We start from the raw sequence: 56,511 nt of genomic DNA on the forward strand, positions 1-56,511 counted from the left end.
TTCACCTGCTGGGCGATGAACTCCGCCACCTCGTCGGGGAGCTGGACGTCCTCGAGCGAGGCCTTGCGCTGCAGGATCGCCACCTTGGTCTCGAGGTCCGGCGGCTGGATGTCGGCGATCAGCCCCCACTCGAAGCGGCTGCGCAGACGCTCCTCGAGCGTCGGGATGTTGCGCGGCGAGGAGTCGGAGGAGAGGATGATCTGCTTCTGGCTGGTGTAGAGCGTGTTGAAGGTGTGGAAGAACTCCTCCTGCGTGCGCTCCTTGCCCGCCAGAAATTGGATGTCGTCGATGAGCAGGACGTCGACGTTTCTGTAGCGGTTGCGGAACTCGACCATCTTGTCGTCGCGAATCGCGTTAATCATCTCGTTCGTGAATCGCTCCGACGAGACGTACATCACGCGTGCCGCCTGTTTGTGGGCGAGGACGTGGTGGCCGATCGCCTGCAGGAGGTGTGTTTTGCCGAGGCCCACCCCGCCGTAGATGAACAAGGGATTGTAGGCCCGCGCGGGCGTTTCGGCGACCGCGAGGGCCGCGGCGTGCGCGAAGCGGTTTCCGCTTCCGACGACGAACGTGTCGAACGTGTATTTGCTGGTGAACGACGGTGCCTCGAGGTACGGTGGCTTCGGCGACTGGACCTGCACCTCCCGCGACACCGGGGTGTCCTGCACCGTCGCCAAGTCGATGTCGGTGTCCGCGACGACGAAGCGGACGTCCACACCGTGGGTGAGCACCTCGCGCAACGTTTCCGCGATCAGGCCACGATACCGGCCCTCCAGCCACTCCTTGGCGAACAGGCTTGGCACCGAGAACACGAAGACGTCCCGCTCCAGCGTTACCGGGCGCATGGCCTTGAGAAACGCTTCGAAGCTCGGCTTGCTGAGTTGGCTCTCGATCCTGGTCAGTGCCTCTTGCCAGACTTGGCCGACGGCGACGCTCTGTGCATCCATGCAGGGTCCTCCTGGCACGCCCACCACTCGGCGGGTCGCGCATCAAGGCTTGAAGACGTTATCCAGGTACGCGATTCCCTCTTCGGTGAGCGTCCGCTTGCCCGTGCCGCGAGACGCCAGCAACTGCAGCCGCTGGAGCGACGCCAGTTCCCTGAACGCCGTGCTCTGGCTCACCCCGAGTTCCTTCGCGATCGTCGACGGCCCGGCCGATCCGAGTTCCGCGATCAGCAGAAGCACCTTTCGCTGGCGGTCGGTCAGACGCGCCGGCGGCGCGGCGGGTTCGACCGGCGCGGGCGCCGGGATCACGGGTTGTGCTGGCGCGGCGGCGCGCGCCGGCCCAACGTGCAGCGTCACGACCGTTCCCCGATCGAGGTTGTCCTCGATGGAGATGGCTCCGCCCAGAAACTCGAGATGCTCTTTCGCAACGGGCAGTCCTGAGCCGACGCCCTTGATGAGCTCGCGCATCTCTCGGGTGGCGGTGGTAAACCCCGGTTTGAACGCGTGTTCTTTGTCCCGAATACCCGGTCCCTGGTCGGAGATCCGGATGGTGTTTCCCTCGTCCATGATTGAGACGACCGCGTTCTGAAAGAACGCGTGGATGAGATTTTCCACGATCTCCTTGATCACCACAAACGGGATGCGGCCACCGCGCTCGCGCGCGTAGTCATAGGTGCGCGCCGCCAACTCGCCGACCAATCGATTGAAGTCCTCCGCAGAGAATGAAACGACCTGGGGCGGCGCCGCCGGAGAATCATAAATCGCCATACGGACTTCCGGCGCATTTGCCGACTCCTCGGGCTCTATTCGCTGGTGGGACACGAGCCGCAGGAAGAAGTCCTGCATCACTCCCCCTCCCCGCGTGCATCGACGCTAATTGGCTGCACCATCATGCTGTCCTTCCGCGATCGCGAAACGGGTGAACGTTTCGGGACATGCCGTTGACGTGCCGTGAAGCGACCAGCATTGTGGAGAGATGATCGTTGAGTTTCTACCGTTTCCGCCGGACGTCAGCGAGCCGAAGCTCGCTCGGATGCCGTTAGAATTGGACTGTTGGGAGGTGCTTCCTAGGTTATCCACAGGTGTGGAAAAGATTGTGGATAGCTTGGCAAGTTCCTCCTCTTGATGACCGGAGGACCCGATGCACAGCGAGATCGAGATCGTATCGCCCTTCTAAGTTGCAGGGGCGGGACGAGGATGTGGATAATTGGCGGAGATATCACGAGGTTATCCACAGAAACCTGTTCGGGCTGAATTCATTCGGCATTTCACTATCCTACCCGTTTCCGTTGTTATTTCGGGTTTCCGCGTCAGAGAGGGCATGACCAAGTCCGTCGCGGTGGACGAGGGCGTCGAAGGGCCCCTCTGGTCGGTCTCGAGTGCGATGTGTTGTTGTGCCCACCCGCCGGGATCTGTGCGGCCATCGCGGCGACGCGTGTACGTCCGGTCGAGGTGGCGGGGGCGAACATCGCGGTCGTTGCGCGGATCATCTCGAGCTGGCGCGCGACGGTCGGGAGAATTCGCGGCCGTCCCAAGCGTTCGGAAGGCTCGAAGGTACCGGGCACACGCCGGGGAGGCACCCCGGCGCGGATGCGAGGTCACGCGTGCGGAGCCTGCGAAGGAACAGAGACTGGGCCGCGCTGCAACGGGCTGATGGTACGACGATCGTCCCCTCCGTAACACTTTGCGTGATTTGATTCGGCGCGTTGAATGGGGCCGCACTCGTATGCTATAGTCTAGCAAGGTGTCGGCGACCTCGCACACGCGGGGCGCCGATCTGAGTCATGGGAGGGGGCGGCTCGGTGAAGCGCACATTTCAACCGAACCGCCGGCATCGGAGCAAGACGCACGGCTTCCGTGTGCGCATGCGCACGCCCGGGGGCCGGAACGTGTTGCGCCGGAGACGGCTTCGCGGCAGGCGCCGTCTCGCGCCGGCGTAAGAGAGGGAGGCGGCGGCCTGGCAGGCGCCGGCTCGTCACGCACGCCGGGTGCGCGTGAGGACGGGCGGCTCTCACGCCGCTCGGACTACGCGAGGGTGTATCGGGAGGGACGGCGGTACTCCGGTGCGGCGTTGGTGTTGTACGTCAGGACGGGCGACACTCCGCTTCGGGTGGGCATCACCGCCGGCAGGAAACTCGGTGGAGCGGTAGAGCGCAACCGCGCGAAGCGGAGACTGCGCGAGGCGTTCAGGCGGCTCAAGGGCCGCCTTTCTGATCGCGGCGACGTGGTGATGGCGGCACGGTCGAAGGCCCTGAACGCTTCGTTCTCGGAGATCGTCGCGGAGATGGAGACACTGTGCGCGGCCGGTCGGCTGATGCGTGAACGTGAGAGATGACGCGGGCGACTCGGATGGTCGGGATCGGGTTCATCCGGTTGTACCAGCGATGGGTCTCGCCGTACACGCCGCCGTCTTGCCGATTCTACCCATCGTGTTCGGAGTATGCAATTGAGGCGATCTCTCGCCACGGCGTGCTGCGGGGCGGATGGCTCGCACTGAGGCGGTTGCTGCGTTGCCACCCCCTGCATCCCGGCGGATATGACCCGGTGCCCTGATCTCGGGATCACCCGCCGGGACGAGGAGGCGCGGTAGGTGCAGTTCCTCAATCCTATCATCGACGCGCTCCACAGCGTCCTTAACGTGTTCTATGGGTTCACCCATGATCTGACGCTGTCGATCGTGCTGATGACGCTGGTGGTCAAGCTGATTCTCCATCCCCTCACCCGCATCCAGTTGAAGTCGATGAAGGCGATGCAGGTGCTGGCGCCGCACATGGAAACCCTCCGGCGGAAGCACAAGGACGATCCCAAGGCGCTCAACCAAGAGATGATGGCCCTGTATCGGGCGCACAACGTTAACCCGATGATGGGGTGTCTTCCGATGGTCGTGCAGATGCCCATTCTGTGGGCGTTGTTCCGGTTACTCTACACGAAGAATCTGTTCGGCAACGCGACGCTGGACGGGCTGTCGTGGCTGCGGCTCGACGAGATCCCGAGCCGGATGTACGGGCAGTTCGCGTCGCACCCGCAGATGCTCTTCGTGCTGATCATCCCGGTGTTGGTGGCGGCGACGACCTGGTATCAACAGCGCATGAGCGTGACGGACCCGCAGCAGGCGAAGATGTTCGTGTTCATGCCGATCATGGTCGGTTACTTCGCGATGCTGTATCCGGTCGGGCTGTCGATTTACTGGATCGTTTCCACGATGGCGTACATCGGAGAGTACTATCTCGTGGTCGGCAAGCCTCACCCAATGGTGAGCGCGCCGCCCAAATCCCAGACGGCTGGTGCGGCCGCGCAGGGTGAGGACGGATCGGCCGCCGGGAAGTCGAAAGCGCCCGGGACCCCCAAGGCATCCGGCGGGGGCGGCCGGCGGCCGGCGGTCGCCCCAGGCAAGAAGGGGGCGAAGCGCGCGTGAAGTCCGCCGAGGGATCGGGCCGCACGGTTGAGGAAGCGATTCGCGACGCGCTGCGTGTGCTCGCCGTGAAACGGGACGAGGTCGACCTCATGGTCCTCGACGAGGGCAGCCGCGGCGTGCTCGGTCTCGGCGCGCGCGAAGCGCGGGTCCGGCTCACGCTGCTGTCCGCGGAGGGCGAGCCCGACGACGTCGTCGAGCCCGAACCCCGGCCCGGCGAGGCCGGCGCCGAGGACGATCCGCTCGCAGCGGCCCGGAGCGTGACATCCTCGATCATCACCGCGATGGGGTTCCGCGGTGTGCTCAAGGCGCGCGAAGAGGAAGGCGCGGTCCTGGTCTCCGTCACCGGGGAGAATCTGGCGCCGTTGATCGGGCGGCACGGGCAAACCCTGGAGGCGCTGGAGATGCTCGTCAACATGATCGCGTCGCGCCGGCTCGGGCGCCGCGTTCCAGTGATCGTGGACGTCGAGCGGTACCGCGAACGGCGCCGGGACGCTCTCATGTCGCTGGCACGCCGGACGGCCGATCGGGTTCGCCGTTCCCACGAGCCGGTGGCGCTCGAGCCGATGTCCGCGGCCGAGCGCCGCGTGATCCACACGGCGCTGGCGGGCGACGCCGGCGTCGCCACGCACAGCGAAGGCGAGGGCGTCGAGCGACACGTGATCATCGATCTGAGGGGCGCGGGCGCGGCGTCTGAGGCGGCCGATTTGCCGCCCGCCGCCGGGGCGCAACCCGACGTCCTCGAAGGCTCGGATCCGTCGGGCGACCCCGAGCCCTAGGAGTACGGCGCGCCGCATCATCGAGGCAGGCGCGGCCGCCGTCGGTCTCGACCTGTCCTCCAACGACCTCGCATCCCTCGAACGGTATCTTGACCTCGTCGTCGCGTGGAGCGGCCGGCTCCGGCTCACCGGCGCCCGGACCCGGGAAGATGCCGCGCGCGTGCTCGTGGCGGACGGCCTCGACGTGCTCCCCGCGCTTCCGGCCGCCGGCGCGATCGCGGATCTCGGAAGCGGTGCCGGGATTCCGGGGATCCTCATTGCGCTGCTGCACCCTAGCGCGCGCGTGGTGCTCGTGGAGGCGTCGCGGAAGAAGGCCGGGTTTCTCGGGATCGCCGTGCGTGAGCTGGGGCTCGCAAACGTTGAAGTTGCCTGCGCCCGCGCCGAGCAGCTCGGACGCGATCCCGCCCACCGCGACCGCTACGACGCGGTGACGGCGCGGGCCGTCGCGGATCTCCGAGTGCTCGCGGAGTACGCGCTCCCGTTGCTTCGCGTCGGGGGTATCGCGGTGTTTCCGAAGGGCGCATCGGCGTCCCGGGAACTCGCCGCCGCGGCCCACGCGCTCGCGGTGCTGGGCGGAGTCGCCGCCGTGCGAGCCACCGAGTTCTCGCGGTCGTCCTCGATCGTTGTCGTGCGCAAGGCATTCGCCACACCCGCCGAGTATCCGCGGCGGCCCGGGCTCGCCGAGCGGCGGCCGATCGGGTGAGCATCTCCCATGGACGCGGCCTCGGCGCGCGGCGCCGGGGGCTGGTGGAAGGTGGATCGGCGTTCACATAGTTATACATGTAGATGTCTAACTTGGATATTCGTATATCCATAGTTTCAAGTGTTCATATGTTCATATGCACCCTCGTTGGTTGCGATACCCTTTGATCACACCGTCCGGGTTGTCCCCAGATCATTCGCGCCGATGCGCTGCCTAAACGCCGGCCGTCGTGAACATGGCAATGTGTGGGAGGTTTTCCTCAAGATTCCTGATCACGTGTCGTGATAGTTGGTTCCCGAATGCCGCCGTGGAAGGAGTTTGTGTGGTCTTGGGGAACTGGTGATCGATACACGGTCGCGCTCGAACCACATCGTCGCAGAATGGAGTCACGACTCACACGGGCCACATCTTCGCGATCGTCAATCAGAAGGGCGGCGTCGGGAAGTCCACCACCGCCATTAACTTGGGTGCGTCCGTCGCCCACCTCGGTAAGGATGTCCTGCTGGTCGATATGGATCCTCAGGGGAACTCCACGAGCGGCGTCGGCGTCGACAAGTCCAGCCTGGAAATCACGACGTACGACGTGATCACGGGATCGGCGACAGCGGACATCGCCATCGTCCATACCAGCATCGCGGGATTGGACATCCTGCCGTCCGACGTTAGGCTCGCGGGTGCCGAGGTGGAGTTGGTCTCCCAAATCGCTCGAGAGACGAAGTTGCGCACCGCCCTCAGGAACATCGAACCGCGATACGATTTCATTTTCATCGATTGTCCCCCGTCGCTTGGGCTGCTGACGGTCAACGGCATGAGCGCGGCCGAGAGTTGCCTGATCCCTCTCCAAAGCGAGTTCTACGCCCTGGAGGGGCTGGCTCAACTGATGGAGACGGTCGCGCTCATCAGACGGCATGTCAATCCCTCTCTCGGTGTGGCGGGGATCGTGCTGACAATGGTCGATCAACGTACGAAGTTGTCGGAACAGGTGGCCGCGGATGTTCGCGCCCACTTTCCCAACCTCGTGCTCCAGACAGAGGTTCCGAGGAGCATACGGCTCGCCGAAGCGCCGAGCTATGGCCAGCCTGTCTCGTCGTACGCTCCTGGATCCAAGGGGGCCAAAGCGTACGCCGCGCTCGCGCGGGAGCTGCTGGCACGGTTGGGGACGCCGATCGAGAACGAGACAGCGAGTGGGGATGGGGCTCAATCAGGGGAGCCGCATGCGGAGCCTCTTGGGCGAGAAGAACCTCAGCCAGAACCCGGACCGCGAGAAGAACCTCAAGCAGACCCGTCCGTAGACGAGACCAGGCCGGAGCAGGATCCCGTCGCACAATTTGTTGACCATCGAGGTGACACGCAATGATGAAACGCGGGCTTGGGCGTGGGCTTGGAGCGTTGATCCCAGGAGTGGCCGATCAGGACCAGCCGTCCGGACCGACAGCGGAGATTGATATCTCCACGCTCTCCCCCAACCCATACCAACCTCGCCGAGAAGTCTCCGGGGAGGCATTTGACGAGCTCGTCGCGTCCGTGAGGCGGCATGGCATACTCCAACCCATCATCGTCAGGCGATCGGGCTCAGGGTACGAGATTGTCGCCGGGGAACGGAGATGGAAGGCCGCTCAGGCGGCCGGGATCACGACGATCCCGGCGGTTGTCCGTGATCTGCCAGATCGCGAGATGCTGGAGCTGGCGCTCATCGAGAACCTCAGAAGGGAAGACCTCGACCCGATCGAGCGGGCTACGGCATATCGCAGACTCGGCGAAGAGTTCGCGATGACCCAGGAGCAAATCGCCGAAGTGGTGGGCGGGAGCCGGCCGGCAGTCACGAACTCACTCAGACTGCTTGAGCTTCCCTCCGAGATCCAATCGGCCATAAGTGCCGACAGAATCTCCGAAGGGCACGGCCGCGCGCTGCTTATGATTCAGTCGACCGGCGCCATGCTCGACACTTGGAGAATCATCGAGGAGAAGGGATTATCGGTCAGGGAGACAGAGGACCTGGCGAAGGCTTGGGTCCGGAATGTTTCACGTGAAACACGGCGGCGAGGCCCAAGGAAGCCGAACCCTCAACTCGTCGATCTCTCCATGCAGCTCGGGGAGCGGTATTCCACAAAAGCATCAATCGTGCCGATCGGGAAGAAAGGCACCATTCAACTTAGCTATTACTCCGACACGGATCTGGAGCGCCTGATCGATATCTTGCTCAGATGAGCATCTAGACAGTCGTTACGAACTCCGACTCCTGAGGTCTGCCGCGTTCTTGGTCTTGCAGCCTTCCGATTGCGGCGGCCAGTCTCTTTACTCCCTCCAAGATCACGTGCTCGGGTTTGTCGGCGAACGACAGGCGCAACCCGTTCGGTGGCGGGACATGTGGGAGAAAGAGATCCCCAGCCCCGCACGCAACCCCCTCCTTCAGGCCCTCCTCGAAGGCCTCTGACGCCGAAACCGGCTTGGGAAGGTTGATCCAGAGATTGAATCCGGCGTCTGGGTGGCTCCAGGTGATATCGGGCGGCATGAACGTCTCAAGCGCCCGAACCATCGCATCTCTGCGTTTCCGGTACACGCTTCTTGCCGTTTCGAGATCGCGCAGATACAGCTTCGACGACAAATACCTCCACAACGTCCGTTGGATCAGCGTTGGTGTGAATCGGTCCGCCACCGACTTGGACTCGGCGAGGCGGCTCATGACGATCCCATGCGCGACGAGGCCGCCGATACGGAGCCCGGGTACCACCGTCTTTGAAAACCCCTTCACGAAGATCACGTGGCCGCCGGTGTCGAACGCCTTCACCGACGGAGGTGCGTCCCCATCGTATGTGAACTCGCTGCAGCTGTCGTCCTCGAGAACAAGGATATTGTGCTGCTTGGCCAGGTCAGCGAGGCGGCGCCGCCGGTCCTCCTTCATCGTCGTCCCAGTGGGGTTCTGGGCGGTCGGGATGGTGTAGATCATCCTCGGCCGGAATCGCTCCACGAGCGTTGCCGCGATGTCAACCCGCATGCCTCGAGCATCGACCGGAACGCCGATCAGCTTCGCTCCTCGCCCGTCGAAGATGTCCAGGGCCGTGAGAAACGTTGGACTCTCGACCAGCACATAGTCGCCAGGACCAAGGAACGTCCTTGCGACGAGATCGATCGCCTGCTGCACCCCGGACGTGATGAGGATATCCTCTGGCCTGGCCGGGATGCCTGCGGAGCTGCAGTGAGCGGCGATCCACGTGCGGAGGTTCGCATCGCCCCCCGGGCTGCCGTACTGCATGTAGCGCGGATCCTCAACGGCCATGGCCCTGTGCCACAGTCTGCCGATTGCGCGGACCGGAAAGAGCGTCGGGTCAGGAGTGCCGCTTGCGAGGGAGATCACCTCTGGTCTTCGAGCCGGCTTCAGGAGGGCCTGCATCGCCGAGATGCGAGGCGCCTTTAGGTACACAGGAAGCGATGTCTGCCACTCACCGTCGCCAGACACCAGCGAATCTGGTTCGACCTGGTCGGTGCTGTGCACCGCGGACGAACTCCCGACGAATGTCCCGCGACCGACTGAGGCATGCACGAGCCCGTCGGCGGTGAGGGCATCGTACGCCTGCACAATCGTGATCAAGCTTACACCCAATTCCTTAGACAGGACACGCACGGATGGCAGTTTGGCGCCTTGCTTGAACTCGCCATTCCGGATGGATCGTGCTATTGCCGCGTGGATCTGGCGGTACAGCGGCTGGTCGGCGTCTCTCTTCAGGTCGATGGTCAACACCCGGCTCCTTTGATATATCTAGTTACACGAATAGTGTACATAGGAATATTGACATACTCCAGGCTCGAGTTATACGAAATATAGCAATGCTCTGGGATCGAGTCAACAGGTGTCACTATAAACATATAGGTGCGCCAAGAGGATGACACGCGACGAGGCATGGCAGTTGTTGACGGAGCACACGAGCTCGCCGAACCTCCTGAAGCACATGCTCGCAGTAGAGACCGTGATGCGGGCGTATGCGCGGAAGTTCGGAGAGGACGAGGAACCCTGGGGTCTCGCCGGGCTGCTTCATGACCTCGACTATGAGCGGCATCCGTCGCAGGATGCGGGCCACCCATTCGCCGGGGTCGAGCTGCTGAAGAGCCATGGGCTTGCGGAACCGATTTGCCGCGCGATCCTCTCGCACGCGGACTACAGCGGCGTGGCGCGCGAGACGCGGATGGAACGGGCGCTCTATGCCGCGGACGAGCTGTCGGGATTCGTGATCGCCGTCGCCCTCGTCCGGCCTTCGCGCGCGGTGACCGACGTGGACGTGACGTCGGTCAAGAAGAAGATGAAGGACAAGGCGTTCGCCCGCGGGGTGCGGCGCGAGGACATCGTGCGGGGCGCCGAGGAGTTGGGTGTTCCGCTCGACGAGCACATCGCGTTCGTGATCGAGGCGCTGCGGGCGATTGCGCCTCAGTTGGGGCTCGACGGACAGGGTTGACGGACACGCGCACGGCCGCGGTCCCCATGAACGAGTTGGGGCGCCGCGGGATCGGTGATGAGCGCGTCGTGAGTCAGACTGAGCGAACGGGAGGTAGCGGCATGGCGGATGTCGGCACGGTCAAACTGAAGCGGGGGCTCGCGCAGATGCTCAAGGGCGGCGTCATCATGGACGTGACGACTGCGGAGCAGGCGAAGATTGCGGAAGACGCGGGCGCGTGCGCGGTGATGGCGCTCGAGCGTGTACCGGCGGACATTCGCCGAGAAGGCGGCGTCGCCCGGATGGCGGATCCGCTGAAGATCAAGGAGATCATGGCCGCGGTGACGATCCCGGTCATGGCCAAGGTTCGGATCGGGCACTTCGTCGAGGCGCAGGTGCTCGAGGCGCTCGGCGTCGACTTCATCGACGAGAGCGAGGTTCTAACGCCGGCGGACGAGCGGTACCACATCAACAAGCACGTGTCCAAGGTGCCGTACGTTTGCGGTGCGCGCGATCTCGGTGAGGCGCTCCGGCGGGTCGGCGAGGGCGCCGCGATGATCCGGACGAAGGGCGAGGCCGGCACTGGCAACGTCGTCGAAGCGGTGCGGCACCTGCGCACGGTCCTGGACGGGATCCGCCAGTTGCAGGCCACGCCCGAAGAGGAGCTGATGACCGTCGCGAAAGAGCTCGGCGCACCGTACGAGCTCGTGCTGGAGACGCGGGCGCTCGGGCGCCTGCCGGTGGTAAACTTCTCCGCGGGGGGCATCGCGACGCCGGCGGACGCGGCACTGATGATGCAGCTCGGCTGCGACGGCAACTTCGTAGGGTCGGGAATCTTCAAGTCAGACGACCCGGCGAAGCGCGCGAAGGCGATCGTTCAGGCGACGACCCACTACAACGACCCAGACCTGATCGCGCACGTGTCCGAGGGCATCGGCGAGCCGATGAAGGGGCTCGACATCCGGAAGCTGCCCGAGGGCGAGCTCCTGCAGACCCGCGGCTGGTAACCCTCGGGCCGCGAGCTGCGGAGACACGGACAGTGAACGTCGGCGTGTTGGCGCTTCAGGGAGACGTCATCGAGCACCAGAGAATCCTCCGGGGTCTCGAGGTGGAGGCCCCGGAGGTCCGGACCGTGGCGCAGCTCGAGCGGGTGGACGGGTTGATCATCCCGGGCGGCGAGTCCACGACGATCGGCAAGTTGATGGTGGAATACGGCCTCGATCGGTCGATCCCGGCGCGGGTCCGGCAGGGGATGTCGGTGTACGGGACCTGCGCGGGGATGATCCTGCTCGCGCGCGCCGCGCACGGAGGAGAGCCGCCGCTGCTCCGCCTGATGGACATCACCATCCACCGCAACGCATACGGCCGTCAGGTGGACTCGTTCGAAACCGATCTGGATGTCGCCGCGTTCGGGCCGCCGCCGCTGCATGCGGTCTTCATCCGGGCGCCGGTGATCGAGGAAGCCGGCGCCGGAGTGATCGTGCTCGCGTCGTTCGACGGCAAGCCGGTGCTCGCGCGACAGGGACCGCTCCTGGTGTCGTCGTTTCACCCGGAGCTCGCCGCCGACATCCGGGTGCACCGTTACTTCCTGGGCATGATTCGCGACGCGCGCAGCCCGAACTAGTGTGTACCGCATCGTCACCGGGGTGGGATGCCCTGTAGGGCTCGCAAGTACATGATCTGTCCAGCGTGGTAGATGTCGTGGGTTGTCGTTCGGACGAGACGCATCGCTAGCGGCTGCGTCCACCCGCCTTTGTACCAGGCGATCCGCCTCGCGAGGCCCGCGTCATCGAGCGCCTTCGCCCGGGTCAGGAACTCGGAGGAGATGTGGAGCAGGGTGTCGCGGTCGCGGTCCCAGTCAGCGTCGCTTCCGGAGACCTCTTGCCAATCGCCGGCGGCGAGCTGCGTCCCGTTGGCCGGATTCCCATCCCACGCCTCGAGCACTCCGCGCTTCCAGCGAATCAGATGGCGGACGATCTGCCAGATGGAATGTCGTGCGGGAGCGGGTTTCCACGCCGCCTGTGCGGCGGTCAGACACCTGAGGACCCCGCTGAGCGGTGGCTGCCATTGGACGGTCTCGTCGTACAACGTGGTATGCACGTGATCGACAACGAACTCCTTGAGTGTGGGTGCTCCCTCGGGGTTCATCTCCACCCTCCGTCGTGCGGCGTCTCTCCGCCCGGCTGAACGTTACATGGCGCACCGGTCGCAACGCCCGTGCACGATCAGGGCGGCTCCCCGCACATCGAACCGCCGATCGGCGCGTCGAACCAACGGCATGAGGACGCTGGGGTCAACGGGCAGGTCCACCACGCGCCGGCACACGTCGCAGAAGAGGTGTCCGTGAGGAGCCGTGTTCGGCTCCCATCGCATCGCCCCTACCGGTAGCGGTATCGGCGCGAGCAGCCCGAGTTCGGCGAGTTCGTGGAGGATCGCATACACGGTCTTGAGCGCGAGCCGGGGCACCCGATCCCTGAGGCGGGTGTGGAGCTCTTCGGCCGTGGGATGACCATCAGCGTCCTCGATGGCGTGGAACACGGCCATACGTTGGGCCGTGATACTTCGGCCTTGCGCGCGAAACGCGGCTACCGCCCCGCTGGTTGAGAATCGTGCCACGGAAATTGCCACCGTTTTACCTACACCAGACCTTTACGAACGCGCGCGGGGTCGTGTGCAGCAAGGCCGCTGCGTCGTTGGCTCGAATCAAGGCTTGACAGCCTTTCTTGACCATATCACTCTAGAATCTGTTCGGCAAGCCTAACATAGACGATTCCAACGGCTGTTCGAGCGCAATGCGCGCAAGAGGAGGTCGGTGATGCGAGCTCCTGGTCCAGGAGCCCGGGCGGCGTTGATGACGCTCGCCGCCATTTTCGTGATCGGCGTATTCGTGTGGTTGGCTGTCACGGCGGGCGGGGCTCCGGATCCGACCGCGAAACATCTCACCCCTGCCGCGGCCGCCGTCGACACGGGGGTCCTGGTGTTCCGGGAAGGTTTGGAATCGATCCTGGTGCTGTCGGCGATCACGGCGAGCCTGTCGCGCGCGCGGTCCGGCTGGGGCCGCCCTGTGACCGCAGGGGCGGGGGTGGGGTTTCTGGCGACGATCGCCACGTGGTTCGTCGTGGTCGCCATCCTCTCGGACGTGAACGCACCGGAACTGGACCTGCAGGCGGCGACCGGCCTGCTCGCTGTGGTGATCCTGCTGATCATCATGAACTGGTTCTTTCACCGGGTCTACTGGACGGGGTGGATTACCCACCACACCCGGACCGAGCGGGCGCTCCTCGAGCGTCCGGGGACGCCGCCCGCCGTGGTGTTCCGGGGCCTCGCGTTGCTCGGCTTCGCCTCGGTGTACCGGGAGGGGTTCGAGGTCGTGCTGTTTCTCCAGAGCCTGCGCCTGCAGGTCGGCGGACACATGGTGCTCCTCGGCAGCCTGATCGGCGTGGGTCTGACGTTGCTCGTGGCGTGGCTGAACTTCTCGTCTCACTATCGGCTCCCGTATCGGAAGATGCTGGTGCTCACCGGCATTCTGCTCGGTGGCGTGTTGGTCGTCATGGTGGGCGAGACCGTCCAGGAGATGCAGCAGGCCCATTGGCTCGCGACGACCAAGTGGCCCGCCTTCGATTTGCCGAACTGGATGAACGTCTGGTTCTCGCTGTACAGCAGTCTGGAGAGCCTCACGGCGCAGGCCCTGACCGTGGCGGTCGTCGTCGGCTCCTACTTGGTGGCCGAGTACGCGCGGATCCGGCGCCCCCGCCGGCAGGCCGCGGCCCGAACGCCGGAGCCGGCGAACGTGCCCTGACGGCGCGGTAGAGGGTTCGGCGCCAAGCGGCGCTGTGAACTGCGATCGCGTTGAACGGCTGGTGGGGACATTCGGGGACCCGACGTCTGTGTCCCGGCGGTATCCGATGAGCCACAGGGTGGGCGAGATCCGCAGCGAATGAATGCGCGCACGGGCTGTGGCGCGCGCCGGATGGCGTGCCGCCGGGCGGAGGCACGGATGACCGTACGCGTGGAACCCGTGGAGCTGGTCGGCGAGCATGCGGCGCTGGTGCCGATGGAGGCGTCGCACGTGGACGCACTGTACGAGGCCGGCCGCGCCGCGGAGATTTGGCCCTACATGCCGATCCAGGTGGTCACCGTCGACGACATGGCCCGGCTCGTCAGCGAGGCGCTGCGGGCGCGCGACACGGGCCTCGAGCTCCCGTTCGTGATCGTCACTCCCGGCGACGGCGGCGTGGTCGGGAGCACGCGGTTCCTCGACATCACGCCGGCGCATCGGGCGCTGGAGATCGGGTGGACGTGGCTGAGCCCCGACGTGTGGCGCACGCCGGTCAACACCGAGTGCAAGCTCCTGCTGTTGCGCCACGCCTTTGAGGCCCTCGGCATGATCCGCGTCCAGCTGAAGACCGACGGCCGGAACGAGCGATCCCAGCGGGCGATCGAACGCCTCGGCGCCGTGCGCGAGGGGGTGCTCCGTCACCACCGCATCATGCCGGACGGATACCTGCGCGACTCGGTCTACTACAGTATTCTGGTGGAAGAATGGCCGGTGGTGCGGGCCCGTTTGGAACGGTCGCTCGGTCGCCGGTGAGGCGGGCGCGGCTTGGCCGCGCCCACGCCTCCGACGGTCGAGACCGCGTCGCGGAGGCGCCGGAAGGGTTCCGGCGGCGCTGCGCGCAATGAGCTTCGCCGTACACCCCGGCGCCGTCGTTTTCGGACGGCGCGATAGGGAGATCTCGGCGTGGGCGTCGACACCAGGTCTGGGTGCCGGATCTCGAACGCGCGTGGGCGCCGTATCGCGACGGGGCGAGCCGTCGCGACACGGTGTGCACCGGATGGGAGGCCTGAGATGCTGAAGGGACTGACGCGGCGCGAGTTTCTGAAGACCGTGGGGGTAGGTGCTGCGGCTGTCGGCGCGGGAGGCGGGCTGTCGGTGACCGGCGCCTCGCCGGCGACCGCGCAGGCGGTCCGTGGCGGCGTGATTCACGTCGCCACCGACGCCGAGCCGGGCACGATCGACTGGCAGGCGTCCACCGCGACGGCGACACGGCTCGTCGCCTGGCACTACGCCGAGGGGCTGTTCGCGCTCGATCGGAACTACGAGGTCAAGCCGCTGCTCGCCGAAGGATACTCGGTCAGCCCGGACGGGCTCAAGTACACGATCCGCCTCCGGCAGGGGATCAAGTTCCACAACGGCCAGCCGGTGACGGCGGACGACGCGGTCGCATCGCTCGAGCGGTGGGGCAGGCTCGGAGGCGCGCCCACGTTCAAGGCCATCAAGGCGCTCCGGAAGGTCGACGACCATACGCTCGAGATCGAATTGGCGCGCGTCTTCACCCCGCTGCTCACCAACATCGGCGACCCGAAGCAGTCCGCGGTGATCATGCCGAAGAGCGTCGCCGACGCGGCCGGGGACAAACCCGCGACCGTGTACATCGGGACCGGACCGTACATCGTCAAGGAATGGGTGCCGGGGCAGCGGATCGTTCTCGGTCGCAACCCTGCGTACGTGTCCCGCACCGAGAACTGGGGCGGGATCACCGGGCGCAAGGTCGCCTACGCGGATGAGATCCAGTTCTCGTTTGTGGCGGATCCTCAAGTGCGCCTGGACGGCGTCTCCACCGGGCAGTACGATTTCGCCGTCGAGCTCGAGCAGGACATGTACGCTAAGATCAAGAGCACGCCGCAGCTGACCGCGGACGTGGTGAAGGTGTTCAGTTGGACCGGCGCCGTGTTCAACAAGGCGCACGGCGTCTTCCAGGACGTGCGGGCGCGCCAGGCGGCGCTCTACGCGATCAAGCCGGCGGATGCGATGGCCGCGGCGATCGGGCCGAAGACCTTCTGGCAGCTCGACCCGGGGCTGTTCTTCCCGGAGCAGAAGGGCGTGTACAGCACCGCGGGTGCAGACATCTACAACCATCAGAATCTCGACAAGGCACGCACGCTGCTCAAAGAGGCCGGGTACAATGGCCAGAAAGTCTTGATGATGTCGACGAAGGACTACACGTGGAACTACAACACCGCGCAGGTGTTGACCCCGCAGCTCCAGGCCGTGGGGTTCAATGTGGACTCTCAGGTGTTCGACTGGCCGACGCTCCTCAGCCGGCGCGCGAAGCAGGACCAGTACGACATCTTCCTCACGGGCTTCTCGCCGTCGATCGACCCGACCGCGATCATCTTCTTCGGCGCCTCGTGGCCGGGCTGGTACAAGAGCCAGACGCTCGACGGCCTGCTCACGAAGTGGAGCGAGACGCCGGTCACCGACGCGGCGGGGCGAAAGAAGTTGATGGACCAGATCCAGACGACGTTTTACGCGGACGTGCCGGTGGCCAAGATCGGCAACTACTTCGGGCTCGAGGCGTACAACAACCAACACCTTCACGGCTACACGTCGTACTTCGACGTGCGCTTCTGGAACGTGTGGGTGACCCGGTGAGGCGGACCACCGCGGAGCGCTAGCGACGTGTCGCCGCGATCCGGCGACGGCGAGGGCGGGGGCGGACCGCGGTTCCCGCGTGCGGACGCACGCCGCCCGGGAGCCGTAGCAGCGCGCGTTGCCCGCGCACGCGATCGCGCGTCTCGGGCCCGGCGGGTTCGCGGGGCGGGGTAGCGTGGCAGGGTATGTCGCCGGGCGCCTCGCCGCGTTGATCCCGGTCCTCCTGGTTGTCGGGACGACGCTCTTCGTGCTGCTCCACCTGATCCCCGGCGACCCCGCCGCGATCATCCTGGGCCCGGACGCCAGCGCGGCCCAGGTCGAACAGCTCCGGCACGCGATGGGCCTCGACCGCCCGCTCCCGGTGCAGTTCGCGCTGTGGTTCGAGCGCCTGCTCCACGGCGATCTCGGCCGCTCGATCTTCCTGCGGGAGCCCGTGCTCAATGCGATCTGGCAGCATCTGGGGCCGACGGCCGGCCTCACCGCCCTTGCCGAGGGGCTCGCGCTCGCGGTCGCGATTCCGTCCGGCGCCATCGCCGCCTGGAAACAGGATAGTCCGTACGACCAGGTGTTCATGCTGCTCGTTCTCGTCGGCGTGTCGGTGCCGTCGTTCTGGACGGGGTTGAACCTGATCGCCGTGTTCGCCGTCGCGCTGCGGCTGCTGCCGGTGGCGGGTTACGTCTCGCCGTCGCAGGGCGTGGGACCGTGGTTGGCGAGCCTGATCCTGCCGGCGACCGCGCTCGCCTTCACGCAGGCGGGGTTGATCGCCCGCATCGCGCGCGACGCCACGATCGACGTGCTGCACGAGGACTACATCCGCACGGCGCGCAGCAAGGGCCTCTCCGACGTGCTGATCCTCGCCCACCACGCGTTTCGCAACGCGCTGATTCCGACGCTGACCGTCATCGGCACGAGCCTGGCGGCGCTCCTCGGCGGCGCCGTCGTGACGGAGACCGTGTTCGTTCTGCCGGGGATCGGGAACCTCATCGTGCAGTCGATCAGCCGGCGGGACTATCCGGTGATCGAGGGCGTGGTGCTGTTTGTCGCGCTCGTCTACGTGCTGCTCAACTTGGTCGTCGACCTGCTCTACGCGGCAATCGACCCGCGGATTCGCTACTAGCGCGATGCGGCTGTTCCTGCGCGCGCTCCTGAGACGCCGGCCGCTCGCTGCGGCGTCGCTCGCGATCCTCGCGGCGATCGCGCTGGCCGCATCGGTGTCGCCCTGGCTGCCGCTGCCGTCCGCCACCCAGCTCGACGTGGAGCACCGCCTGCTCGCGCCCGCCGCGGCCCACCCGTTCGGCACGGACAACTTTGGGCGGGACGTGCTGTCCCGCGTGATCGCGAGCGGCCGGGTGTCGCTCCTCATCGGCCTCGCGGTCATGGCGCTCAGCACGATCGCGGGCACCGCCGCGGGCCTGGCGGCCGGGTACTACCGTCGGGTGGACGCGGTGCTGATGCGCCTGCTCGACGGGCTGCTTGCGTTTCCGGCGCTGCTGCTCGCGATCGCGCTGGTCGCAGCGCTCGGCGCGAACGCGCGCGACGAGGTGATCGCGATCGCGCTCGTGTTCTTCCCCCGGACGGCCAGGATCGTCCGCGCCTCGACGCTGCAGCTCAAGGAGCGCACGTTCGTGGAGGCGGCCGTGGCGCTCGGCGAGCACGACGGCCGGATCCTCGTCGTGCACATTCTCCGCAACTGCGTTGCGCCGCTGATCGTCCAATCCACGTTCGTGTTCGCGGAGGCGATCCTCGCAGACGCCGCGCTGTCGTTCCTCGGGCTGGGCGTCCGCCCGCCGACGCCGACCTGGGGCAACATGCTCGACGACGCCCACGTGTACGTCGCCACCGCGCCGTGGTTTGTGTTCTTCCCCGGGGGGGCGATCGTGCTGACGGTCTTGTGTCTCAATTTGGTCGGCGACGCAGTGCGCGACCTTGCCGACCCGCACGCGATCGCGCGCCGGCGCGGCCGGGCGCGCGCCCGGCAAGGAGTTCCCGAGCCGGCGCAAGAATAAGTGGCCATCGGGCTGTGCCGCGCGCGGCACGGCACTTTGTTTCCGGAAGGGCCGATCTCGTGTCTCACCCGCTGCTCCTCGCCGCCACCGGCGACGCGCTCATCACGAAGCACATCGGCGAGTCCCGCGATCCCGCGTTTCACGCGCTCGTGGCGCTGCTGCGCTCCGCGGACGTCCGCTTCACCAACCTCGAGGGCACCTTGCACGACTATCTCGGGAGCCCGCAGGCCGCAAGCGGCGGGACGTACGTCGTGGGCTCGCCGCGGATCATCGACGATCTGAACGCCATGGGGTTCAATCTCTATGCCGCCGCCAACAACCACATGGCGGACTGGGGCGAGGGCGGCCTGCTCGGCACGATGGACACACTCGACCGCGCGGGGGTCGTCTACGCCGGGATTGGGCGGCACCTCGCGGAGGCGCGGTCTCCAGGATATCTCGATGTCGCGGCGGGCCGCATCGCGCTGATCGCGCTCACCAGTTCGTTCCCCCCGCACGCTCCCGCAGGGGAGCAGCGGCCGGACTGCCAGGGCCGGCCCGGGGTCAACCCGCTGCGGCACGAGACGACGATCACCGCGAGCCGCGAGACGGTGGCGCAGCTCGCCGCGATCCACGAGCGGCTGCATCTCGGCGCCGGGCGAGCCCACTCCGTGCAACTTGGCTTCCAACGTCCCGACCCCGACGGGGTCGCGACCCTGTTCGACCACAAGTTCCGCGTCGGTGCGCCGGAGGGCGTGCGCACCAGCCCGCACGCCGGGGACCTCGCGGCGAATCTCCAGTGGATCCGCGATGCCCGCCGCCAGGCCGATTGGGTGTTCGTGAGCGTGCACGCCCATGAGATGGCCGGGCACGAGGTCGAGGAGCCGGCAGAGTTCGTCACCACCTTCTGCCGGGCGGCGGTGGACGCGGGGGCGGACGCCGTGCTCGGTCACGGGCCGCATCTGCTGCGCGGCATCGAGATCTACAAGGGCAAACCGATCTTCTACAGCCTCGGCAATTTCATCTTCCAGAACGAGGTGCTCCAGCGCCAGCCGGCCGACTTCTACGAGCGGCTCGGGCTCCCTCCGACGGCGACGCCGGCCGACCTGTTCGATGCGCGCGGCGCGAGGGGCGGGTTCGCGGTCGATCCCAGGTACTGGGAAGCGATCGTGCCGGTGTGCCGGTTCGACGGGGGCACGCTCGAGGCGATCACCCTGTACCCGGTCACGCTCGGACACGGGCTGCCGCGGGCGAGGCGGGGATCACCCGTCCTCGCCGGAGGCGAGACGGGGCGCGCGATCGTCGAGCGGCTGGCGCGGATGTCCCCGGAGTGCTCGATCACGTGGCACCCGGACGGTAGCGCTCAGCTTCGGTGGTAGCTCGGGACTTCGTTCCGGCGCTCGACGATCTTGCGGTGCGCTCACCCGCCGCCTCGGCGCGGATCGCGCGCCGCGCCGGCGGGCCGCTGTGCTACGCTCAACTCGCCGGCGCCCGCGCCACCGGCCAACGGCGGGCGTCGCGGTGGCGGCGTGAAGATCCTCGCGGTCAGCGATGAGGTCGACGAGCGCCTGCTGGCGGACCCGCCGTCGCCTGCCGTGGCGGGCGTGCGCCTGATCCTCTCCTGCGGTGATCTTCCCGCGGACTACCTCGAGGAGTTGTCCGATCGGTACCGGGTGCCGTTGCTGTACGTGCGCGGGAACCACGACCGGCGGTACCACGAGAGCCCGCCGCCCGGAGAGAACATCGAAGGACGCCTCGTCAAGATCGCCGGGCTGCGCATCCTCGGCTTCGAAGGCTGCATGTGGTACAACGGCGAGGGCGTGCAGTACACTGAGCGGGAGATGTGGTGGCACGTGCTGCGCGTCCGTCCGGCGGCGTGGTGGGCGGGCGGGGTGGACATCATCGTGACGCACGCCCCGCCGTTCGGGATCCACGACGGACAGGACCGGGCCCACGTCGGGTTCCGCGCGTTTCGCGCCGCGCTGTGGCGGTTTCGGCCGCGCTACTTCGTGCACGGCCACAACCATCTGTCCTACGTCGCAAAGGGGGCGCGCGTGACGGTCTTCGATGACACTCAGGTCGTGAACGCGTTCCGATCGGTCGTGCTTCCGCTCGAGGGGGCCTCCAGGTGATGTCGCCGCGCCGATTCAAGGAGTTCGAGGAAGTCCAGCGGTCGCTGGGCGCCCTCACGGCGCGTCCGCTCGGGGTCATCCAGGTGCCGCTCGACGAGATCGTGGGCAGCGTGGGCCGCGCGCGCTACTTTCCGCAGGGGCTCCGCGCCGGCAGCGGTCTGACGCCGTCCCGGGTCAAACGCCTGGTCGCGGCGCTCGACCACGGTGAGGTGTTGCCCCCGGTGCTGCTCTACCGGATCGGGCACGAGTACTTCGTCGCGGACGGCCACCACCGCGTGGCGGCGGCGAAGCTCGTTGGCGCCCGCGACATCGACGCCGAGGTCGTCGTCTACCTGCCCGAGGCCAAGCGGCCCGAGGATGTCGTGGGGCGGGAGCGATTGTTGTTCGAGCAGCGCACCGGCATCACGACGATCGTCCTCCACGAGGTCGGCCAGTACCCGAAGCTCCAGCGGTGGATCGAGGACGTCGCGAAGCAGCGCGGTCGCGGGTCGCTGCGCAGTGCCGCGCGAGAGTGGTACACGCGCGTGTACCTGCCGGTGATCCAGGACCCCGCGTTCAAGCGCCTCCGCCGGTTCTTTCCAGGGCGCTCGCCGGGGGACGTGTTCGTCTACCTCGGCGACCACAAGTGGATCATGAGCAGGGCCGCGGGAAGGGACGTCGGCGTGCGAGCGGCGATGGAGAGCTTCGAGCGCGGCCTGGACGAGCACCAGGAGCCGCACGGCTTTGCGCGGTGGCTGGAGGGACTGTTCTCCCGAGGGCCGCGCGCGAAGCGGGGCCGCTGACGCGCGAGCGCCCGGCTGCGATGGACGCTAGGTGGCCCGCGCGCCGCGGAGCGCGCGCCACACGGCGTCCAGATCGGCGGGCAGGTCGAGGGCGCCGCCGCCCGCCTGCCGCAGCGCGTCGATGGCCGCGTTCACGAGCGCGGCCGGTGCCGCGATCGTGCCCGACTCGCCGATGCCTTTCGCCCCCAGCGGATTGACCGGCGACGGCGTTGCGAGCGCGTCGCTCTCGAACGCCGGCAGGTCGGCGGAGGTCGGCACGGCGTAGTCGAGCAGCGATCCGGTCAGCACCTGGCCGTCGGGGCTGTAGACGACCTGCTCGAACAGCGCCTGGGCGAAACCCTGCGCGAGGCCGCCGTGGATCTGGCCTTCGACGAGGAGCGGGTTGACGACGCGCCCGCAGTCGTTGACCGCGACGTACTTGAGCACCTGCACCCTGCCGGTGTCCGGGTCGACCTCGACGACCGCGACGTGGGCGCCCGAAGGGGTCGTGGGTCCGGCGGACTCGAACCGGACGTGCTCGACCAGCCCGGGCGCCATGTCGTCCGGGCGTCGTCCCACCGTTTCCGCCGCGTCCGCGATTTCCGCGAAGGTGAGGCCGCGTCCGGGGACGCCGCGAACCGAGACCGCCCCGCGCGCGAGCACGAGATCGGCCGGCGCCGCCTCGAGGAGATGCGCGGCGAGGGCGAGGATTTTGTCGCGCACGGCTTCGGCGGCCCGCATGACCGCCGACCCGCCGATGGACAACGAGCGGCTGCCGAACGTGCCGACGCCGGACGGGATGACGTCGGTGTCGCCGTGCCGGACCGTGACGTCGCCCGGCTCCACCCCCAGGACGTCCGCGGCGATCTGGCCGAACGCGGTCGCAAGGCCCTGGCCGTGGGGCGAGGAGCCGGTCAAGACTGTGATCCGGCCGGAGCGCTCGACTCGCACGGCACCCGTCTCCCACGAATCGCCGCCGCCGGCTACCTCGATCCAGGTGGCCAGACCGATCCCGAGCGGTTTCCCGCCGCCTCGGCGCCGTTGGGCCTGCGCCGCGCGCCATCGACGGTAGTCTGAGCGCGCCAGCGCGCGCTCGAGTAGCGCGGGATAGTTGCCTGAGTCATAAGCGAGCCCCGTGGGTCCCCGGTACGGAAACGTCGTGATGAAGTTCCGCCGGCGGACGTCCGCCGGGTCGAGGCCGAGGCGGTTGGCGACAAGGTCCATCATCCGTTCAATGTAGTACGCGCCCTCCGGCCGCCCCGCGCCGCGATACGGCCCGGTCGGGGCCTTCGTCGTGGCGACGCCGCGGACGCGGAACCGCGCGTGCTCGATGCGGTACGCTCCAAGTCCGACGAGCACGCTGAGACTCGGCACGCCGGCCCCAAAGCCGAGGCAGTAGCCACCGAGGTCGCCCAGGATGTCGGCGTCCACGGCGAGGACGATCCCGTCCCGTGTCGCGGCGACGCGATACCGCGCGCGCTGGCCCCGTCCGTGGACCATCGCGCGGAGGTTCTCCAGGCGGTCTTCCACCCACTTGATCGGCCGTCCGAGGGAGCGTGCGAGGTAGACCGCCAGGATCTCGTCGGGATACAGCGTGCCCTTCGCGCCGAACCCTCCGCCGACGTCCGGGGCGACGACGTGGACGCGCTCCGGCGGGAGCCCGAGCGTCTCGGCGATCCCGTCCCGTGCGCCGTGGGCACTTTGGGTGGACAACCACACGTCGACGCGGTTGCGCAGGCGATCCGGAACGACGACGATCGCCCGGCACTCCATCGGCATCGCGGCGAGGCGGGGCTGTTCCATCCGCGCCTCGACGACGAGGTCGGCGCGCGCGAACGCCGCGTCCGGGTCCCCGGCACGCAGCTCCTCCTCGAACGCGACGTTGGAGCCGAGCCCGGGGTGCAGCACAGCCGCGCCGGGCTTGAGGGCGGCGTCGACGTCGACTAGGGCTGGGAGCGGCGTGTACGAGACGCGCACGAGGTCCGCCGCGTCCTCCGCAGCATAGCGGTCCCGCGCGACCACGGCCGCGACGGGCTGCCCGACGTACCGCACCACGCCCTCGGCGAGCAGCGGGTGCAGCATCTCCGCGACGCCTGGAAACAGCGGCTCGGCGGGCGCGCGCGGGGTGGGGGCGGGGAGGTCCGCGGCCGTTGCGACCGCGACGACGCCGGTCGACGCCATGGCCTCCGCGGTCGTGATGCCGTCGATGCGCGCGTGCGCGTGCGGGGATCGGACGATCGCCACGTGCAGCATCCCAGCAATGTGGATGTCGTCCACGAACCGGCCGGCGCCGATGAGCAGCGGACGGTCTTCGCGCCGGCGGAGCGGCGCACCCACGTACGACATGGTGAGGGGGGTTCGCCCGACGCACCGTCGAAGCCTCCGATGCCCTCGGACGATCACACCTCGCGCCGGGCCTCGGTTCTCGACCGGCGACGTAGCCCCAACAGGAGCGGAGCGCGATGGCCATCGACGTCGAGCGGGTTCGGCGCGACACACCCGGATGCGAGCACGTCCTGCACTTCAACAACGCCGGGGCGGCCCTGATGCCGCGCGCCGTGGTGGACGCCATGCTCGGCCACCTGCGGCGCGAGGCCGAGATTGGAGGGTACGAGGCGGCGGACGAGGCCGACGCGGCGATCGAGCACGCGTACGCGGCCACCGCGTCCCTCCTGGGGTGTGCGCCGGACGAGATCGCGATCGTGGAGAACGCCACCCGGGCGTGGGATATGGCGTTTTACTCGCTGCGCTTCTCGCCGGGCGACCGGATCCTGACGGCGATGGCCGAGTATGCGAGCAACTACATCGCCTACCTGCAGGTGGCGCGGCGCACGGGTGCCGTGGTCGAGGTCGTCCCGAACGACGAACACGGTCAGATCTCGGTGGACGCGCTCCGGCGCGCGCTCGACGAGCGCGTGAAGCTGATCTCGATCACGCACGTGCCGACGAACGGTGGCCTCGTCAACCCCGTGGCCGAGGTCGGCCGGGTCGCCCGCGACGCCGGGGTGCCGTATCTGCTGGATGCGTGCCAGTCCGTCGGGCAGATGCCGTTGCGCGTCGACGAGATCGGGTGTGATCTTCTGTCCGCGACCGGGCGCAAGTACCTGCGGGGCCCCCGCGCCATCGGCTTCCTCTACGTGCGGCGCGCGCTGCTGGAGCGGCTCGAGCCGCCGTTTCTCGATCTCCACGCCGCGGTGTGGGTCGCGCGCGACCGGTACGAGATGCGGCCCGACGCCCGCCGCTTCGAAAGCTGGGAGGCGAACTACGCGGGCAAGATCGGACTCGCCGTCGCGATCGACTACGCGCGCGCGCTCGAGCTCGAGGCGATCCGCGACCGCGTCTACGCCCTCGGGGCGCGCCTGCGGGCGAGACTGTGCGAGTGCGCCGGCGTGGTCGTGCACGATCTCGGCGCGGAACGCTGCGGGATCGTCACGTTCACCGCTGACGGCCTCGCCGCGGCGGACGTCAAGGCCCGGCTGGCCGCGCAGCGCATCAACGTGACGGTGTCCACCGTCAACTCCACCCGCTTCGACATGGAGGCGCGGCGCCTCGAGCCGCTCGTGCGGGCGTCCGTCCACTACTACAATACCGAGGGCGAGATCGAACGGTTCGGCCGCGCGATCGAGACGATGCGCTAGGGCTTCGGCCGGCGCGGTCCGGGCCGCCGGGGCTCGCGTTGGCGTTCGCGACCCGACGCCGCCGAGGTCGCGAGCGCGATGATCTGGGACGCGGCCTCCGCGTTCGCGCGGTCGAGATCCTCTGGGGTATCGCCGCCGATCGTGATCGGCTCGCCGACCCGCACGACGATACGCCGGAGGCGCGGCACCGTTCGGTCGAGCGGAAGCGCGTCGCGCGTGCCGACGATCGCGACCGGGACGAGCGGCGCGCCGGCGCGCGCGGCCAGGAGCGCCGCGCCCCGCTGGAATGGCCGGAGGCGGCCGTCGGGACTGATGCCGCCCTCCGGGAAGATGATCAGGAGGCGGCCGTGCCGGAGCGCGTGGAGCGAGCGCCTGAACGCGCTCGTGTCGACGGTTCCGCGGCGGATCGGGATCGCGAGCGGCCCGTAGGCGCGCATCACCAAGCTCACGCCCGGCATGTGCCACAGCTCCGCCATCGCCAGCACCGCGGGCTTTCGCGGCATCACCAGCGGCAAGATGATGGGATCGAGCCAGCTGACGTGATTGGCGACGACGACTGCCGGACCCCGTGCGGGGATGCGGTCGATGCCGACCGTGGAGACACGAAACAGCGCCCAGGCGAGGGCGCGTACGGCGGCGCGGATGGCACGAAACGCGAGGCTGTCCAGGTGGGTCCCTCCGGCGTCGGGTCGGAGGATACGCGTCCGCGCGTACGACCTCCTGCCGGCCGATCGCCGGCGACCGGTGCCGGTGCGCGCCGGAGAGGGCAGGCAGGAACTACCGGACGGCGTGCCGCGTAGGTAGAATGGTGCCTGTGACGCGAAGATCATGGAGGTGATGGGGTGAGACGGATACACACACTGGCACGGAACGCGTGGACCGCGATGCGATGGGGAGGTGCCATCGGCGCCGTCGCCGCGGTCGCGGCGATGGTCCCTGGGACGCCAGTCCTCGGCGCGGCGATGCACTCCGTTGACGTCGCGATCGTCGCCGGCAAGAGCGCGGCCGACGGGGGCTTCGACTTCAACGGCTACCAGCGCGGGGCCATGACAATCACGGTGCCCACCGGCTGGCAGGTCACGGTGCATTTTGAGAACGTGAACGTGCTCGCCCATAGTCTCATCGTGGTGCCGTCGGGCGCGGGCCAGCAGGCGGTGCCGCCGACCACGCCGGCGTTCCCGGGCGCGATGACCAAGGACCTCGCGGCAGGGCTCCCCAAGGGGACCAAGCAAACGCTCACGTTCACGGCGAGTAAGGCCGGATCGTACGAGTTTGTCTGCGGTGTGCCCGGACATGGGGTCGCGGGGATGTGGGACAAGCTGGTCGTCTCTAATACGGCCAAGACACCGACCGTGACGCCGGCCGGCGCGACGACCATCACGGCGAAGTAGGGCGCGGTCTCCGTCCGGGCCGTCGGCCCGGGCGTGTCGCGCGGGGCGTCGTTATAATCTGTCTGGGCCGCCCGGAGATTTCCGGGCGGCCCAAGTCATCCCGAGCGCGGCGTTGTGTCCCCTTAACCAAACACCCGCGGCTTCCCAAGCAGCGCCCTGAGCGATGTCATCTTCCCGATGTGATACCATCGATGGCCGTTCAAGAACAAAAGGACGCCGCCGGAGTTCTTCCAGAAGCCCTGGGAGCTCTCGCGGGGGGTGTCCGGGTCGAGTTCCGCGGCCGCCTTCATCGCCGCCTCGTGTGCTTGGTCGAACGCGCGCTGGACCGTCTCGAGCGAGGGATACGCCGCTTTGCCGCCGGTGCCAGTCTTGAACAACGGCTCGAAACTGTCCGGGAGCGTGAGGGACGGCGATGCGCCTGCGGCCTTCAGAAGGTATAGATCGGCCCACGCGAGATGGCCGACCTGCCAGACGAACGGCGCCAGGGGCCCGTCGAACACGCGGTTGGCCTCGTCGTCCGAGACCTCGCCGAGCGAGCGCGTCACGAGTCGGTGGCTGCCTGCGAACTGTTCCTGGATCAAGGCTCGAGCATCCACGGTACCGCCTCCCTTCACACGCGCCCGCTCATCGACCACCGCGGGCCGTCGCGAAGGCGTGATTGGCACCGGCAGCCGATTTCTCCTCGTGTGCGCAGGAGAAAGTGCCAGGACCGTTACAGTCGGCGGCGGCGGAGGGTGGAGGTACGCTGGACGGGTAGGTTCCCGATTGAGAATTGGCCTGGCGCTCGAGGTTATGGCGGGCATTGACACGCGCGGTGACCGTCCCTAAGATGAGGGTCAGACCGACGCGTCGGTCTGACCCAAAAAAAACCGATCCCAACCGCAAGGATACAGATGATGACAAGAGCCTCGACGACGCGATCACCGGCCGAGACGCCGACCCGAGACCGCCTTCTTGGGTCCGCGATGGATGTGTTTGTGGCGAAGGGGTACCACGCCGCGGCGGTCGACGACATCGTGGCCGCCTCAGAGACCTCGAAGGGCGCATTCTACCACTACTTCTCGAGCAAGCAGGAGATCTTCGTGACACTCGTGGACGCGCTCGGTGAGCTGGTGGAGACCGGCGTCGAGACTGCGATCGCCGACGAGCGCGGTGCGCTCGCCAAGGTGGAGGCGGCGCTGCGCGTCGTGCTCGAGACGGCCGACACGCGGCGGGGGTTGGTGAAGATCCTGCTGGTCGAGGCGGTGGGACTTGGACCGGAGTTCGAAGAGAAACGCCTGGAGATCCACGGCCGCTTCGCCCGGCTCATCCGGCGGCATCTCGATCACGCCGTCGGCGAGGGGTCGATCCCGGCCCAGGACACCGCGCTGGCCGCTCAGGCGTGGCTCGGCGTCCTCAACGAGGTGATCACCCAATGGTTGGCGACGGGAAGTGGCCGGCTCACGGACCGGCTCCCCGCGCTGCGGGCGTTTCTGCTCCGCAGCGTGGGCGCAGCGGATCGCGCGAGGACGGTGCGCCAGGCACGCGGCGCCCGGACGGGGCGTCAGACGAGGTGAGCCGATGATCACGCGCCGGACGTTCATGAGTTTGCCGCTGGGCCTGCTCACGTCAGGGCTCGCGGCGCCGCGGCCAGTGCGGGCGCAGGGGCGGGCGCCGCTCCACATCCGTGTCGTGTCCACGCCGGTGCTGATCTTCGCGCCGCTGTTCGTCGCAATCGAGCGGGGGTATCTTCGGCGCGAGGGCATCGACGCCGAGCTGATCAGCGCGCCGGGTGGCGCATCGGTGTTCGCGGTGCTGGCCAGCGGGCGGGCGGAAGCGGCGGTCGGCGGCCTCGGGGCCGCCTTGTTCAACGCCGCATCGCGCGGGCTCGACTTCAAGGTCGTCGGGCCGGCCCACGCCGAGAAGCCGCCGGTGAGCACCCCGCTCGTGATCGCCCGCTCGGCGTTCGAGAACAACCAGATCCGCGCGGTCAAGGACCTGCGCGGCAAGAAGGTCTCGGTCAACGTCATCGGATCGGCCACGGAATTCTGGGTCAGCGCGGCGTTGCTCAAAGGCGGGCTCACGATGTCCGACGTGCAGCTGGTGGAGGTGAACTTTCCGGACGTGCCCGCGGCGCTCGCAAACGGCGCGATCGCCGGCGGCATGCTGGGCGAGCCCCTGACGACGCTGGCGGAGGATCGCGGGCAGATCGTCCGCCTCAGCCAGGACTTCATCAACGGCATGCAGGTGACCGCCGTGTACTTCAGCGGCGCATTCATGCGCGGGCACCCCCAGGAAGCCGTGGGCTTCATGAAGGCGTGGCTGCGCGCGTGCCGGGACCTGTACGGCGGCGGCTACCGGCGCGACGACATCGCGCGCATCGTGGAGAAGTACACCGGCGTCCCCGCGGATGTGGTCAAGCGCGCGCGCGCGCCGTTCCACGAGCCCAACGGGGCCATGAACTTCAACGACTTCACGCGGCTGCAGGAGTTCTTCCGGAACCGGGGCGAGTTGACCTACGATCATCCGCTTCCGCCGTCTGCGTACATCGACACCTCGTTCGTGACGCAAGCGCTCCGGGCCGTGGGGCCGTTCGTCCCACCGCAGTGAGCCGGTCGCCGGCCGCGCCCCCGGCCGCCGCTGCGATCGTGGCGACCGGACTCACGCACGCGTATCCGGGGCCCCGCGGGCCGATCGCGGCGCTCGAGGACGTCTCGTTCTCCGTGCGGGCCGGCGAGTTCTGCGCGATGATCGGCCCGTCGGGATGCGGCAAAACGACGCTTCTGCACGTCTTGGCGGGGCTCCTCACGCCGAGCGCCGGGTCCGTGACGATGCCCCGGTCCGCCCCGGGACGGCTCGCGACCGCCGTCGTCTTCCAGGGGGTCAGCACGTTTCCGTGGATGACGGTGCGCCAAAACGTCGCATATGGCCTCCGCATGCTCAGGCTTCCCGGGGTCGAGTGCCGGCGGCGCGCGGAGCATCACGTCGCACGCGTGGGCCTGACGCCGTTTCTCGACGCCTATCCGCACCAGCTCTCGGAGGGGATGCGCCAGCGCGTAAGCATCGCGCGGGCGTTCGCGACGGATCCCGACGTCCTGCTGATGGACGAGCCGTTCGGCAGCCTCGATGAACAGACGCGCCTGCACCTGCAGGACGAGCTGCTGCGCCTGTGGGGCGAGAGCGGCAAGACGGTCGTCTTCATCACGCACAGCCTGGACGAGGCGGCGCGTCTCGCCGACCGCGTGCTGGTGATGACGGGCCGTCCCGGGCGGATCAGGGCCGAGGTGGCGGTGCCGTTCGCGCGGCCGCGCGGATACCGCGAGGTCCGCCGGGATCCCGCGTACGGCGCGCTCACGGCGCGCCTCTGGACCGAGCTCGTCGAGGACGGCGAGGTCGCTCGTCCATGAGCGGCGGTCGACTCTCCGACCGCCTGCTCGCGGTCGGGTCTCCGATCGGGTTCCTCGCCGTGTGGGAGGTGCTGTGCCGTCTCGGCGTCCTGGACCCCCGCTACATCCCGGCGCCGACGACGGTGCTGCACACGATGGCGGCTATGACCCGGACCGGCGAGCTTCCGTATCACGCCCTCGTGAGCGTGCGGCGGATCGTGTTCGGGTTCCTCCTCGGCGCGGTGCCGGCGGTCGGCCTGGGACTGGCCATGGGGCTCAGCCGGCCGGTGCGGGCGTCACTGATGCCGCTCGTCTCCGCGGTGTACCCGATCCCCAAGATCGCCGTCTATCCCCTGATTATCTTTTACCTCGGGTTGGGAGAAGCGTCCAAGATCAGCATCGTCGCGGTGAGCATCTTCTTCCTCGTGCTGCTGAGCACGATGGCAGGCGTGCTGGCGCTCGACCCTGCCTACTTCAAGATCGCCCGCGCGTACGGCGCGGACGCGCGCGCGGTCTTTGTGACAGTGGCGCTGCCCGGCGCCCTGCCGCAGATCTTCACGGGCCTCAAGCTCGGCATGGGCTTCGCGCTCATCGTCATCGTCGGCGCCGAACTCCTGGGGTCGAATAGCGGGATCGGCTATTTGATCTGGCGGTCGTACCAGATCTTCGCGATCGACGCGATGTTCGCGGGTCTCCTCGTCACCGCCGTGCTGGGGTGGGCGGCGACCGGCGCGCTCGATTGGCTGGAGCATCGCGTGCTCCCCTGGCGAGTGTCCTGATCCGGGCCCGCCGAGTCGCCCTGGTGAACGCGGACGCGGCGCGAGGGGAGAGGGGGGGCGCGCTGGCGGTGATCGCAGACGGCTGCCGGAGTGTACGGGCCGCGGGCGGGTGCGGCTAGACGCGGATGAAGACGCGCCGCCGATACAGCGCAAACAGCACGAGCCACCACAGGGCGATGACGGACGCGGTGTAGATCCACCCGGCCGCGACGGGGCCGATCGCACCGCCGAGCGGATCGAGCACCGCCGTGTGCAGCGAGAGCGTGTGGCCCGGTGCGCGCGGATCGGGCCAGGTCTGCATGGCGCCGATCGCAAACAGCGCAGACGCAACGTATCCGACGATCGCATTGGAGCCGAGCACCGCGAGCGGAACGCCGAGCGACCGCAGCCGCACGATGTCGAACAGCAGGTGGCAGGCCGCCAGCAGCAGCAACCCGAGCCCGCCCGCGAAGAGCACGTACGTCGGCGTCCACAGATCCTTGTTCAGCGGAAGCGTCTGTCCCCACAGCCAACCGCCGAGTACCAGCGCCGCTCCAGCGGCGGCGAGCGCGCCGGTCTTCGCGACCTCCTTCGTGCGGCCGGCCCGCAGCAGGTCGCCCGCAGTGGTGCCGAGCAACGCCAGCGCCGCGGCCGGCGCGACGGCGAGCACCCCGGCAAGCGCGTGGGGGGTCAGGTAGGTATCGTTCAGGTACTGGATGATGTTGTGATGCTCCTGGAACACGCCGACGCCGAGGCCGGGCACCGGCACGAGGGTGAGGAGCGCCGCGTATCCGGCCAGCAGCCCCGCGGCCGTGGCGAGCCGCGCCAGCACCCGCGCTCGGCTCAGCAGGGCCGCCACCAGGTACGATAGGCCCAGGAGCTGCAGCACGTCCATGCTCACGGTGAATCCGTGGGACGCCACCGAGTCGATCAGGACCCCGAGCGCGACGAGCGACGCGGTTCGCCGCGCGACGCGCAGCGCGTACGCGGCGCCGCGCAGGCCGGTCCGGGCCCCGACCGGGATCGTGACGCCCACGGTCAAGACGAACCACGGCAGGATCATGTCGGTAAAGGTGACGCCACCGCCCCACGGCGCATGCATCAGCTGCCGCGGCGTGGCGGCGTTCCAGATCATGTTGTTGACGAGGAGCATGCCAAGGATCACGAAACCGCGGAACGCGTCCAAAGACAGTAATCGTCCCGCCGGGGGCGGCGCAGCATCGCGCGTGCCGGGCTCCGGCCGGCCGGTCGGGCGGGCGTCGGCCCCGACGGCCGCAGACGTCTCCTCCCCCCGATGTAGTTGCGGTTCGGGTCTGCGGGGCGGGACGTCGATCACGGCGTGTGGAGTCATGGTCGCACGCTCGATTCCCTCATGCTCGCGGCGTCACGCGCCGTCGTTCCACGCGACCCGGCACGGGCGCCTGCGGGAGTCCGGCGAATCTCGATTCGCGTTCCAGGCTACGTCCCGCGGGTCACAATCCCGTGAAGCGTCCTCGCGCCCTGTTCTCAGGGCGGCTCAGCGAGCGTCCTTCGACGCCGTGAGCGAGAACATCAGCGGGACGCTGCGCGCGCCGGACGGCAGGTGCCACGTCCCGTTCGGACGCTCCTCCATCCACGGGAACATTGCCCACCCAACGTACGGGTATTCCTCGAACGTCTCGATCCGGAGCCCCGCGCGCGCGAGCGCCCCCACGATGTCGGCGAGGGGATGCACCCATTGATAGGTCAGGCTGTCGATCGGAGCGTCGGGTGCTGCGTAGGAGCCGCGTCCGGTCGAGCGCTCCGGCTCCGCAGAGGAGAAGTAAGGGTACCTCGGTCGCAGTTCCCCGTCCTCGCGGGTCTCGTCGAAGACCATCGCAAACGGGTGCCCCTCGATGATGCAGAACGTCCCGCCCGGCCGAAGAAAATGGGCAATGACCCGAGCCCAGCGATCCAAATCGGGGAGCCAGCAGAGCACCCCGTGCGACGTAAAGACGAGGTCGAACTCGCCGCGGAGCCGCTCCGGGAGCGCATACAGGTCGCTCTCGACGAACGTGGCCGGCACGCCGACCTCGGCCGCGAGCGTGCGGGCGGCCGCGATCGCCGCTCCCGAGAAATCGACGCCTGTCGCGACCGCGCCGCGCCTGGCCCAGGCGATCGTGTCGAGGCCGAAGTGGCACTGCAGGTGCAGGAGCGTCTTGCCGGTGACGTTGCCGAGCAGCCGCAACTCGAGCTCGTCGAGGCCGGCGCGCCGCCGCGAGGTGCCGGCCTTGAACCCCTCCACGTCGTAGAACGAGGACGCCACGTGATACCTCGTCCACACGTCCCACATCGCTCGGTTGGTTTCGAGGTAGCGCTTCATCAGCGGACCTCGCGGGTCGCGTCGCGGTCCCGGGCGGGACGCGGCGCCGTGTCGCTGCATCGTGCCGTATGTACGCGCCGTATTGTAGTGTAGCACAACGGCCGTGCCGTCGGTCTTTGCTCACGCTTCACGCAGTTTTCGAATAGTGATCACGGCGCCTTCACCCGCGTGCGATACCATGAGGCCGCAGGCACAGTGCACGGAGGTGTTGGCCCGTGAGCAACGATGTCGTGGTTTTTTCCGTCGAAGGACTGCGTCACGCTCCCGCGGCCGCGCGGCTCGAGTGGGCGCTGGCGAGCGTGTGCGGTGTCCAAGGCGTTTCCCTGAACCTGGCGACCGAGAAGTTGCGCGTGACCCATGACTCCGCGGAGGCGGACCTCCGCCGGCTCGTCGACGTCGTGCGGTCGGTGGGGTGCGACGTTCGTGCGTCACACGCCGTCATCGGCGTGGACCACATCGGGTGCCCCTCGTGCGCCACCCGCATTGAGGACGCGCTCCGGAGCGTCGGCGGTGTGCTCGACGCGGCCGTGGATCTGCGCACGCGTCGCGCGATTGTGTCGTACCTGCCTGGGCACGTGACGCAGCGCGACCTCGCACAGGCGATTCGCGAAGCGGGGTATCAGCCGACGAGGGCGTCCGCCGGCGCCGAGTCCGGGCGGCTGGCCGGCGCGGGAGCGTTCGCGCGCTAGGCCTTCGGCGCGGGCGGCCGCTCGATCACGCCGTTGTCCCCTCGCGCGGAGGAGGCTCCGGTCTGTCCCGAGAGCCGTGATCGTCAGGTCTCGACCACGTGGACCGTGACGTCGCCGACCGGCAGGCCCGCGTGCGGCGCGCACGAAGTTACCGGGCATGAGGCTGTCGATCATCGACCAATCGCCCGTGCCTGCGGGTCTCACGGCCGCAGATGCGCTGCGCAACACGATCGAGCTCGCGCGGGTCGCCGACCGGCTTGGGTACGAACGGTACTGGATCGCCGAGCACCACGCCACCCGGGCGTTCGCGAGTTCCGCGCCGGAGGTCCTGATGGCGCGGGTGGCCGCCGAGACCTCCGGCATCCGCGTGGGCTCCGGTGCGGTTCTCCTGCCCCATTACAGCCCGTTCAAGGTGGCCGAGACGTTCCGGGTGCTTCACGCGTTGTATCCCGACCGGATCGATCTCGGGATCGGCCGGGCGCCCGGGGGCGGACCGCTCGAGACGTTTGCGCTGCGACGCGATCGCGGGCGGGAATTCCCGGACGACTTTCCCGACCAACTCGTGGAGCTGCTGGCGTTTCTCCGCGGCGGCTTCCCGGCGGACCACCCGTTCAGCCGGATCGAGGTCACGCCGGACATGCCCGGGGTGCCTGACATCTGGCTCCTCGGATCGAGCCCGTGGAGCGCGAGCGCGGCCGCACAGCTGGGGCTGCCGTACGCGTTCGCCCACTTCATCAACCCGCAGCCCACGCGAGCGGCGATCGACTACTATCGCGAGCACGTCGTCGCCGTGAACGCGTCGGCCGCGTCGCGGACGATCCTGTCGCTCGGTGCGGTCTGCGCGGAGACGGAGGAAGAGGCTCACCGCTTGTACGCCAGCCTGCGCCTGCGGCGCCTCCTCCGCCAAACCGGCGACCGCGGTCCGATTCCGACCCCGGAGGACGCGATCGCCAGGCTGGCGGGCGTCGGAGACGAACCGTCTGACGACGACGGCGAGTGGCCGCGCTATGTTGTCGGCACGCCCGAGCACGTACACGGCCAGCTCACCGGGATCGCGGCCGAGCTGCGCGTCGAAGAGCTCATGATCCTGACGGTGGTGCACGACCACCAGGCCAGGCTGCGCTCCTACCGGTTGCTCGCGGAGACGTTCGGTCTCGCCCCGAGGGCGACGCCGGGGACCGACCGCGCGCGCTCCGATCGATAGCGTGCGTCGCGCGCGCGGGGCGCCGAGGGAACCGTTCGACGAGGGGGACTGCAGCGGCAGGAGGCCGTCCCGACGCGCCGGAACTCCATGCGCATGTGGGACGCGAGATTCCTTGCCTACCTCTTGGTCTCCGCCGCTCTCATCGTCGCGCCGGGACCGGACATGGCGCTCGTGACGCGCAATGCGTTGCGGGGCGGATGGACGGCGGCGTCGCAGACGGCCTTTGGGGTGGCGATCGGCCTCGTGCTCTGGGGGATCGCGTCCGTCGCCGGCGTGGCCGCGTTGCTCGGGGCGTCCGCGGCGGCGTTCACCGTGATGAAGCTGGCCGGTGCCCTGTACCTCACGGCCCTCGGGCTCCGGAGCCTCATCAGCGCGGCGCGCGGTCCCGAGGGACGCGGCGCGCCGCCTGTCTCGAACCCGCGCAGGCCGTCGGCGCCCGACCGCGCGTTCTGGCAGGGGCTGTTCAACAACCTGCTCAATCCAAAGGCGGCCGTGATCTTCCTCAGCATCGTTCCGCAATTCGTGCGTCCCGGTGATTCCACGGGGCGGCTCCTGGTGATGGTCGCCGTATTTGCGCTCCTCACGCTCGGATGGCTTCATGTCTACGGCGCGGCGGTCGCCCGCGCCGGACGATACTTCGGGCCCCGCGTGCAACGTGCGCTCGGCGCGGTTGCCGGGACGGTCATGATCGGCTTGGGCGTGCGGCTGGCGTTCGAACGGCGGTAGCGCAGTCGGCCGGCGCGGGCCCGATGCGCTGTGCGACGATGCGGGGAACCGTCCGGGCATCCCGCGCGGACCCGGGCCGTTACCGCTTGATGGACCCGCGTCACCGCGCGAGTGCCGCCGCCGAGCGGGCGGCGTGCACGGGGCGACCCGGCTCCGAATCGATCCGACCAACCGCACCGACCGGATGTTTCGCGCGGACTCCGACCGTACACGATGGAGGGATGGCGATGCAGAAGCGCACGTTGGGTAACTCCGGGCTGGAGGTATCCTCGCTGTGTCTCGGAGGAAACGTCTTTGGCTGGACCGCGGACGAACCGGCCTCGTTCAAGGTGCTCGACGCGTTCGTGGCGGCGGGCATGAACTTCATCGACACGGCGGACGTGTACGCAAAGTGGGCGCCGGGTAACACGGGCGGTGAATCCGAGACCGTTCTCGGCCGCTGGATGAAGCAGCGGCGCAATCGGGACAAGGTCATCGTCGCCACCAAGGTCGGGTCCGATATGGGCGCGCCCGGCAAGGGGCTCTCCCGTGCCTATATGACCCGCGCGGTGGAGGCCTCGCTCGCGCGCTTGCAAACGGACTACATCGACGTGTATCAGTCCCACGTCGACGATGCGAACACGCCGCTGGAGGAGACGCTGGGGGTATACGCGGACCTCGTCGCCCAGGGCAAAGTCAGGGTGATCGGGGCGTCGAACTACCGCGCGGAACGGCTGTCGGAGGCACTGGAGGTCAGCACGCGTCACGGCTATCCTCGATACGAGAGCCTGCAGCCGCTGTACAATCTGTATGACCGCGCCGACTATGAGACGGCGCTCGAGCCACTCTGCCGCAGCGCGGGGATCGGCGTCATCAGCTATTCCTCGCTGGCGAGCGGATTCTTCAGCGGCAAGTATCGGACCGAGGCGGATCTCTCGAAAAGCCCCCGCGGGCAGGGCGTCAAGCGCAGGTTCTTCAACGATCGCGGATTCGCTATCCTCGCGGCGCTCGACGCGGTCGCGAAAGACCACCGCTCGACACCCGCCGCGGTGGCGCTGGCCTGGTTGATCGCGCGTCCGGGCATGACCGCGCCGATCGCGAGCGCCACGACCGTAGACCAGCTCAACGAGCTGATCGCGGCGACTCGGCTCGAGCTGTCCGCCGCGTCGATCGACCGGCTGAACCGGGCGAGCGCGTAGGGTCATGTCCGTTACCTCGCCCGAGGAGCTGGAGCGGCTGCGGATCATCGGCCGGATTGTTCGCCGGGCGCTCGACGCGATGGCGGCGTCGGTCCGGCCCGGCGCGACGACGGGCGAATTGAATGGCATCGGCGCGCGGGTGCTGGCCGAGCACGGCGCCGAGCCGTCGCCGCCCAAAGTCTACGGCTTCCCAGGCGCCGTCTGCATCAGCGTCAACGACGAGGCCGTCCACGGAATCCCCGGCGAGCGCGTCCTTCACCCGGGCGACCTGGTGAAGCTCGACCTTGTCGCGGAGAAGGGCGGGGTGCTCGCGGACGCCGCGGTGACCGTCGGGGTCGGTCCGCTGCACGGCCCGGCCGAGGCGATCGTGGGCTGCGCCGAGCGGGCGTTCCGGCAGGCGGCCCGGGTCGCGCGCGCAGGGGCGCGGATCAGCGAGATCGGCCGCGCCGTCACGCTCGAGGCTACCCGCGGGGGGTTTTGCGTGATGCCGGAGCTCGGAGGGCACGGCGTCGGCCGCACAATCCACGAGGCGCCGAGCGTACCGAACTATCCGGACCCAAACAACCGCGCGAGACTGACCGAGGGGCTCGTCATCACCATCGAGCCGATCATCGCGGCGGGGACGGGGCGCGGCCTCCTCGATCCGAACGGGTGGACCGTCCGGACCGCGGACGGAAGCCTCTCCGCGCACTACGAGCACACGCTGGTGATCACGCGCGACGCGCCGATCCTGCTCACGGCGTAACGCCGCGCCGGCGTCGGGCTGCCGGCGCGGTCTCGTCACGGGGCCTCGAGCGTCCCGTCGAACGAGAAGACCCGTTCGGGACGCAGCTCCAACAGCGCGGCGGCCCACGCCGGCAGGGACCCGTGGCGGGCACGCCAGTCCTCCGCGAATTCGGCGCTCACGCCGGCAAGTTCGCTCCCGTCGTGGATCACGACCGGGCCCTCCGCGATGACCGCGCGGTGCTGGGCCCGGACATCGCCGTCCGCGACCACGATCGACGCGAACGGCCGGGCGCGCAGATTGCGCAGGCGGGTTCCGGCGACCGTGGCGATCCAGAACGCGCCGCCCCAGACGGAGAATGCGATCGGAGCGGCGTGGGGCCGGCCGTCGGGCCTCCCGGTGGCCAGCACCGCGTAGACCTTGCGCTCGAGGAACGCAGCGAGCCGTGCGGCGTCCATCGCGCTCGTCCGCGGGTACGACTCCCGGATCCCCGATCCCGCCCGGTCGTAGCTGCGGGTTTGGATCTCGATCAGGACGCGGATGCTGTCGTCCATTCCTCACCCCCGCCGCGCGGTGCCGAGATGTTCGATGTGACGAGGCTCGCCGGCGTGCACCGCGGCGCTAAGATGATATCATCCAGAATGTCGTGCGTCGTTCTCACGAGGAGGTGGCGAACAGGATGCGGGGCGCAGCAACAGCACTCCTCATGCTCTTCCGGCTGGCGTGGGTGATTCTGCTCGTCCTGGGACTGGCCTTCTGGTGGGGCCGCGCGCTGCGGTTCGTCCCCGTGCACATGCTGGTCGGCGTGGTGGTCGTGCTCCTCTTGTGGGCGTTGGCCGCGCTGGCCGCGGCCGCGCACGTCCGGTCGCGGTCGATTCCTCTGGCCGCGCTGTGGGGCGTGTTCGTGCTCGTCCTCGGGCTCACGCAAACACGGCTCATGACCGGAGGCGCCCACTGGGTGATCCGGGTCTTGCACCTGCTGGTCGGCGTCGTCGCGATCCTCCTGGCGGAGCGGTTGGCCGCCAAGATCAAGCGCGCGCGTGCGTAGCGCGTCCCGCACGGAGCCGTTCGGGACCTCGCACACGCACTTCGGCTAGGGCGTCGGCGGGTCCGCGGGCGGTGCCGTGAGCGAGGCCCGTGGCATCGCCGCCACGCGCTCGAGCACGAACGCGCTGGCACAGATGCCGTTCAGGAACGACTCGATCGTCATGTTCTCGTTGGGCGAGTGGTTGTTCTCATCGGGCGGCCCGTAGGTCGCGCAGATCGCTGGCATGCGGAGCACGTCGGTGAACAGGAAGTTCGGCCCCGAGGCGCCGAGCACCGGCATCACGACCGGCGGAACGCCGTAGGCGCCGGCGATCGCCTCCGTGATCGCGCGGGAGACCGGCAGCTCGGGCGACGTCTTCGAGGGCAGCGTGCCCCCGAGGCTGCGGATCGCGACCTCCGGCGCGTGCACGCGGACGTGGCGCTCGATCTTGGCGAAGATCTCGTCGGGAGATTGGTCGGACACGAGGCGTGTCTCGAGCTTGACCACGGCGCGTGACGGAATGACCGTCTTGGAGCCCGCGCCAGCGTACCCACCCGCGATGCCGGTGATGTTGAGCGTCGGCTGGAACATGATCTTCTCGAAGTACGAGACGTTCGCGGGGCCGGCGAACTCCTCGATGCCCAGATCCGCCTTGGAGGCGCGCGCGTCGAACGGAATGCGCGCCATCGCGTCGCGTTCGTAGGCCGTCGGCGGGACGACGCGATCGTAGAACCCGTCGATCGTGGTGCGCCCCTCGGGGGACCGCATGGTGCCGAGCAGTTCGACCAGCGTCCAGATCGGATTCGGCACCGGGCCGCCGAAGTTGCCCGAATGCAGGTCGCGGTTCGGCCCGACGGCCTCCAGCTCCATCGTGAGAATCCCGCGCAGACCGAAGAAGACGATCGGCCGATTCGACAGGTGCATCGGGCCGTCGGCCGCGAACAGCGCGTCGGCCTGAAGCGAGCCCGCGTGCGCCGCGACAAACGCGGGCAGATGCGGGCTCGAGTTCTCCTCCTCGCCCTCGATCAGGAATTTGACGTTGAGCCGGGGCGGGCGCCCCAACTCGTCCAGCAGACGCAGCGCGAGGACGTGCGCGAGGAACTGCCCCTTGTTGTCACCGGCGCCCCGCGCATAGATCCGCCCGTCTCGTAGCGTCGGGTCGAACGGGGGGCTCAGCCAGGCATCGAGCGGCTCGGGCGGCTGCACGTCGTAGTGGCCGTAGATGAGGAGGGTGTTCGCGTCCTCTGAAACGCGCCGCTCGGCGTAGACCACCGGATGCCCGCCGGTCGGGAGCAGGCGCGCGGCCAGCCCGTGCTCCTCCAGCACCGCCTTCACGAGGTTTGCGCACTCGGCCACGCCGATGTTCTGGGTGCTGATCGACGGCTGGCGCAGCAGCCGGAAGAGTGTCGCGACGAACTCGTCCTGACGCGCCCGGACGGCCCGCAGGATCGGCGCGTTCGTGGGTGTGTCCATCGATCACGCGCCTCCCGGGCTCGCGATCGATGCGTCGTCGGGCGGCGGGGCCTCGGCGGGCCCGAGGGTCCGGCGCGACACCGGCGACGACAGGACGAGCGACGTGATGGGTTGTCCGTACTGCGTGACGCGGTTGATGAACGCCTCGAGATGCTCCACGGACGTGAGCGCGATCTTCATGATGTAGCAATTCTCACCGGTGATGCGGTGGCATTCGATCACCTCCGGCCACTCTTGCACGGCCGCACCCAGCGCGGCGGACCGCTCGGCTCGCGCGAACGTCACACGCACGAACGCGAGCAGCGGACGGCCGAGCGCGCGCGGGTCCGTCTCGGCGTGGTACCCGGTAATCACGCCCGCTTCCTCGAGCCGCCGCACCCGCTCCGCCACCGCCGGTTGGGTCAGGCCGACGCGCCGCCCTAACTCCGCGTACGTCAGGCGGGCGCTCCCCTGCAACTCGTGAAGCAACCGCCAATCTGTGCCATCGAGATCGACTTTGGAAGTCAAAGCCATGCGAAGTCCTCCACGCGACTGTATCGTCGATTATCCGTTATCGCCTGTGTTCTCCTATTGTATTTTAGGGGAATCTCCTTTACAACCAAAGTTGGGAAGGGTGGGGGAGTTCGCGGCGCAAGATCGGATAGATTCCGACGGCAGGGCGCGTGTACGCTGTGATCGGCTTGCATCAGGGCGACGGAGGTGCCGTGCGGCATGAGGGTGCGCGAATGGGCGGCCTTTTGGTTGCTCGGAACGATCTGGGGGTCGTCGTTTCTGTGGATCAAGATCGCGGTGGCCGATACGGGCCCGGTGACGCTCGCGGCGTTTCGGCTCCTGTTCGGGCTCGCCGGGTTGCTCGTGGTCGTGCGCGCGATGCGGCAGCCATTTCCGCGCGATCGCGGTCTGTGGGGGCGGTTGATCATGCTCGGCGCGCTGAATACCGCGTTGCCTTTCGCGCTGATCCCGTGGGGAGAGACACGGATCCCGTCGGGTCTCGCGGCGATCCTCAACGGCACGACGCCGCTGTTCGCCCTCGTCATCGCCCACTTCTGGCTGCACGATGAGAAGATCACCCGGGGCCGCGCCGCCGGTCTCGCGCTGGGGTTCGGGGGCGTGGTGGTGCTGATGAGCCGCGACCTCGGCTCCGGCGTGCTACAGAGCGGCCTCGTGGGCCAGGCCGCCGTGCTCGTCGCCGCACTTAGCTACGCGGTGGCGGCCACGTTCGCCCGGCGATACCTTCGCGGCCAACCGCCCGTGCTCCAGGCCACGGCCGCGGTACTCGCCGCCAACGTGATGCTCTGGCTCGCCGTTCCGGTCGTGGAACGCCCTGTGCGGTTCCCGCACCTGCCGATCACGTGGCTCGCCCTCGTGTGGCTGGGCCTGCTCGGGTCCTGTCTCGCGTACCTCCTGTACTACTACCTGATCAGCGCGTGGGGAGCCACACGCGCGACCGCGGTGGCTTACGTCTTTCCGGTGATTGGATTGGTGCTGGGGGTTCTGTTCCTCGGCGAACCGGTCAATGCGCGGCTGATCGGGGGCACGCTGCTCGTCATCGCGGGGATCGCGATGGCGAACCGCGCGCCGGCAAACGGGCCCGGGACGGCGACGGGCCGGGCCGCGACCGTGGGTTCCCAGGATCCTTCTGCGGCGCCGGCCGGCGTTCGCAGCCTCTAGTACGATCGCGATCGCTGGTCCGTCCACCATCCGTAGCAGGCAAGCGCGATACCGGCGACCAAGGGGACTGGAACGCGGAGCGCGCCGGCCAGCGCCGGCCCCAGCCACCCGTCGATCAGCGGATCCCGGAGGATCATTTCCCCTGACACGTAGCCGAGCACGCCGCCCGCGAGCCACACGATCCACGACTGCCGGTGCATGAGCCTGGCGAGCAGGCTGCTCCCCCACACGACGAGGGGCAGCGACAACCCGACCCCAACCACCACGAGCCCGTAGCGCCCACGGGCGGCGGCGGCCACCGCGAGAACGTTGTCGAGGCTCATAATCACGTCGGCGGCGACGATGATGCCGACGGCCTGGATCAGCGTGGCCCCGGCACGGGCCTGGTGTTCGATGCCGGTCTCGTGCCGGGTGAGCCGGACTGCGATCGCCATGAGTACCACGCCCCCGGCGAGCTGCAGCAGCGGGATGTTGAGCAGGAAGGTGACCACCACGATGAAGCCGACGCGGAGGGCGACCGCGCCGACGGCGCCCCACACCTGGCCTCGGGTCTGTTGATGACGCGGCAGCGTGCGCACGGCGAGCGCGATCACCAGCGCGTTGTCGCCGGCGAGTGCCAGGTCGATCAACACGATGCCGAGCCCGCGCGCCCAGAACTCGGGGTCGAAGAGCGCCATCACACAAGACGCGCTCGCGCGCGACCGGCGCGGTCAGGACCGATCACGGCCGAAGTGCGATGCCGAGGTGCGGGGACGATCGGCCGGACTGAGCGATGCCGAACGCGACGAGGGCGTTCGCGGGCGACGCCGCTCCGACGAGGAGCAGGCCGGGCGCCAGCGAGAGACCACCCTTGAACGTGAATCCGCCGACCGCGCCGCGCCACAGCACTCGTCCGGTGTCCGCGTCGGCGCCCCAAACCGTCCCCGAGTAGTCGGCCGCAAACACGACGCCGCGCGCGACGGCCGGCGCGCCGAGGACCTGCTTGGGACCGAGGAGCGTCCAGACGATCCGGCCCGTCGCCTCATCGAGGGCCACGAGGCGTCCCGGCAGGTCTGGGGTGAACCCTTTGGCCGACGGCGGATAGTCCTGCGTGCCGACGAAGATCCGGCCGCCGGCCATCGCGGCGCTCCCGGTGACGACGGCGCCCCGCTGCGGTGTGGTCAGGGACGTCTTCCAGACGAGCCGGCCCGTGCGCGCGTCGACCACGTAGTAGACCCCATCCTTCTCTCCGGCTCCAACGACCGTGCCCTGCGGGAGGGCAAACACGTTTGGCGTCGACAGAAAGTCGAGATCCTGAGTGTCGTGCGGGTGCGTCGGTCCGAACGCCCATTTGAGGTGGCCCGTGGCGGCGTCGAGCGCCAGGATCGAGTCCGACCCAGGGTCGGGGCCCGGGGGCGGATCGTTGCCAGGCGAGGGATTCCCGGTGGTCACAAAGAGCGTGCCGGTGGCGGGATCCAACCCCGGGCTCGCGAGCACCCCGGCTCCGCCGCCGCTGGCGTACTGGGGAATCACATACACCCAATCGACCGCGCCGGTGGCGGCGTCCAGGGCGATGACGCGCGCGCGGATCGGTTCGTCGATCGTGCCGTCGATGGCGACGTAGACGCGGCCTCGCCACACGAGCGGCGCGGACCAGATCACCTCGCCGACGCTCGGGTTGCCCACGTGCGTGCGCCACATCAGCCCGCCGGTCGCGTCGTCGAGGCAGAAGACGTCGGTGAGCGCGGTGGCGGTGTACACGCGGTGATTCGCCAGCGCCGGCGTGCTCCCGATCCCGAGCGAGTCAAACCCGTAGGCCGAAAACGGCCGCGCCCCCAGCGATACCTGCCAGCGAGGCCGCCCCGTCGCGAGCTCGACTGCGTACAGCGTCCCCCGCGCGGACCCCACGAACGCGGTATCGGTCCCGATTGCGGCGGCGTCGGGAATGGCATCGTCCGCCGCCAAGCGCCACCGGGGGTGCAGCATGGTCACGTTGGTCCGGTCGATGCCCGCTGCAGGATCAGACCCAGTCGCCGCGTAGTCGCGGTTGCGCATGGGCCAGGTGGGCTCCGGCGGCGCGGCGCCTGCGGGCCCGCCGAGCACGAGGCCGGCGAGGGCCGTACAGATCGCGATGATCCGCAACGCGTGTCGCATGCTCGGAAGAGGGCACGCCGATCCGACCTGAATCGCGGCACGACTCAAGCACGCCGGGAAGCGGCGGGCGATCGGTCCTTCTCGGAGGTTTGCTCCGCGTGCTCCGGGGTCCTGCCTCTGCGACGGTCGCCGCCCGGAGGCCGTGCTATGTTGCCGGAAGCGAGGCCGCGAGCCTCGCGCCGGTGCGGCGGATCACGGCCAGCAGCGCCGCAAGATCGTCCTCGGTCGTCCCGTAGTGGAGGACGCACGCCCTCAGGACGAAGCGGCCTCGGAGCGCCGCGTTCGTCACGAAGACCTCGCCGCCGGCCTGTGTCTCCTGCATGATCGCCTTGTTGAGCTCGTCCAGACGAGGGTCGTCCTGCGACCATCCCGGCGGGTTGTAGCGGAAGCACACGATCGAAAGCGTGACCGGGGCCATTCGCTCGAGATCGGGTGCGGCGTCGATCAAACCGGCGAGGCGGCGCGCCAGGGCGTTGTGCCGCGCGATGTGCGCCGCCGCGCCCCCGCGTCCCAGATGCTGGAGCGTCATCCAGAGCTTGAGCGCGCGGAACCCCCGCGTCTGCTGGAAGCCGTACTCCGAGTACCACGGCAGCCCGCCGAAGCCTCTGCCTTCCTCGGTCTGAACATACGGCGGCACCAGGCTGAACGTCTCGCGCAGCAGGCGGCCGTCGCGGAGCAGGGCGCACCCGCACTCCACGGGGACGGACAGCCACTTGTGCGGGTCGAGGGCGAGCGAGTCCGCGCGACTCATGCCGGCGTACTGCGGCGCCACCGTCGGGTCGAGCACGCCGACCGCGCCGTACGCGCCGTCGACGTGGAACCAGAGGCGTTCCGCCGCGCAGAACTGGCCCAGCGCGTCGAGCGGATCGATCGCCCCGGTGCTCACGGTGCCGGCGCTCGCGCATACGCAAAACGGCACGCGGCCGCGCGCACGATCGTCTGTGACCGCGGTGCGGAGCGCCGCGAGGTCCATGCGGAACGCCCCGTCCACCGGGACGGTGCGGACGGCGGCGGCGCCCAGCCCGAGCAGCTCGGCCGACTTCCGCATGCAAGCGTGGCCTTCCTCGGACAGGTACATGACGAGCGGCGCGTTCGTTCCCCGGAGGCCCGCGGCGCGGACGTCGCCCCCCGCCATCGCGACGGCCCGGTGCCGGGCCACGGCCAGGCACGTCAGCGAGGCCATGGAGCCGCCGCTGACGAGCAGGCCCATGCTGCCCTCGGTGGGAAAGCTCAGCAGCTCCATCAACCATCGAACCGCGCAGCGCTCCAGGTAAATGGCGGCATGGTCGCCGCCGGCACAGCTCGGGTCCATCGCCGCCGCGAGTATCTCGGCGAGCACGCCCACCGGGGACGGCGGGGAGTTGACCCAACCGAAGAACCGCGGATGCCCGTTGCCCATCGGGTGGGGGAGGATCGTTTCCGCAAACTGGCGGAGCATCGCCTCGGGCGGCATGCCGTCGTCCGGGAGCGGCTGTTCGAGCAGCGCGCGCCGCTCCTCCGGCGTCATTGGCTGGAACACGGGACGCTCACTCACGCCGGCGAGATGGTCGGCGGCCAGATCCACGACCGCGTGGCCGAGGCGCCGGAACTCCTCGGGGGGGAGCCCAGGGGCTGCGCCGCCGTCTGCCTGCCGTCGCCCGCTCGGTCTCATGATCGCGCTCCTCTCTTCTGCCCGCCCCCGCCTCCGATGGCATGGTGGGCGGATGGCGCAAGCGCACCGCTGACCTCCATCGCGAGATAGTACGCGCACGGCGCGCTGCCGTCGTTCGCGAACGCGTGCACGCAATCGCCGTCGTAGTAGATGCTGTCGCCGGCATGGAGCGTATACGGCGCCCCGTCGATCGTGAGGGTCAGGGTGCCCGACTCGACCGCGACGTACTCGCGGGACCCGGGCGCGTGCGGGGAGAACGCGCCGGCGTCGACGCCGGCGGGAATCGTCGTCCGCATGAACTCGAACTCCACGCCCGGGAGCACGGGCGACAGGATGCGCCGCTCCCAGCCGCTCGGATCGCGGGCCACGTCCTGTTCGGCCCGCCGCAACAGGACCACCCGCGCCGCGCGCTCCTGCCCGAGCAGACGGGCGATACTGGTCCCAAGTCCTGTTGCGATCCGGTCGAGCACGAGCACCGTGGGGACCTTCCCGCCTCGCTCCACGGCGGACAGCATGCTGCGGCTCACGCCGGAGGCGGCGGCGAGCTCCTCGAGCGACAAACGGCGGCGCACCCGCTCCTGCCGGATGCGCTCGCCGAGATCGGCAAGATCCAGGCCGTTTGCGAATCTGAGTGCCGTTCGTGGCGCTTTCGGCATCTTCAATAGGGGATTTTATCCGTTATAGTGCACCATGGCAAGAGGGAGGTCGCCGTCGCAGGCCTTCCACCCTTGGTCCCCGAGACACGACCCGCCTAATGCGCGGTTACTTGAACGTCGTGCCGGCGTCCATCAGCAGGTGTTCCACGAGTGGACCCAGAGCCAATGCGGGCAGGAAGCTCAGCGTGCCGACGATGATGAGCACCGCGGCGAGCCAGAGGACGAACTGCCACGTGTGCGTCGGGAGCGTGCCCGCGCTGGCAGGCCACTGTCGCTTCCCGACCAACGATCCGGCGATCGCCAGTGCCGGGATCGCCACCCAGAATCGCCCAGCCAGCATGACCGCGGCGCCGACGATGTTGTAGAACGGCGTGTTCCCGTTCAGCCCGGCGAACGCGCTCCCGTTGTTGTTGGACATGGACGTGAACGCCTACAAGATCTCGCTGAATCCGTGCGGCCCCGGGTTGGACACGCGAGCGCGGCCCGCCGCGGTCAACACGGCGACCGCGGTGGCGGTCAGGGCCACCGCGGGCATGATGAGGACGACCAGGGTCGCCATCCTAATCTCGAACGCCTCGATTTTCTTGCCGAGGTACTCGGGGCTGCGGCCGATCATGAGGCCGGCCGCAAACGCCGCGACGAGCACGTACACGAGCATTCCGTAGAGCCCGGACCCGATGCCGCCGTAGATGACCTCGCCAGTGTGCATCAGGAACAGCGGGACGACCCCTCCGGCCGGTGTGTAGGAGTCGTAGTTCGAGTTCGCCGAGCCGTTTGACGCCGCGGTCGTGAGCGTTGTCCACAGCGCCGAGGCGGCAATCCCGAAGCGCACCTCCTTGCCCTCCATGTTGCCGCCTGGTTGCGCCGCCGTTGCCCGCTGGTCGACGCCGGCCGGGGTCAACAGCGGGTTACCCGCCTGCTCGGCGCTCACGGCCCCCACGAGCAGCGGCACGAAGATGAGTGACATCGCGGCGAGCAGCGCCCAGCCCTGTTTCGTGTTGCCGACCATCCGGCCGAACGTGTAACACGACGCGATAGGGATCAGGGCCATCGCGATCGTCTCAAAGAAGTTGGACAGCGGCGTCGGATTCTCGAACGGGTGGGCCGAGTTTGCGTTGGTGAAGCCGCCGCCGTTCGTGAACTGCCTGATCGCGACGTCCGACGCCACGGGGCCCAGCGCGATCTGCTGCTCGGTCACCTTCACCGTGGTGGTCTTCCGGTGCCCTTGGGCGTCCAGCACCGGCTTCCCGTTCGCGTCGGTGACCGGCTGCGCGTACGCGGTCGACTCCATCAACGTCGCCGTCTGGTACGGCGAGAGCGTCTGGACGACGCCCTGGGACACGAGGAAGAGGGCGAACACCGCGGCGAGCGGCAGGAAGACGTACAGCGTCCCGCGGACGAGATCCACCCAGAAGTTCCCGATCGTCCGACCCGACGCGCGCGCGAGCCCGCGGAACAGCGCGACCATGATCGCCATCCCGGCGCCGGAGACGAACGCCTTCGGGACGAACCCCGCCATCTGCGTCAGGTAGCTCATCGCCGACTCGCCCCCAAAGTTCTGCCACTCCGTGGCGCTGACGTAGGAGGCGGCGGTGTTGAAGGCGAGCACGGGGTCGATCGAGAGGAACCGCTGGGGGTTGAGAGGCAGCGCGGCCTGCAACCGCAGCATCGCGTACAGGAGGATCATGCCGACGAGGGTGAAGGCGAGGAGCGCCGTGGTGTACGTCTGCCAGTCCATCTCCTGCTCCGGCCGTACGCCCGCCCACCGGTACAAGAGGCGTTCCACCGGCCGCAGGACCGGGTCGAGCCACGTTCGCTCACCTTCGTACACGCGAGCGATGTGGGCCCCGAGGGGTTTGGCCGACAATAACAGCACGGCCAGCACGACGGCGATCTGGAGCCAGCCCATCGTAGTCAACTGCACCACGGCAACTCGAAGAAAGGTGCGCGGGAGGTGTGAACAGCGCTCACTGCGTGGCGGATTGCACGGCGCCGGCGGCGCTTACCGACGGGTCGTCGGCGCGGGGGATCTTGAGGCGATACCGGCGCTGCGCAGTGCGAGGATCGACCGGGGTTTCGGGCGCCTGTTGACGATCCGCAGGCACGACCCCAGGCATAACAGGACGACGCCGACAAGCAGTGCGTCTGACACGACCATCACCTCATCATTGCGCCGCGCACGGTGTTGAGATCCATTCGGGAGCGCTCCCGTGCGCGGCGGACATCGTGGTCCCAACGCTCCCGCGCCATCCTACCACGGATCGCTGTGGCGGCGGCGTTAATGTATTGCTTCCCACCGCTACGAAGCCATTACGATTCTCTCCGCGGGGCCCGCCGCCGAATGTAATCGGTCGTTAATGGCAGCGCTACCCGCCGTAATGCCCCCGTAACGGCGGTTGGTGGTATGGTGCATGCGGTATCGCGGACGGGGCGGGTCGGTGAAAGACGTTGACCGAGATGATGAGATGAGCGCAGGTGGCGCGACGGCCGTGTCCAGAGTGTCCCGGTGCACGGGCGGCCTGCGGAACTGGCTAGCGGAGCTGTGGGAGACGATCCTCCTGGGATGCGTCATCGCGGACACGAGCGCGCTCGATTCGTGCGCGACGTGCGAGTCCGCGCGCCCCTACGTCGAGGAGATGCTGCGGATCCGCACGCTGCGCCGCCCCGCGCCCCGTCCCAGGTGGTGCCCTGGGCACCCGGACCGCCGCCACGGCGCAGGATTAACAAAACATTAATCCCATCCGCCCCCAAGGTAATGGCTCCGTAACGCGGTTCGTGATATCGTGGCGCAATAGCAGGGTGCCCCGGGCGCGGCGTTTCGGGTGGGGCACGCCAGGCGGCGCCCGGTGCGACGGCTGAGAGTGGGGATCGGGGAGGGGATCGTCCGTGGCGGACGTGGAGCTCATCGCGCTCGCGTTGCTGTTCGTCTTCTCGTGCGTGTGGATGGTCGAGGGCCTCGATCGGCTCATGGGACGGTGATGACATGGTCGTGATTGCAGGCGTGCTGTCGATCGCCCTGCTGGGATATCTGATCTGCGCGCTGCTGAAGCCGGAGTGGTTTGTATGACGAGCGTCGGAATCGCCCGCATTCTCCTCGTCCTCGTCGTCGTCTTCCTGCTCGTCAAACCCCTCGGCACCTACATGGCAAAGGTCTACGAGGGCGAGCGAACCATCTTCGACCGCTTCCTGCAGCCGTTCGAGCGGTGGCTGTACCGGATCTGCGCCATCGATCCGGAGGCCGACATGCCGTGGCAGACGTACACGATCGCCCTGCTTGCGTTCACCATCGTCGGGATGCTGCTGCTCTACGCGCTGCAGCGGCTGCAGGGCGTGCTGCCGTTGAACCCGCAGGGCATCGGCGCGGTCGATCCGAGTCTGGCGTTCAACACGGCCACGTCGTTCGCGACGAACACGAACTGGCAGAACTACGGCGGGGAGAGCACGCTGAGCGACCTGAGTCAGATGGCCGGGCTGACGGTGAAAAACTTCACGTCGGCCGCCGTGGGGATGGCGGTGCTCGTGGCGCTGATCCGCGGGCTGACGCGCCGCTCGGCCAAGGCGATCGGCAACTTCTGGGTCGACACGGTGCGCGGCGTCCTGTACATTTTGATGCCGCTCGCCATCGTCCTGGCGCTGCTGCTCGCGTGGCAGGGTCTCCCGCAGACGCTGTCGCCGTACAAGACGGCGACCTTGATGGAACCGACCTCGTACGAGCAGCCGATCACGGACGCCAGCGGCAAGCCCGTGCTCGACGCCAAGGGCCAGCCGAAGACCAAGACCATCAAGGTGACGGAGCAGCAGATCGCCATCGGGCCCGTGGCGTCGCAGCTGGCGATCAAGGAGCTCGGCACGAACGGAGGCGGGTTCTTCAACGCGAACTCGGCTCATCCATACGAGAACCCGACGCCGTTCTCGAACTTCCTGGAGCTGCTCGCGATCCTGCTGATTCCCGCGGCGATCGTCTATACGTACGGCCGGATGGTGAAGGACACGCGCCAGGGCTGGGCACTGCTTGCGGCGATGACGATCTGCTTCCTCCCGGCGATCGGCGTGGCCGTCGGGTTCGAGCAGGCCGGCAATCCACTGTTCCATTCGCTCGGCGTCGATCAGGCCGCGAGCCCGCTGCAGCCGGGCGGGAACATGGAGGGCAAGGAGGTTCGCTTCGGTCCGGTCGATTCCGCGTTGTGGGCCGTCTCAACGACCTCCACGTCGAACGGGTCGGTCAACTCGATGCACGATTCGTACACGCCGATCGCCGGCATGGTGCCGATGGTGATGATGCACCTCGGCGAGATCATCTACGGCGGCGTGGGCACCGGAATGTACGACATGGTGGCGCTCGTGATCGTCGCGGCGTTCGTGGCCGGCCTCATGGTGGGCCGCACGCCGGAGTACCTCGGCAAGAAGATCGAGGCGTTCGAGATGAAAATGGCGACGATCGTCGTCCTGGTGATGCCGGCGGTCGTGCTCGTCGGAACGGCGCTTGGGGTGGCGACCGCGGCCGGCAAGGCCGGCGTATCGAACCCGGGCCCGCACGGGTTCAGCGAGATTCTCTACGCGTTTACGTCGATGGGCAACAACAACGGCAGCGCGTTCGCGGGGTTGAACGGCAACACCCCGTTCTACAACGACGTCGGCGCGGTCGTGATGTGGCTGGGGCGGTTCTGGGAGATTGTCCCGGTGCTCGCGATCGCGGGATCCCTGGCCGCGAAGAAAGTCGTGCCCCCGGGCGCGGGGACACTGCCCACCTACACGGTGCAGTTTGTGCTGTGGCTGGTGGCCGTGATCATCATCCTGGGGGCGTTGAGCTTCCTGCCTGTGTTGGCGCTCGGCCCGATCGTCGAGCACCTGCTGCTCACCGCCGGCACCACCTTTAAGTGAGGAGACTGAGAGCATGAGCGTAGACACCGCGCACCGCGCGGCACACCAGCAGGCGATGATCTGGCGGGTGGCGATCCGAGACGCCTTTCTGCGCCTGGACCCGCGGCAGCAGGTCCGGAACCCCGTGATGTTCGTCGTGGAGATCGGCAGCGTGCTCACGACGATCCTGTTCTTCCAAGCACTCGGCGGGAAGGGCGAGGCGCCCGCGCCGTTCATCGGCAGCGTCGCGATCTGGCTGTGGTTCACCGTGGTCTTCGCGAACTTCGCGGAGGCGCTGGCGGAGGGCCGCGGCAAGGCGCAGGCGGAGGCGCTGCGGCGGGCGCGGCGCACCATCTCCGCCAGGCGGCTCGTGCGGCCGGAGCGGACCGCGCCGTCGGAAACCGTGCCGTCCACCGCGTTGCGGAAGGGCGACGTCGTGCTGGTCCAGGCGGGTGAAGCGATTCCCGCAGACGGCGAGGTCATCGAAGGGATCGCGTCCGTGGACGAGAGCGCCGTGACGGGTGAGAGCGCCCCGGTGATCCGCGAATCGGGCGGCGACCGGAGCGCGGTCACCGGGAGCACCGTGGTGCTGTCCGACTGGCTGCTGATCCGCATCACCGCGAACCCGGGCGAGGGCTTCATCGACCGCATGATCGCGCTGATCGAGGGGGCGCGCCGGCAGAAGACGCCGAACGAGATCGCGCTCAACATCCTGCTCGTCGGCTTCACGATCCTGTTCCTGCTGGTCTGCGCAACGCTCTACCCGTACTCCGTCTTCAGCGTCGGCGTCGCCGGCCGCGGCACCCCGGTGTCGATCACGGTGCTCGTAGCCCTCTTGGTGTGCCTGATCCCGACGACGATCGGCGGCCTCCTGAGCGCGATCGGCATCGCGGGCATGGACCGGATGATCAAGCGGAACGTGATTGCGCTGTCGGGGCGCGCCGTCGAGGCCGCCGGCGACGTGGACGTGCTGCTGCTCGACAAGACCGGCACGATCACGCTCGGCAACCGCCAGGCGGTGGAGTTCATTCCGGTCGAGGGCGTGGATGCGCGGCAACTGGCCGAGACGGCGCAGCTCGCGTCGCTGGCCGACGAGACGCCGGAGGGCCGCAGCATCGTGGTGCTCGCGAAGGAGCAGTACGCGATGCGGGGCCGCACGGTCGGCACCGGCACGGACGAGGCGCCGCACGGGGCCACGTTCGTGCCGTTCACGGCACAGACGCGGATGAGCGGGGTCGACTTCGACGGCCTGGTGATCCGGAAGGGCGCGGCGGCGGCGATCGTCGAGCACGTGCAGGCGCGCGGCGGCCGGATTCCCCAGGAGCTCTCGGCCATCGTCGACCGGATCGCCCGGGCAGGCGGCACGCCGCTCGTGGTGGCCCAGAACGAATCCGTGCTCGGCGTCATCTACCTGAAGGACATCGTGAAGGGCGGCATCAAGGAGCGGTTCCTGCAACTCCGTAAGATGGGCATCCGCACCGTCATGATCACCGGCGACAATCCGCTGACCGCCGCCGCGATCGCCGCGGAGGCCGGTGTCGACGACTTCCTCGCGCAGGCGAAGCCGGAGGACAAGCTCAAGCTGATCCGCGACTACCAAACCGGCGGCCGCCTCGTGGCGATGACCGGCGACGGCACGAACGACGCGCCCGCGCTGGCGCAGGCCGATGTGGCCGTGGCGATGAACACCGGGACGCAGCCGGCCCGCGAAGCCGCGAACATGATCGACCTCGACAGCAACCCGACCAAGCTGATCGAGGTCGTGGAGATCGGCAAGCAGCTCTTGATGACGCGCGGCGCGCTCACGACGTTCAGCATCGCGAACGACGTCGCGAAGTACTTCGCGATCATCCCGGCCGCGTTCGCGTCGACGTACCCGGCGCTCACGGCGTTGAACTTCATGCGCCTCAGCACGCCGGTGAACGCGATTTCGTCCGCGGTCATCTTCAACGCGCTCATCATCATCGCGCTCATCCCGCTCTCGCTGCGGGGCGTGAAGTACCGCCCGGCGAGCGCGGGCGAGATCCTGCGGGACAACTTGCTGCTCTATGGCGTCGGCGGCGTGATCGCGCCCTTCATCGGCATCAAGCTGATCGATGTCATCCTGGTGGCGCTGGGGCTTCGGTAGGATGCGCGCGCCGCGGGATCACCACGCCGTGGCCGGCACTCGAGCGGCGGTCACCCACCGCTCCTAAGGAGAGATGAATTATGCGTGCACAACTGCTTCCCGCAGTCATGCTGACCCTGATGCTCACGATCCTGACGGGGTTGTGCTACCCGCTCGCGATCACCGGGATCGCGCAGATCCTGTTCCCGCACCAGGCGAACGGGAGCCTGATCCTCGACAACGGCAAGGTCGTCGGGTCTGAGCTGATCGGCCAGCCGTTTACCGACCCGAGCCACTTCTGGAGCCGGCCGTCGGCGACGTCCCCGCAGGCGTACAACGCGGCGTCGTCCGGAGGCTCGAATCTCGGGCCGACGAACCAGGCGCTGATCGACCAGGTCAAGCAGAATGTGGCGGCGCTTCGCCAGGCGGATCCGGGCAACACCGCGCCCGTGCCGGTGGACCTCGTCACGAACTCCGCGAGCGGACTCGATCCCGACATCAGCGTCGCGGCAGCCCTCTACCAGGTGCCGCGCGTGGCTCGGGTCCACAAACTGCCCGTGGAGACGGTGCGCGCACTCGTGGTCAAGTACACCGAGGGACGGCAGTTCGGCATTCTCGGCGAACCGCGGGTGAACGTGCTCGAACTGAACCGGGCGCTCGACCAGGCGAAGTAAGCGCCGCAGGCGCTGTGGGCGGGGCCACTCGGCCGCGCGGCGCGGAGTCACGTGGATGGAGGGAGCCGTCGGGCCGCGCGTGCTCGTTGTCGACGACGAGGAAGCGCTTCGCCGGCTGCTCCGCGCCACCCTCGCGGCGCGCGGCTACCGGGTGTTTGAGGCCTCGTCCGGCCAGGGGGCGTTGGTCACCGCCGGCGCGGTGCACTCGGATCTCGTCATCCTGGACCTCGGGCTCCCCGACCTGGACGGCCTCGACGTGATCCGGCGCCTGCGCGAGTGGTCCAGCACGCCGATCGTGGTCCTCTCGGTCCGCGATCGGGACGACGACAAAGTCGCCGCACTGGACGCCGGGGCGGACGACTACCTCACCAAGCCGTTCAGCACGCTCGAGCTCCTCGCGCGGATGCGGGCCGCGCTGCGGCACGCAGCCCGGTCGGGGAACGAGGCGGTGATCGCGACCGGCGCCCTGACCGTCGATGTCGTGCGCCGCCGGGTCACGGTGGCGGGCCGGCAGGTCGCGCTCACCCCGGTAGGATACTCGTTGCTGAAAGCCCTCGCGCTCTCGGCGGGCAAGGTGCGCGTGCACCGGCATCTGCTCCGCGAGGTCTGGGGCCCCGCGTACGAGCACGATCTCAGTCTCCTCCGCGTCAGCGTCAGCAAACTGCGCCACAAGGTCGAGTCGGACCCCGCTCGGCCCCAGTACATCCTTACCGAAGCCGGCGTCGGGTACCGGCTGCGAGTCCCCGCGTAACGCGGCGACACCAGCTCGCCAGCGAGCTGAACGTTTTCGAGCGGAACCGGCGCTTGCCCAGGCGAGGTGAACCGTGCCGCGCGGGCAGGGCGCGGGGCACCACACGCTCGTCGTCGATCGCGCTGAAGGAGACAGTGCCATGCACGCCGTAGCCGCCACGCATGAGAGGTGGAGCGGTTTACCCGAAGCGGCGTCGTCGGTGACCCCACGCTGGCGACCCCAGAGACGGGGCGGTTGTTCTTTGACGCCGTGGTGGAACGGCTCGCGCAATTGCTGGAGGCCGTGGCAACGTGGGAGATCAGCGATCGGCTGCAGGCTCGCGCGCCGAGAGAATCCTGAGCGCGCATCTCGACCTCCCGTACGATGGCCAGGCTGGCGCGAACCGCGCGTCGGCGCGGTCGGTCGCCTTGACGGGCCCGAGCATCGCCCCGTACCATGACCGCCGTCATACGGCGGTTTCATCCGATGAACCGCACTCCGGGGACGCGTCCAAGGAGCGCCTCGCATGAAAAACGGGGCTCAATCCCGCGTCGCGCTTGAGCGGTATAGGATCCAGGCGCTCGATCGCGGGTTGGATCTGCTCGAATTGCTTCGCGATGCTCGAACCCCGTTGCGCTTGGCCGACGTGGCCCGGCGGCTTCGCATGGTGAAGAGCTCGGCCTTCCGCTTTCTCTGCACGCTGGAGAAACGGGGCTATGTCGATCGCGAGGAGCCGAGTGGCGAGTATCGACTCGGCATGGCGTGCGCCAGGTATTCGCGCTCGATGAAGGCGCAACCGTTGACGCAGATCGCCCTGCCGCAGATGCGGGTGTTGCTCGAACGGTTCGGGGAGACTGTGAACCTCGCCGTCCTGCGGGGCGGCCAAATCTTTTACGTCGAGATTCTTGAAAGCCCGCACTCGTTCCGCATGGCCGCGCAGGTGGGCACGACGGCCTTTGCCCATTCGACGGCCGTGGGCAAGGCCATCGCCGCGTTCTTGCCGAGAGCCGAAGGTGAGGCCATGGTCAGCGCATCGGGACTCCCTCGACTCACCGCGCGGACGATCACCACGCCGAGCGCGTGGCAGCGGGAGGTGCTCCGCACGCGGGCCCGCGGATTCTCCGAAGACGATGCGGAGAACGAACCGGGAGCGTGTTGTCTTGGGGCGCCGATCTTTGAGGGGGTGAACGACCGCGTCATCGCTGCCCTCAGCATCTCGGGGCCCGCCGATCGGATGCAGATCGTACGGCACCGAGCGGTGCAGGCGTTGGTGAGGTCGTGCAAGGCGATCTCTCGCGCCATGGGGCATCATGACCCCGCGATGCGACGCTCCGCGCGGGTGCGCTCTCAGTGACACGTGGTCCCCGCGGGCGCGGCCGCGCCGGGCGGGGTCCAGACGAACGCTCAGGCGAGCCCTCTTCGCCGGGAGGAGTTCAGAAACCGAAGCGGGAATCCGCAGGGTCAAACTGATCCAGGCGTTTCACTCAGTAGAACACGGCGAGAGGGTGTTGTCGCCCGCGCCGCGGACAGCGGAGCGCAAAGGAGGAGGATTCCCGATGGGTAGTTCCATGTGGACCCGAAGGAAGATGCTGCGAGACGGCGGGCTGGCCGTGCTCGGCGCCGCGGGCGGACTCGGAACTGCTCTACGCGGAGGATGGCCCGCCGGTGCGCTGCCCACGGCACAAGCGGCAGCCGGTACTCCGGTGAAGGGCGGCACGCTCAAGGTGGCGCAAGTGGGTGACCCCCCGACGTTGGATATCATGGCGTCGACGGCGGACGTCGTGACGAACGACACGCAGGGGATCTTCGAGGGGTTCTTTGCCCTGGACAGCAGCGGCAACGCGCAGCCGATGCTCGCCGCGGGAGCGCAGTGGTCGAATGGGAATCTCACGCTGACGCTCCCGCTGCGCACGAACGTCCTGTTTCACAGCGGCGC

At 68.4% G+C, this 56,511-nt stretch carries 56 protein-coding genes and 1 pseudogene (1 of these 57 only partly in view); 39 read left to right on the forward strand and 18 right to left on the reverse strand.

What is annotated here, in order from left to right; translation table 11 throughout:
• Both dnaA and VKZ50_16480 read right to left on the reverse strand, forming a co-directional pair.
• Window positions 1-947: chromosomal replication initiator protein DnaA (dnaA, locus tag VKZ50_16475; protein ID HLJ61322.1), on the reverse strand; the 947-nt coding region annotated here is incomplete at its 3' end.
• 42 nt (window positions 948-989) lie between these two features.
• Complete coding sequence (locus VKZ50_16480; protein HLJ61323.1) at window positions 990-1,790, reverse strand: ATP-binding protein; 801 nt, start codon at window positions 1,788-1,790, stop codon at window positions 990-992.
• Window positions 1,791-2,746: 956 nt separating this feature from the next.
• Here VKZ50_16480 and rpmH point away from each other — a divergent pair.
• The 8 genes from rpmH to VKZ50_16520 all read left to right on the forward strand — a co-directional run bounded on the left by rpmH (window position 2,747) and on the right by VKZ50_16520 (window position 8,046).
• The gene (gene rpmH / locus VKZ50_16485) at window positions 2,747-2,884 is read left to right on the forward strand and encodes a 50S ribosomal protein L34 (GenBank protein HLJ61324.1); all 138 of its coding nucleotides are present in this window, start codon (window positions 2,747-2,749) and stop codon (window positions 2,882-2,884) included.
• A 17-nt stretch (window positions 2,885-2,901) separates the two neighbouring features.
• Window positions 2,902-3,279, forward strand: coding sequence for a ribonuclease P protein component (gene rnpA / locus VKZ50_16490; protein ID HLJ61325.1), 378 nt, complete (start codon window positions 2,902-2,904; stop codon window positions 3,277-3,279).
• Window positions 3,276-3,497, forward strand: a complete 222-nt coding sequence (yidD, locus tag VKZ50_16495) for a membrane protein insertion efficiency factor YidD (GenBank protein ID HLJ61326.1) — start codon at window positions 3,276-3,278, stop codon at window positions 3,495-3,497. Before rnpA ends, yidD begins: the two co-directional genes overlap by 4 nt.
• Before the next feature lie 37 nt (window positions 3,498-3,534).
• Complete coding sequence (locus VKZ50_16500; protein ID HLJ61327.1) at window positions 3,535-4,359, forward strand: YidC/Oxa1 family membrane protein insertase; 825 nt, start codon at window positions 3,535-3,537, stop codon at window positions 4,357-4,359.
• The gene (jag, locus tag VKZ50_16505) at window positions 4,356-5,135 is read left to right on the forward strand and encodes an RNA-binding cell elongation regulator Jag/EloR (protein HLJ61328.1); all 780 of its coding nucleotides are present in this window, start codon (window positions 4,356-4,358) and stop codon (window positions 5,133-5,135) included. The genes VKZ50_16500 and jag overlap by 4 nt, the downstream gene beginning before the upstream one ends.
• A gap of 52 nt (window positions 5,136-5,187) precedes the next feature.
• Entirely contained in the window at window positions 5,188-5,838 is a 651-nt protein-coding gene (rsmG, locus tag VKZ50_16510) for a 16S rRNA (guanine(527)-N(7))-methyltransferase RsmG (protein ID HLJ61329.1), read from the forward strand.
• Window positions 5,839-6,253: 415 nt separating this feature from the next.
• On the forward strand, window positions 6,254-7,195 hold the full coding sequence (locus VKZ50_16515) for an AAA family ATPase (protein HLJ61330.1): 942 nt from the start codon (window positions 6,254-6,256) through the stop codon (window positions 7,193-7,195).
• Window positions 7,192-8,046, forward strand: a complete 855-nt coding sequence (locus VKZ50_16520) for a ParB/RepB/Spo0J family partition protein (GenBank protein HLJ61331.1) — start codon at window positions 7,192-7,194, stop codon at window positions 8,044-8,046. The genes VKZ50_16515 and VKZ50_16520 overlap by 4 nt, the downstream gene beginning before the upstream one ends.
• A 4-nt stretch (window positions 8,047-8,050) precedes the next feature.
• Here the strand turns inward: VKZ50_16520 and VKZ50_16525 are convergent, their stop codons facing one another.
• Window positions 8,051-9,574 carry a PLP-dependent aminotransferase family protein gene (locus VKZ50_16525; GenBank protein ID HLJ61332.1) on the reverse strand — a complete coding sequence of 508 codons (1,524 nt, stop codon included), beginning with the start codon at window positions 9,572-9,574 and terminating at the stop codon, window positions 8,051-8,053.
• 145 nt (window positions 9,575-9,719) lie between these two features.
• Between VKZ50_16525 and VKZ50_16530 the strand changes: the two genes are divergently transcribed.
• From VKZ50_16530 to pdxT, 3 genes are all read left to right on the forward strand, one after another.
• On the forward strand, window positions 9,720-10,286 hold the full coding sequence (locus VKZ50_16530; protein ID HLJ61333.1) for an HD domain-containing protein: 567 nt from the start codon (window positions 9,720-9,722) through the stop codon (window positions 10,284-10,286).
• Window positions 10,287-10,387: 101 nt separating this feature from the next.
• Entirely contained in the window at window positions 10,388-11,272 is an 885-nt protein-coding gene (gene pdxS / locus VKZ50_16535) for a pyridoxal 5'-phosphate synthase lyase subunit PdxS (GenBank protein HLJ61334.1), read from the forward strand.
• Window positions 11,273-11,304: 32 nt separating this feature from the next.
• Window positions 11,305-11,889 (forward strand): pyridoxal 5'-phosphate synthase glutaminase subunit PdxT, encoded by a 585-nt coding sequence (gene pdxT, locus VKZ50_16540; GenBank protein HLJ61335.1) that lies wholly within the window; start codon window positions 11,305-11,307, stop codon window positions 11,887-11,889.
• Window positions 11,890-11,903: 14 nt separating this feature from the next.
• Here pdxT and VKZ50_16545 read toward each other — a convergent pair whose 3' ends face one another.
• On the reverse strand, window positions 11,904-12,413 hold the full coding sequence (locus tag VKZ50_16545) for a DinB family protein (protein HLJ61336.1): 510 nt from the start codon (window positions 12,411-12,413) through the stop codon (window positions 11,904-11,906).
• Between the two features lie 42 nt (window positions 12,414-12,455).
• Window positions 12,456-12,881 carry a transcriptional repressor gene (locus VKZ50_16550; GenBank protein ID HLJ61337.1) on the reverse strand — a complete coding sequence of 142 codons (426 nt, stop codon included), beginning with the start codon at window positions 12,879-12,881 and terminating at the stop codon, window positions 12,456-12,458.
• Between the two features lie 199 nt (window positions 12,882-13,080).
• On the opposite strand from VKZ50_16550, the gene VKZ50_16555 reads away from it, so the two are divergent.
• The 8 genes from VKZ50_16555 (at window position 13,081) to VKZ50_16590 (ending at window position 21,600) form a co-directional block, all read left to right on the forward strand.
• Window positions 13,081-14,064 (forward strand): FTR1 family protein, encoded by a 984-nt coding sequence (locus VKZ50_16555; GenBank protein HLJ61338.1) that lies wholly within the window; start codon window positions 13,081-13,083, stop codon window positions 14,062-14,064.
• A gap of 198 nt (window positions 14,065-14,262) precedes the next feature.
• Window positions 14,263-14,856, forward strand: a complete 594-nt coding sequence (locus tag VKZ50_16560; protein HLJ61339.1) for a GNAT family protein — start codon at window positions 14,263-14,265, stop codon at window positions 14,854-14,856.
• A 258-nt stretch (window positions 14,857-15,114) separates the two neighbouring features.
• The gene (locus VKZ50_16565; GenBank protein HLJ61340.1) at window positions 15,115-16,701 is read left to right on the forward strand and encodes an ABC transporter substrate-binding protein; all 1,587 of its coding nucleotides are present in this window, start codon (window positions 15,115-15,117) and stop codon (window positions 16,699-16,701) included.
• Window positions 16,702-16,876: 175 nt separating this feature from the next.
• Window positions 16,877-17,818 carry an ABC transporter permease gene (locus tag VKZ50_16570; GenBank protein ID HLJ61341.1) on the forward strand — a complete coding sequence of 314 codons (942 nt, stop codon included), beginning with the start codon at window positions 16,877-16,879 and terminating at the stop codon, window positions 17,816-17,818.
• 4 nt (window positions 17,819-17,822) lie between these two features.
• A complete protein-coding gene (locus VKZ50_16575; protein HLJ61342.1) occupies window positions 17,823-18,707 on the forward strand; it encodes an ABC transporter permease in 885 nt (294 codons plus the stop codon).
• A gap of 59 nt (window positions 18,708-18,766) precedes the next feature.
• A complete protein-coding gene (locus tag VKZ50_16580; GenBank protein HLJ61343.1) occupies window positions 18,767-20,065 on the forward strand; it encodes a CapA family protein in 1,299 nt (432 codons plus the stop codon).
• Between the two features lie 150 nt (window positions 20,066-20,215).
• Window positions 20,216-20,818 carry a metallophosphoesterase family protein gene (locus VKZ50_16585; GenBank protein ID HLJ61344.1) on the forward strand — a complete coding sequence of 201 codons (603 nt, stop codon included), beginning with the start codon at window positions 20,216-20,218 and terminating at the stop codon, window positions 20,816-20,818.
• Window positions 20,818-21,600: a DUF4032 domain-containing protein gene (locus VKZ50_16590; GenBank protein HLJ61345.1), complete on the forward strand. Its 783-nt coding sequence runs from the start codon at window positions 20,818-20,820 to the stop codon at window positions 21,598-21,600. Before VKZ50_16585 ends, VKZ50_16590 begins: the two co-directional genes overlap by 1 nt.
• A gap of 27 nt (window positions 21,601-21,627) precedes the next feature.
• On the opposite strand, the gene VKZ50_16595 is transcribed toward VKZ50_16590, so the two are convergent.
• Complete coding sequence (locus VKZ50_16595) at window positions 21,628-23,925, reverse strand: xanthine dehydrogenase family protein molybdopterin-binding subunit (GenBank protein ID HLJ61346.1); 2,298 nt, start codon at window positions 23,923-23,925, stop codon at window positions 21,628-21,630.
• Between the two features lie 116 nt (window positions 23,926-24,041).
• Between VKZ50_16595 and VKZ50_16600 the strand changes: the two genes are divergently transcribed.
• Window positions 24,042-25,217, forward strand: a complete 1,176-nt coding sequence (locus VKZ50_16600; GenBank protein HLJ61347.1) for an aminotransferase class V-fold PLP-dependent enzyme — start codon at window positions 24,042-24,044, stop codon at window positions 25,215-25,217.
• On the opposite strand, the gene VKZ50_16605 is transcribed toward VKZ50_16600, so the two are convergent.
• Window positions 25,214-26,047 (reverse strand): lysophospholipid acyltransferase family protein, encoded by an 834-nt coding sequence (locus VKZ50_16605; protein ID HLJ61348.1) that lies wholly within the window; start codon window positions 26,045-26,047, stop codon window positions 25,214-25,216. The two genes, VKZ50_16600 and VKZ50_16605, sit on opposite strands and share 4 nt — an antisense overlap.
• A 12-nt stretch (window positions 26,048-26,059) precedes the next feature.
• Between VKZ50_16605 and VKZ50_16610 the strand changes: the two genes are divergently transcribed.
• Entirely contained in the window at window positions 26,060-26,608 is a 549-nt protein-coding gene (locus VKZ50_16610; GenBank protein ID HLJ61349.1) for a sulfocyanin-like copper-binding protein, read from the forward strand.
• Between the two features lie 122 nt (window positions 26,609-26,730).
• Here the strand turns inward: VKZ50_16610 and VKZ50_16615 are convergent, their stop codons facing one another.
• Complete coding sequence (locus tag VKZ50_16615; GenBank protein HLJ61350.1) at window positions 26,731-27,204, reverse strand: DinB family protein; 474 nt, start codon at window positions 27,202-27,204, stop codon at window positions 26,731-26,733.
• A 300-nt stretch (window positions 27,205-27,504) separates the two neighbouring features.
• Between VKZ50_16615 and VKZ50_16620 the strand changes: the two genes are divergently transcribed.
• From VKZ50_16620 to VKZ50_16635, 4 genes are read left to right on the forward strand one after another with little or no spacing between them, the layout of a single operon-like run.
• Window positions 27,505-28,164 carry a TetR/AcrR family transcriptional regulator gene (locus VKZ50_16620; GenBank protein ID HLJ61351.1) on the forward strand — a complete coding sequence of 220 codons (660 nt, stop codon included), beginning with the start codon at window positions 27,505-27,507 and terminating at the stop codon, window positions 28,162-28,164.
• Between the two features lie 4 nt (window positions 28,165-28,168).
• Complete coding sequence (locus VKZ50_16625; GenBank protein ID HLJ61352.1) at window positions 28,169-29,197, forward strand: ABC transporter substrate-binding protein; 1,029 nt, start codon at window positions 28,169-28,171, stop codon at window positions 29,195-29,197.
• The gene (locus tag VKZ50_16630; GenBank protein ID HLJ61353.1) at window positions 29,194-29,994 is read left to right on the forward strand and encodes an ABC transporter ATP-binding protein; all 801 of its coding nucleotides are present in this window, start codon (window positions 29,194-29,196) and stop codon (window positions 29,992-29,994) included. Before VKZ50_16625 ends, VKZ50_16630 begins: the two co-directional genes overlap by 4 nt.
• Window positions 29,991-30,752 (forward strand): ABC transporter permease, encoded by a 762-nt coding sequence (locus VKZ50_16635; protein ID HLJ61354.1) that lies wholly within the window; start codon window positions 29,991-29,993, stop codon window positions 30,750-30,752. Before VKZ50_16630 ends, VKZ50_16635 begins: the two co-directional genes overlap by 4 nt.
• Window positions 30,753-30,867: 115 nt before the next feature.
• Here VKZ50_16635 and VKZ50_16640 read toward each other — a convergent pair whose 3' ends face one another.
• Window positions 30,868-32,082, reverse strand: coding sequence for a heparan-alpha-glucosaminide N-acetyltransferase domain-containing protein (locus tag VKZ50_16640; GenBank protein ID HLJ61355.1), 1,215 nt, complete (start codon window positions 32,080-32,082; stop codon window positions 30,868-30,870).
• Between the two features lie 165 nt (window positions 32,083-32,247).
• The gene (locus VKZ50_16645; GenBank protein HLJ61356.1) at window positions 32,248-33,072 is read right to left on the reverse strand and encodes a class I SAM-dependent methyltransferase; all 825 of its coding nucleotides are present in this window, start codon (window positions 33,070-33,072) and stop codon (window positions 32,248-32,250) included.
• Between the two features lie 215 nt (window positions 33,073-33,287).
• Between VKZ50_16645 and VKZ50_16650 the strand changes: the two genes are divergently transcribed.
• From VKZ50_16650 to map, 5 genes are all read left to right on the forward strand, one after another.
• Window positions 33,288-33,761, forward strand: coding sequence for a cation transporter (locus VKZ50_16650; GenBank protein HLJ61357.1), 474 nt, complete (start codon window positions 33,288-33,290; stop codon window positions 33,759-33,761).
• Between the two features lie 157 nt (window positions 33,762-33,918).
• Entirely contained in the window at window positions 33,919-34,965 is a 1,047-nt protein-coding gene (locus VKZ50_16655) for an LLM class flavin-dependent oxidoreductase (GenBank protein ID HLJ61358.1), read from the forward strand.
• A gap of 93 nt (window positions 34,966-35,058) precedes the next feature.
• Complete coding sequence (locus VKZ50_16660; GenBank protein HLJ61359.1) at window positions 35,059-35,691, forward strand: LysE family translocator; 633 nt, start codon at window positions 35,059-35,061, stop codon at window positions 35,689-35,691.
• A gap of 227 nt (window positions 35,692-35,918) precedes the next feature.
• Window positions 35,919-36,869, forward strand: coding sequence for an aldo/keto reductase (locus VKZ50_16665; GenBank protein ID HLJ61360.1), 951 nt, complete (start codon window positions 35,919-35,921; stop codon window positions 36,867-36,869).
• Between the two features lie 4 nt (window positions 36,870-36,873).
• Window positions 36,874-37,614, forward strand: a complete 741-nt coding sequence (map, locus tag VKZ50_16670; GenBank protein ID HLJ61361.1) for a type I methionyl aminopeptidase — start codon at window positions 36,874-36,876, stop codon at window positions 37,612-37,614.
• A 35-nt stretch (window positions 37,615-37,649) separates the two neighbouring features.
• Here the strand turns inward: map and VKZ50_16675 are convergent, their stop codons facing one another.
• Window positions 37,650-38,147, reverse strand: coding sequence for a pyridoxamine 5'-phosphate oxidase family protein (locus tag VKZ50_16675; GenBank protein ID HLJ61362.1), 498 nt, complete (start codon window positions 38,145-38,147; stop codon window positions 37,650-37,652).
• Between the two features lie 125 nt (window positions 38,148-38,272).
• On the opposite strand from VKZ50_16675, the gene VKZ50_16680 reads away from it, so the two are divergent.
• Entirely contained in the window at window positions 38,273-38,641 is a 369-nt protein-coding gene (locus VKZ50_16680; GenBank protein ID HLJ61363.1) for a hypothetical protein, read from the forward strand.
• 45 nt (window positions 38,642-38,686) lie between these two features.
• Here the strand turns inward: VKZ50_16680 and VKZ50_16685 are convergent, their stop codons facing one another.
• Window positions 38,687-40,093, reverse strand: a complete 1,407-nt coding sequence (locus tag VKZ50_16685; GenBank protein ID HLJ61364.1) for a M20/M25/M40 family metallo-hydrolase — start codon at window positions 40,091-40,093, stop codon at window positions 38,687-38,689.
• Window positions 40,094-40,096: 3 nt separating this feature from the next.
• Complete coding sequence (locus VKZ50_16690) at window positions 40,097-40,606, reverse strand: Lrp/AsnC family transcriptional regulator (protein HLJ61365.1); 510 nt, start codon at window positions 40,604-40,606, stop codon at window positions 40,097-40,099.
• A 198-nt stretch (window positions 40,607-40,804) separates the two neighbouring features.
• Here VKZ50_16690 and VKZ50_16695 point away from each other — a divergent pair, with 198 nt between their 5' ends.
• Complete coding sequence (locus VKZ50_16695) at window positions 40,805-41,764, forward strand: EamA family transporter (GenBank protein HLJ61366.1); 960 nt, start codon at window positions 40,805-40,807, stop codon at window positions 41,762-41,764.
• On the opposite strand, the gene VKZ50_16700 is transcribed toward VKZ50_16695, so the two are convergent.
• The 5 genes and pseudogenes from VKZ50_16700 to kdpA (VKZ50_16720) form a co-directional block, all read right to left on the reverse strand.
• Window positions 41,761-42,441 carry a TerC family protein gene (locus VKZ50_16700; protein ID HLJ61367.1) on the reverse strand — a complete coding sequence of 227 codons (681 nt, stop codon included), beginning with the start codon at window positions 42,439-42,441 and terminating at the stop codon, window positions 41,761-41,763. The genes VKZ50_16695 and VKZ50_16700 overlap by 4 nt on opposite strands.
• Before the next feature lie 43 nt (window positions 42,442-42,484).
• The gene (locus VKZ50_16705) at window positions 42,485-43,897 is read right to left on the reverse strand and encodes a PQQ-binding-like beta-propeller repeat protein (protein ID HLJ61368.1); all 1,413 of its coding nucleotides are present in this window, start codon (window positions 43,895-43,897) and stop codon (window positions 42,485-42,487) included.
• Window positions 43,898-44,042: 145 nt separating this feature from the next.
• Complete coding sequence (locus tag VKZ50_16710) at window positions 44,043-45,548, reverse strand: pyridoxal-dependent decarboxylase (protein HLJ61369.1); 1,506 nt, start codon at window positions 45,546-45,548, stop codon at window positions 44,043-44,045.
• Window positions 45,545-46,204 carry a cupin domain-containing protein gene (locus tag VKZ50_16715; protein ID HLJ61370.1) on the reverse strand — a complete coding sequence of 220 codons (660 nt, stop codon included), beginning with the start codon at window positions 46,202-46,204 and terminating at the stop codon, window positions 45,545-45,547. Before VKZ50_16715 ends, VKZ50_16710 begins: the two co-directional genes overlap by 4 nt.
• 106 nt (window positions 46,205-46,310) lie before the next feature.
• Window positions 46,311-48,122 (reverse strand): annotated as a pseudogene (gene kdpA, locus VKZ50_16720) (potassium-transporting ATPase subunit KdpA).
• Window positions 48,123-49,267: 1,145 nt separating this feature from the next.
• Here kdpA (VKZ50_16720) and kdpA (VKZ50_16725) point away from each other — a divergent pair.
• The 7 genes from kdpA (VKZ50_16725) to VKZ50_16755 form a co-directional block, all read left to right on the forward strand.
• Window positions 49,268-51,085, forward strand: a complete 1,818-nt coding sequence (gene kdpA, locus VKZ50_16725) for a potassium-transporting ATPase subunit KdpA (protein HLJ61371.1) — start codon at window positions 49,268-49,270, stop codon at window positions 51,083-51,085.
• A gap of 13 nt (window positions 51,086-51,098) precedes the next feature.
• The gene (gene kdpB, locus VKZ50_16730) at window positions 51,099-53,192 is read left to right on the forward strand and encodes a potassium-transporting ATPase subunit KdpB (GenBank protein HLJ61372.1); all 2,094 of its coding nucleotides are present in this window, start codon (window positions 51,099-51,101) and stop codon (window positions 53,190-53,192) included.
• Window positions 53,193-53,272: 80 nt separating this feature from the next.
• Entirely contained in the window at window positions 53,273-53,845 is a 573-nt protein-coding gene (gene kdpC, locus VKZ50_16735) for a potassium-transporting ATPase subunit KdpC (GenBank protein HLJ61373.1), read from the forward strand.
• A gap of 55 nt (window positions 53,846-53,900) precedes the next feature.
• Window positions 53,901-54,596: a response regulator gene (locus VKZ50_16740; protein ID HLJ61374.1), complete on the forward strand. Its 696-nt coding sequence runs from the start codon at window positions 53,901-53,903 to the stop codon at window positions 54,594-54,596.
• Window positions 54,597-54,764: 168 nt separating this feature from the next.
• Entirely contained in the window at window positions 54,765-54,935 is a 171-nt protein-coding gene (locus VKZ50_16745) for a creatininase family protein (protein ID HLJ61375.1), read from the forward strand.
• Between the two features lie 166 nt (window positions 54,936-55,101).
• A complete protein-coding gene (locus tag VKZ50_16750) occupies window positions 55,102-55,929 on the forward strand; it encodes an IclR family transcriptional regulator (protein HLJ61376.1) in 828 nt (275 codons plus the stop codon).
• A 202-nt stretch (window positions 55,930-56,131) separates the two neighbouring features.
• On the forward strand, window positions 56,132-56,511 hold the 5' portion of the coding sequence (locus tag VKZ50_16755; protein ID HLJ61377.1) for an ABC transporter substrate-binding protein. It continues 1,237 nt past the right edge of the window; only the first 380 of its 1,617 coding nucleotides appear in the window; its start codon is at window positions 56,132-56,134; the stop codon falls past the right edge of the window.

Source organism: bacterium (assembly GCA_035295165.1).
Lineage (GTDB): Bacteria > Sysuimicrobiota > Sysuimicrobiia > Sysuimicrobiales > Segetimicrobiaceae > JAJPIA01.

What these genes read in the sequence shown, in the direction of transcription:
- VKZ50_16480 (HLJ61323.1), bottom strand. Translation starts at nt 1,790, where the DNA reads ATGCAGGACTTCTTCCTGCGGCTCGTGTCCCACCAGCGAATAGAGCCC.
- yidD (HLJ61326.1), top strand. Translation starts at nt 3,276, where the DNA reads ATGACGCGGGCGACTCGGATGGTCGGGATCGGGTTCATCCGGTTGTAC.
- VKZ50_16520 (HLJ61331.1), top strand. Translation starts at nt 7,192, where the DNA reads ATGATGAAACGCGGGCTTGGGCGTGGGCTTGGAGCGTTGATCCCAGGA.
- VKZ50_16530 (HLJ61333.1), top strand. Translation starts at nt 9,720, where the DNA reads ATGACACGCGACGAGGCATGGCAGTTGTTGACGGAGCACACGAGCTCG.
- pdxS (HLJ61334.1), top strand. Translation starts at nt 10,388, where the DNA reads ATGGCGGATGTCGGCACGGTCAAACTGAAGCGGGGGCTCGCGCAGATG.
- VKZ50_16545 (HLJ61336.1), bottom strand. Translation starts at nt 12,413, where the DNA reads ATGAACCCCGAGGGAGCACCCACACTCAAGGAGTTCGTTGTCGATCAC.
- VKZ50_16555 (HLJ61338.1), top strand. Translation starts at nt 13,081, where the DNA reads ATGCGAGCTCCTGGTCCAGGAGCCCGGGCGGCGTTGATGACGCTCGCC.
- VKZ50_16560 (HLJ61339.1), top strand. Translation starts at nt 14,263, where the DNA reads ATGACCGTACGCGTGGAACCCGTGGAGCTGGTCGGCGAGCATGCGGCG.
- VKZ50_16565 (HLJ61340.1), top strand. Translation starts at nt 15,115, where the DNA reads ATGCTGAAGGGACTGACGCGGCGCGAGTTTCTGAAGACCGTGGGGGTA.
- VKZ50_16575 (HLJ61342.1), top strand. Translation starts at nt 17,823, where the DNA reads ATGCGGCTGTTCCTGCGCGCGCTCCTGAGACGCCGGCCGCTCGCTGCG.
- VKZ50_16590 (HLJ61345.1), top strand. Translation starts at nt 20,818, where the DNA reads ATGTCGCCGCGCCGATTCAAGGAGTTCGAGGAAGTCCAGCGGTCGCTG.
- VKZ50_16595 (HLJ61346.1), bottom strand. Translation starts at nt 23,925, where the DNA reads ATGTCGTACGTGGGTGCGCCGCTCCGCCGGCGCGAAGACCGTCCGCTG.
- VKZ50_16600 (HLJ61347.1), top strand. Translation starts at nt 24,042, where the DNA reads ATGGCCATCGACGTCGAGCGGGTTCGGCGCGACACACCCGGATGCGAG.
- VKZ50_16605 (HLJ61348.1), bottom strand. Translation starts at nt 26,047, where the DNA reads ATGATCTTCGCGTCACAGGCACCATTCTACCTACGCGGCACGCCGTCC.
- VKZ50_16620 (HLJ61351.1), top strand. Translation starts at nt 27,505, where the DNA reads ATGACAAGAGCCTCGACGACGCGATCACCGGCCGAGACGCCGACCCGA.
- VKZ50_16625 (HLJ61352.1), top strand. Translation starts at nt 28,169, where the DNA reads ATGATCACGCGCCGGACGTTCATGAGTTTGCCGCTGGGCCTGCTCACG.
- VKZ50_16635 (HLJ61354.1), top strand. Translation starts at nt 29,991, where the DNA reads ATGAGCGGCGGTCGACTCTCCGACCGCCTGCTCGCGGTCGGGTCTCCG.
- VKZ50_16640 (HLJ61355.1), bottom strand. Translation starts at nt 32,082, where the DNA reads ATGACTCCACACGCCGTGATCGACGTCCCGCCCCGCAGACCCGAACCG.
- VKZ50_16645 (HLJ61356.1), bottom strand. Translation starts at nt 33,072, where the DNA reads ATGAAGCGCTACCTCGAAACCAACCGAGCGATGTGGGACGTGTGGACG.
- VKZ50_16655 (HLJ61358.1), top strand. Translation starts at nt 33,919, where the DNA reads ATGAGGCTGTCGATCATCGACCAATCGCCCGTGCCTGCGGGTCTCACG.
- VKZ50_16660 (HLJ61359.1), top strand. Translation starts at nt 35,059, where the DNA reads ATGTGGGACGCGAGATTCCTTGCCTACCTCTTGGTCTCCGCCGCTCTC.
- VKZ50_16665 (HLJ61360.1), top strand. Translation starts at nt 35,919, where the DNA reads ATGCAGAAGCGCACGTTGGGTAACTCCGGGCTGGAGGTATCCTCGCTG.
- map (HLJ61361.1), top strand. Translation starts at nt 36,874, where the DNA reads ATGTCCGTTACCTCGCCCGAGGAGCTGGAGCGGCTGCGGATCATCGGC.
- VKZ50_16675 (HLJ61362.1), bottom strand. Translation starts at nt 38,147, where the DNA reads ATGGACGACAGCATCCGCGTCCTGATCGAGATCCAAACCCGCAGCTAC.
- VKZ50_16680 (HLJ61363.1), top strand. Translation starts at nt 38,273, where the DNA reads ATGCGGGGCGCAGCAACAGCACTCCTCATGCTCTTCCGGCTGGCGTGG.
- VKZ50_16685 (HLJ61364.1), bottom strand. Translation starts at nt 40,093, where the DNA reads ATGGACACACCCACGAACGCGCCGATCCTGCGGGCCGTCCGGGCGCGT.
- VKZ50_16690 (HLJ61365.1), bottom strand. Translation starts at nt 40,606, where the DNA reads ATGGCTTTGACTTCCAAAGTCGATCTCGATGGCACAGATTGGCGGTTG.
- VKZ50_16695 (HLJ61366.1), top strand. Translation starts at nt 40,805, where the DNA reads ATGAGGGTGCGCGAATGGGCGGCCTTTTGGTTGCTCGGAACGATCTGG.
- VKZ50_16700 (HLJ61367.1), bottom strand. Translation starts at nt 42,441, where the DNA reads ATGGCGCTCTTCGACCCCGAGTTCTGGGCGCGCGGGCTCGGCATCGTG.
- VKZ50_16705 (HLJ61368.1), bottom strand. Translation starts at nt 43,897, where the DNA reads ATGCGACACGCGTTGCGGATCATCGCGATCTGTACGGCCCTCGCCGGC.
- VKZ50_16710 (HLJ61369.1), bottom strand. Translation starts at nt 45,548, where the DNA reads ATGAGACCGAGCGGGCGACGGCAGGCAGACGGCGGCGCAGCCCCTGGG.
- VKZ50_16715 (HLJ61370.1), bottom strand. Translation starts at nt 46,204, where the DNA reads ATGCCGAAAGCGCCACGAACGGCACTCAGATTCGCAAACGGCCTGGAT.
- kdpA (HLJ61371.1), top strand. Translation starts at nt 49,268, where the DNA reads ATGACGAGCGTCGGAATCGCCCGCATTCTCCTCGTCCTCGTCGTCGTC.
- kdpB (HLJ61372.1), top strand. Translation starts at nt 51,099, where the DNA reads ATGAGCGTAGACACCGCGCACCGCGCGGCACACCAGCAGGCGATGATC.
- kdpC (HLJ61373.1), top strand. Translation starts at nt 53,273, where the DNA reads ATGCGTGCACAACTGCTTCCCGCAGTCATGCTGACCCTGATGCTCACG.
- VKZ50_16740 (HLJ61374.1), top strand. Translation starts at nt 53,901, where the DNA reads ATGGAGGGAGCCGTCGGGCCGCGCGTGCTCGTTGTCGACGACGAGGAA.
- VKZ50_16750 (HLJ61376.1), top strand. Translation starts at nt 55,102, where the DNA reads ATGAAAAACGGGGCTCAATCCCGCGTCGCGCTTGAGCGGTATAGGATC.